This window comes from Mycobacterium sp. NPDC006124 (assembly GCF_040614235.1).
Taxonomy (GTDB): Bacteria; Actinomycetota; Actinomycetes; order Mycobacteriales; family Mycobacteriaceae; genus Mycobacterium.
On sequence record NZ_JBEXUA010000005.1, the window covers coordinates 170,742 to 228,412 of the forward strand.

Sequence of the window (57,671 nt, forward strand, 5' to 3'; positions counted from 1 at the left end):
TTCTGATCGTTGGTGGCGATCAGTCCGGACGCGTCGGCGAGCTTGCCGCCCACTTCGCCGGCCTGGTAGGTCGACTTGGCCTCCTGCAGCATCTCGCCGTTGGGCCTGGTGATGCCGCGCACCGAGTCGATTCCCGGTACCTGGCTGATCCGAGTGGCCATCTGCTCGAGGTCGGCCAGCGACTTGGGCGACCGTAGGTCGACGTTGGGCGCGTAGATCTGGATGAACTGCTGCATCGTGGTGCTGACGGGGAAGTGCTTGACGAGCGCGTCGTAGCCCTGATTGCTCGGCGCGTCATCGGGGAGGTTCTTGCGGTCGTCATAGTTGTACTTGATCAGGGTCGCGCACCCCGCGAGGGCAAGCAGGATGACGAGGCTGGCGGCGAGGAAGGCCCGAGGTCGCCGCACGATGCGCACGGCCGAGGTGCGCCAAAACCGTCCGGTGATGTCCTTGCGCGGCTTGACCCATCCTCGCCGGCCGGCGAGCACGATCAGGGCGGGGAGCAGTGTCATCGCCGCGAACACCGCGATGAGGATCGTGACCGCCAACGAGGGCCCGACGGTCAGGAAGACCGCCAGCGTCGCGAACGACAGACCCATGAAGGTCAAGGCGACCGTCGCCGCCGAGCCCGCGATCACCTCGCCGATGGTCGCCAGCGCGTACACCACCGCGTCGTCGGAGGCCATCCCCCGCCGCAGACATTCCTGGTATCTGCTGAACAAGAACACCGCGTAGTCGGTGCCCGCGCCCATCAACATGCCCGTCATCAGAACGATGGTCTGAGGGCCGATCGGCAAACCCAGCTCGCCGAGGCCGGCGACCACCTGCTGAGCAACGCCCATCGACACGCCGATCGTGATCAGCGGCATCAACATCGCCACGAGATTGCGGTAGACGATCACCAGGATGGTGAAGATGGTGACCACGGTCGAGATCTCGATGATCGTCTGGTCGTGTTCGCCGAGCTTGTTCAGGTCTTCGAACGTCGCCGACGCGCCGACGACGTTGACGTGGAGGGACGAACCCTTGGTGACCTCCTCCACGGTGTCGAGCGCTTTGCCGTAGGCCGCCTGACCGGGCCCGGAGCCCATCCCGCCCTCTAGGCTGATCGGCAGTGTCCAGGCGTGCTTGTCCTTGCTCGTCATCGCGTCGCGGAGTTCGGGGATGGAGATGAAGTCCTGGGTCGACTTGACGCTGTCGGTGTCGGCACGAAGCGCCGACACCAACTTCCGGTAGACGTCTTCGTCGGCCGGCGTCAGCTCGTTGTCACTCGACAGGACGACGACGGCGACGTTGCCGCCGTCGGCCTCCTTGAACGCGTTCTTCATGTGTTCGCCGGCGGCGAGGATCGGCGAGTCCTTCGGCAGCAGATCCGGCGGATTCCTCTGCGCCACCACGAACAGCGGACTGATCAACAAGAACAGCACGCCGAGCAGAGCGAACCAGAAGACGATGATCGCGATGGGTCGCCGGACGACGAACCGACCCAGCGCCTCGAATACCTCGTGCACCGAGACGCCACGAATATCGCCGCGGGTGAACATCATGTGAGGTTACACCGGCCAGCAACGGCGCCGGTCCAGCCGACGTCAGCTTCCAGCGCACTTGAGGTGACGTTTCGATGACCCGTTTGCCGTCGTCGTGTCAACCCTGCCCGAAACCGGGAGATCGTCGGAAAATCAACGTGATTCGTACCGATGGGCCGTTTCGCGGTCGACCCGATCCGCCTCGCCGCCCGCGGCATCCGCGGTCCGAGAGGGGGGCGTCGAGTCTTCGCCGACGACACTCAGGCGTCGCGCAGCGCAGCCAATTGCGAGGGCGTCTGCGCCTTTCCGTAGCGCCGAAGCCGCCAGAGGTTGCGCCGGAACACCGGGTCGAGGATCCTGAACTTGAGGGCTAGCTCGTGCCACAGGTGGAATGCGCTGCCCTGCACGCGGATCGGATCACTACCGCCGACGACGGTTGCCGCCAGCCAGAAGGCGTTGTCCTCACAACCCCACCCACAGAATTCCTCGTCGAACCCGTCGATGGCAGCCCACAGCCTACGCGGGACTGCGAGAACCGAGGACTGGGTCAAGTCGTCCTTGGTCCGGGTGCGGTCCTTCTTGAGGCGGGTCACGTCGGCGTCGGCCCCCGAGAGCAGCAGGTCAGTCGACTCACGACTCAGTTCGACGACCTTGCTCAGCGCCGAGGTTAGCAAACCGGTGCGGTGGGCCGTGGCGACTGCCTGCTCGAGCTGGGCGGCCGGGACGACGGTGTCGGAGTCGCACACGACGGCGACGTCCCAATCCCCCGCTTCGGTTGCGGCCCGGTTGATCGCCGCGCTGCGGTTGAACAGTCCCTCCGGCGACGCGCCCACGTAGATCGGGTAGTCCGGATGGCGCGCCCGCAGCCACGCCCGCGTGAACGTCCACAGCTGGTCGCGCCGACCACCGTCAGGTCGGAAGGGCACCAGGATCACTGTGCGCACGGTTCGGGGTCCTCTCGATGTCACGTCGACGGACTAGGGCGTCGGCGCCCGGGAGCTAGATGACGGTGCCCTTCAGGCCGAAGTCGGTCAGGACTCGACCGACGTGATCGGCCAACCATTCTCGCGTGTTGGCGGCGCCCACCTCGTAGCCCACGACGTTGACGGAGACGTTGCCGGCGATGCGCCCGGCCGCCACGACGAGCTGGCCGCCGGCCCGTTCGAGGGCCGCGCGGGTGACGCCCTGGTCGACGGGCCGGAAGAGCATGAACTCGGCGTCGGTTCCATCGGCGCGGGCCATCTCGGCGGGCACCTCGCCGAGGTTGGAGCACGACACCGGCAGGTCCCCGAAGATCACCTCGGCGGTGCGCCGGACGGCGCGGACGGGAACGAAGGGCGTGATGGGCAACAGTGCGTGCTTCTCGTCGTGGCCCTCGCGGACGGCGGAGAGTGCTTCCCGCACAGCGGTTCTGGCGTTGGTCAGGTCCGCTGTCGCCGCGGTGGGATCCACCGTGGCGGTCGCGATCTGCATGGCGTTGCCGCGGCGATCGTCGTCACCGCCGCGGTCACTGAGCGCGATGAGCAACGTGACGACGCCGTCGGACGGTCGCGCCCGGCCCATCCGCTCGCCCAGCACGGCGGCGACGCCGGCCAGCAACGAATAGCCGGTCCCGCCGAGTTCGCCTGCGCGGGAGTCCCAGTCTGCGGCGTCGACCACGGCCGAGGCCGTCGGCAGGACCAGCGGCCCGTCGGGGCCGTCCGGCGCGGCGGGAACGGTGGCGGCGCTCGAGGCGGAGATGGTCGTGCGGCTCCGGTAGGTGTACTTCGCCGCGGCCACGACGGTGCGGCCGAACTCGGGGAGGTCGCGCGCCACCTGTCGGGCATCGGCGGCCAGCGCCGCCCGCCGCGTCCGCGCCCGCGGCAGACGGTAGCCGAAGTCGCGACGTGTCCCACCCACGGCGTCGACCAGCGTGCGCACGGAGGCGCCGTGGTCGACCAGGCAGTGCGACGCCACCAGCGTGACCGCCGTCGTGCCGTCGGTCATCGGGAGTACACCGAGGTGCCAGCCCGGCCCGTGCACCGGGTCGACGCGGTGCTGGGAACGCTCGTCGAGCCAGGCGCCCAACTCGCTCGGCGGCCGGGCGGGGTCGATCTCCAGCGGTGTCGCCGGACCGGTCGCGGCCACCCACCGGTGCCGGCCAAACGGCAGAATCGACGGCTCGATCAGCCGTCCGGCAAAGCCGTACCCGACGTCGCGGTGAAGCCGCCGCAACCCGTCGAGGTCCACCGGATGGGTGTAGACCCACACGTACTGCACCAACTGCGAGCGTCCCGACGCCTGCATCGACAGGAACGTCGCCTGGTCGATGTAGGCCAACCGGTCGGTCACACGATCACCCCGGTGAGTTCGAATTCCTCGAAGACGGCGGCCAGGCGCTCGCGGAGCGCCGCCTTGGTGTTCTCGACACCCGGCTGATAGCCCACGACGGTGATCGTGACCTTGCCGTCGAGCCGACCGGACACGACCGTCAGCAACCCGCTGCGCTCCTCGAGCACACCGCGGGTGATGCGCTGGTCGATGCCGCGCAGCCACACCTGCTGCGCTGGCGCGCCGCCGGGGCTGGCGAGTTGCACCGGCAGATCGCCGACGTTGGAACTCGACACCGGTTGATCGGTGAACCCGAACGTCAGGTCGGCGCCGTGCCGCACGGCGAACTTGGGCAGGAACGGGTTCAGCGGCAGCAGCGCCAGTGCCTCGTCGGGCCGTTCGCGCATCACCTTCAGCGCCTCCCGCACCGCGATGCGGGTGTCGGTCAGGTCCTTGGCGACGTGGGTGGGGTCGATGCGGACATAGGCCAGCTTCACGGCGTTGGCTCTGGTGTCCTCCAGCCTCCGGTCGTTGATCGGCACGATCAACCCGACCGTGCCGTCGGCGGCCAGCGCCCGGCCCTGGTGCACCGCCAGACGCGCCGAGAGACCGGCCTGTAGCGAATGCCCGTTGCCGCCAAGCGCTTCGGCGCGCGCATCCCACTGCGCCAGATCCACGAACGCCGAGACGGCCGGCACGGTCACCGTCTCGGTGGGACGATTGACCACCGGCCTGGTCGAAGCCGCCTTGGGCGTGCCGGCCGTCCTCTGGCGCTTGCTCCGGAGGAACTTCGCCGCGGCCACCAGCGTTCGGCCTACCTCGGGCAGGTCGCGCACCGTCTGGCGGGCGTCGGCCAACAACGCCTGGCGCAGCGTGCGCGACTTGGGCAGCGGGTAGCCGAGGTCGCGTCGCGCGCCCATCACGGCCTCGAACACCGACAGGAACGCGCCGCCACCGTCACCGATGCAGTGCGAGCCGACCAGGGTGACCGCGGTCGCCCCGTCGGTCAGCGGCTGAACGGCCATGTGCCAGGCCGGACCGTGCTCCGGATCGATCGGGAGTCGCGCCCGCTCGTCGACCCAGTCGCTGAGTTCGTCGCGGGGCCGCGGGGTCGTCGCCACCTCCAGCGGTGACGGCGGGCCGAGCGAGGACACCCAGCGATGCCGTCCGAAGGGCAGCACCGACGGTTCGATCAAACGTCCCGCCAGGCCGAACCCAAAGTCCTGATGGAATCGCCGCAGTTCATCCCAGTCCGGCGCATCCTCGTACACCCAGACCATCTGCATGGCCGCGGACTGCCCGGTGGCGCGCAGGCCGAGGAACAACGCCTGGTCGACGTAGTCGAGCAGATCGTCGGTGTCCGGCCGAGTCTGACTCGACACCCTCGCTTAGCCCTTGGCCATCGGCAACAGCGATTCACGGTCGCGAATTGCGTTGCGGTGCAGTGCCTCCCCATGCCGCATATGGGCGCGACTCGATGCAGCCATCGCACCGTCGGCGACACTCAGGTATACCGCCACCATGGCGGCCAGGTAGCGGTCGACCGATTCGCGGGCGATGGGATTGTCCGGGAACGCCACCGTCACCGAGGTCTCCCGCTCGCCGCGGTTGACCCACAACCCGATCTGGTAGGCGGAGCGCGCGTCGCTGAAGACGCGGCCGTTCATGCGCTCCCACTCGGCGATGATGCTCGGGGACAGCGGGGGCAGTCCGGCGTCGAGGAACGACACCATCGGCACCCCCGGGTCCGGCGCCCGGAGTCCGAATTCCCCGTCGGCCAGTTCGAGCACACGATCGAACGGGATGGGGCCCAACGACATCCGGCCGTCGAACGAATTCTGCGCAGCCCGGGCGGTGTCGGCGAACGACTGGGGGTCGACCGTCACCGAGACGGGAACCACGCCGGTGAACCAGCCCGTGGTCTGGAACTCCTCGGGCGTCGCCCGTGTGGTCGTCGGGGTGATGACGTGATAATCCGTCGACCCGGTGAGCGCTTCCTGCGCCATCGCCGCGCACGCGAAGACGCCGCCGATGAAGCGGGCACCCGCCGCGGTGCACGCGGCCTCGAATCGGTCGGACTGCTGCTTGTCGAGCAGTCGCACGGTCAGCAGATCACCGGTCGTCGACCACGGTGGATCGCCCAGCGGGAAGGGAAAGTGCGGCAGCGTGCCGTCGTTGGCCTCGGCGAAGCGGATCCACTCCCGCACCTCCGGGGACTCCAGCGTCAGGGCGGAGAGCATCTGATCTTGGCGCACGCAGTACTCGTCGTAGCTGCCCGCCGTCGGAAGCGGAAGCGGGCCGGCGCCGCTGATCAGTGCCGCATACATCATGTGGATCTCGACCAGCACCAAGCCCATGAACATCGCGTCGGTGTGCACGTGGTCCACGCTGATGTAGAAGGTGAAGTGGTCGGCTCGCTGAATGATGCCGAACGAGAAGCAATCCCACTGCAGCGGATTGGGCGTGGCCAGCACGTGCTCTCGCCACTCGGTCGCCGTCATCTCGCCGTACTTGGTGGGCACGAACGAGATGTCCCGCGGCTTCTGGACCGTCCGGCGCAGAATCTCGCCGTCGTCGGTCATCTCGAACCAGCTGTGGTAGGTGTCGTGCCGGCGCAGATAGGCGTTGATGACGTGCGACATCGCGCGAATGTCACACTGCCCCTGCATGTCCCACGCAGGGATGTTGAGCCGCGCCATGTCGCTGCCGGTGGCCACGTGGTTGAGGTAGCCGCGGATGTGCTGCGCCTGCTGGTAGCTGGGCGGCACGGAGCTCACGGGTGCGTTCATCACCTTGGCCCGGCTGGCGGGCGACGGGTGCCAGGACACCACGTCACCGGATGCCCCGATCCAGTCGTGGATCGCCTTGATCGCAACCATCTATCTCTCCCCTGGTCCTGAAACTTCGGCGAGCGACGTCATCGGCGCTGATTCGATGGTCATGGCGACACCGCCGGCACGGCGGAGTCGACGTCGAGGTCCGCGGCGATCATCTCGCTGAGACGCTCCGCGAGGCCACGCACCGTGGTGACGTCGGTCGACCCGATCCGCACACCGGTCTCGGATTCGAGCCGGGTACGCAACTCCAACGTCCCGAGGGAGTCTAGGCCGTATTCCGACAGCGGCCGATCCGCGTCGACCGAACGCCGCAGGATGAGACTCATCTCCTCGGAGATCAGGCGTCGGACGCGGGCTGCCCACTCCTCACGCGGCAGCAGGCGGAGTTCTTCGAGGAACTCGCTGGATCCCGACCGGTCCTGGCCCATCGAGGCGAACGCCTCGGCGAACGGACTGGTCTGGGCGAAGGCGGTCAGCCATGCCGCACCGGCGACCGGTGCGTAACCGCTGTACACCCGGGTGTGTCGCATCAGGGTGTCGAAGGCGTACGCGCCGTCCTCGGGGGCGATGGCCATGCCGTCGTTGTCGGCCATGGCTTGGCCGGCACCGATCTGGGCCCACGCTCCCCAGGCCACCACCTGGGCGGGCAGGTCCTGCGCACGGCGCCACCGCGCGAAGGAGTCCAACCAGCTGTTCGCGGCCGCGTAGGCACCCTGGCCCGGCGAGCCGACCATCGCGGCAGCCGAGGAGAACAGGCAGAACCAGTCCAGCGACGCGGTGGCGGTGGCTTCGTGCAGTCGCCACGCGCCCATCGCCTTGGGCGCCCAGTCCCGGTCGATCAGCTCGTCGGTGATGTTCCCGAGCGTCGCGTCCTCGATCACCGCGGCGGCGTGCAGTACGCCACGCAGCGGGATCCCCGTCGCGGTGGCCGCGGCGACCATCCTGGCCGCGGTCTCCGCCTCCGACACGTCGCCGAGTTCGACCACGACCTCGGTGCCACCCTTGCGCAGGCGCTCGATGGCGCGTTGCGTCTCGGGCTTCGGTGCCGAGCGACCGTTGAGGACGATGCGACCGCACCCGGCCGCCGCCATCTTCTCGGCCAGGAACAACCCCAGACCGCCGAGGCCACCGGTGACCACGTACGCGCCGTCGGACCGGAACGCCGGCGCCCGCTCGGCGGGCACCACGGCGGCGAACTGACCGCTGCGCGGCACGTCGAGCACCAGCTTGCCGGTGTGCTCGGCGGCGCCCATTGCGCGAATCGCATTGGCGCCGTTGGCCAGCGGGTAATGCGTGGTCTGCGGCGGTGGCAGCGTCCCGTCGGCGATCTGCTGGTAGACGACCTCGAGGAGGCCGCGCAGCGTGTCCGGTGCGACGAGGGTCAGCAGCGCGAGGTCCACGGCGTAGAAGGACAGGTTCCTGCGGAACGGGAACAGCCCCATCTTGGTGTCGCCGTAGATGTCTCGCTTGCCGATCTCGACGAAGCGGCCACCGAAGGTCAGCAGCTCGAGGCCGGCCCGCTGCGCGGCACCCGGCAGCGAGTTCAGGACGACGTCGACTCCGTAGCCGTCGGTGTCACGCCGGATTTCGTCGGCGAACTTGGTGCTGCGCGAGTCGTAGACATGCGCAACGCCCATGTCGTTGAGCATCTTTCGACGCTCGGGGCTGCCTGCGGTCGCGTAGATCTCCGCACCGGCAGCCTGGGCGATGGCCACCGCGGCCTGTCCGACTCCACCGGTGGCGGAGTGGATCAGCACCTTGTCACCGGAGCTGATCCTGGCCAGGTTGTGCAGTGAGTACCACGCGGTCGCGTGAGCACTCGGCACGGCAGCGGCCGTGGCGTCCGGCAGTTCACCGGGGATGCGCACCGCGAGGTTCGCATCGCAGGTGACGAACGTGCACCACGCACCGGTGGCCGAGATGCCCGCGACGCGGTCGCCGATCTCGTGGCCGGTCACCCCGGCACCGACGGCGGTGACCACGCCGGCGAAGTCCGCACCCAGCTGGGGCATGCGTCCCTCGAAGGACGGGTAGCGACCGTAGGCGACCAGGACGTCGGCGAAGTTCAGGTTCGACGCCGAGACCGCCACTTCGATCTGGCCGGGTCCCGGTGCCGTCCGTTCGTAGCTGACCAGCTCGGCAGACTGCAGGTCTCCCGGCGTGCGGATCTGCAGTCGCATTCCGTCACGGTCGGGGTGCACCACGGTGCTGTGGCGCTCTTCGGGCTGCAGCGGCGTGACGTTCAGCCGCGCGGTGAAGTAGTGACCGTCGCGCCACGCCGTCTCGTCCTCGTCGGACAGCGAGAGCAGCTCGGCACCGACCAGCCTGACGTCGGTGGTGTCGTCGACGTCGATCTGGGTGGGCCGCATCCGCGGATGCTCCATCCCGATGACCCTGACGAGGCCACGCAAGCCACCCTGGGCGAGGTTCGGCAGGTCGCCGGGGAGCACGGTCTGCGCACCCCTGGTCACGACGAACAGCCGCGGCGGCTCGCCTGCGACGTCCGGGAGCACCTTGGCGATGCGCACGAGGTGACGCACGTGGTCGGCGCCGTCGGCGACCAGGTCGGCGTCGGCCGAGCGCGGATCCTGCACCACCACGATGCCCGCACTGGGGCGGGCGACGAGGGTCCTGCGCAGCAACTCGGCGTTGGCGGCGTGATCGCCGTCGGCACTCCACGTCATCGCGGTCACGTCGGCCTCGTCGGCCTTCAGCACGTCGGCCAGCTGGTGGGCGAGCATGTCGGACTCGTCGGAGGTGCTGATCAGCAGCCAGTGCCCGTGTCCGACCACGTCGGTGGCTGGCGTCTCCTGGCGCCGCCAGTCGATGGTCAGCAGCCGCTCGTTGAGCCGCTTGTCGCGCAGCCCCTGCTCGGAGACACCCGTGCCGAGGCGAAGGCCTCCCACGGTCAGCAGGACGGCGCCGTGCTCGTCGAGAACCTCGACGTCGACCTCGACCGACCCGGCGCTGGCGTTCACCAGCTGCACGTAGCAGTAATGGGCGTTGCGCGTCGACGCGTGGGCCCGCAGTCGCCGGACGCCCAACGGCAGCATCAGCGTGCCGGTGTGGTCGGTGTGCAGATCGGGGTGAGCACCGACGGCCTGGAAGCAGACGTCGAGCAGTGCGGGATGGATCCCGTACGCGCCCTGCTGCGACCGGATGGAGCCGGGCAGCGCGACCTCGGCGAGCACCGAACCACCGGGACCCTGGGTCGTGTGAGCCGCCGTAAGGCCGCTGAACGCAGGTCCGTACTGGATGCCCCTGGCGTCGTACCAGTCGCGCATCTCGGCACCGGTCAGGTCCACGGGGTGGTCGGCGAGCAGCGCGGCCACGTCGTAGGCGGCCTTTTCGGGTGCCTCGTCGACCGTCTGGAGCACCGCGGAGGCCCGTCGGACCTCCTGACCCTCGAGCCGAGTCGTCACCTGGAAGTCGGTGACGCCGTCCGAGGTGAGTGACGCCACGGCGGAGATCGGCGTGTGCCCCTCGAGCAGCAGCAGGTCCTCGAACAAGAGGTCGCGGGCCTCCGATGCCTCACCGAGGACGGTGCGGGCCGCGGCGATCGCCATTTCGCAGTAGGCGGTGCCTGGCAGCGCCGCGACGCCGTGCACCTGATGGTCGGCGAGCCATGGCTGCGCGTCGGTGCCGACGTCGGACTGCCACACGTGGCGCTCCGGCTCCTCTGGCAGCCGGACGTGCGCGCCGAGCAGCGGATGGACGGCGAGGGTCGACGTGCCCTGCTCCTGTCCGTCCCTGGTGAGCATCAGACGTGGGTGGTTGAACGTCGGAAGCGGCGCGTCGACGAGCGCGCCGACCGGCCACAGGGCGGCGAAGTCGACCGCGGCGCCTGCATCGTGCAGGGCAGCCACGAACCCGCGGAGCCCATGGGGCAGCTCCTGCTCGCGGCGGATGCTGGCAAGCGCGGCAAGGCGGACGTCGAGGCTGCGGGCGTTCTGGTCCACCGCGTAGGTCAGCAGCGGGTGCGGCGACAGTTCGCCGAACACGCGGTAGCCGTCCTCCAGCGCCGCCTGCACCGCGGCCGCGAAGCGAACCGCGTGGCGCAGGTTGTCGGCCCAGTAGTAGGCGTCGAAGTCCGCGGGGTCACGGGGGTCGTACAGCGTCGACGAGTAGTACGGCACCGTCGGCTCGGCGGGCGAGATGTCCTCGAGCGCCTCGGTGAGCTCGTCGAGGATGGGGTCGACCTGCGGAGAGTGCGACGCGACGTCGACGGCGACCTCGCGGGCCATGATGCCGCGGGCCTCCCATTCGGCCGCCAGCTTGCGCACCGACTCCTTCGCACCGCCGACGACCGCGGACTGCGGCGAGGCCACCACCGAGAGCACCACGTCGTTGACGCCGCGGGCGGCGAGTTCGGAGAGCACCTGCTGAGCGGGCAGCTCCACCGAGGCCATCGCGCCGGAGCCGGCCAGGGTCGCCATCAACACCGAGCGACGGCAGATGACCTTGACGCCGTCGGTCAGCGTGAGTGCCTCGGACACGACGGCGGCGGCGACCTCACCCATGGAGTGACCGATCACCGCGCCGGGCACCACGCCGTGGGCCTTCATCGCCGCGGCGAGTGCGACCTGGACGGCGAACACCGTCGGCTGCACCTTGTCGATGCCGGTGACGACCTGATCGGAGGACATGGCCTCGGTGACCGAGAAGCCGGACTCGGCCGCGATCAGCGGTTCGATCTCGGCGACGGTGCTGGCGAACACCGGCTCGGAGGCCAGCAGGGCCTTGCCCATGCCCGCCCACTGCGAACCCTGCCCGGAGAACACCCAGACCGGGCCGCGCTGGCCTCGGTCGACGGCCGCCTCGTACGGGGCGTCGCCGTCGGCGACCGCGCGCAGCTCGGTGATCAGCGTGGCACGGTCGGCCGCGATCACGACCGTGCGGACGGGGCGATGGGCGCGTCGACGCGTCAGCGTGTAGGCCAGGTCGGCCAGGTCGGCGTCGGGCTTGCCATCCACCCAGTCGGCGAGGCGTCCGGCCGTGCGCCGCAGCTCGTCGGCCGTGGTGGCCGACAGCGGGAACAGGTGCGGACCGGTTGCCCGTTCGGGGGTGGTCGTGGCGTCGACGGTGCGCGTCGACGACCCTGCCGGGGCCTGCTCGAGGACGGCGTGGACGTTGGTTCCGGACAGGCCGTAGGACGACACGGCCGCGCGCCGCGGGTGGTCGCCCTCGACGGGCCACGCCGTCTCCTCGGTTGGCACGAAGAGATTGCTCTCGATGCTCGCGATCTCGTCGGGCATCGAGGTGAAGTGCAGGTTCTTCGGCACCACGCCGTGCTGCAGCGACAGGATCGCCTTCATCAGCCCCACCGCGCCGGACGCGGACTGGCCGTGTCCGAAGTTGGTCTTGGCCGAGCCCAGGGCCACCGGCCCGGACGTGCCGTACACGGCCGCCAGGCTGGCGAACTCGATCGGGTCGCCGACCGGCGTGCCCGTGCCGTGCGCCTCGACCATGCCGATGGTGGCGCGGTCGACGCCGCCGGCGGCCAAGGCCGCCTCGTAGACCCTGATCTGCGCGTCGCGCGAGGGTGTGGCGATGTTGACGGTGTGGCCGTCCTGGTTGGCCGCCGTGCCGCGGATGACCGCCAGCACCTCGTCACCGTCGGCGAGGGCGTCGTCGAGGCGCTTGAGCAGCAGGACGGCGGACGCCTCGCCTGAGACGAAGCCGTCGGCGTCCACGTCGAAGGCGTGGCAGGCGCCGGTGGCCGACAACATTCCCTGCGCCGAGCCCGAGGACATCTTGCGGGGCTCCAGCATGATGGAGACGCCGCCAGCGAGTGCCATGTCGCTCTCGCCGTCGTCCAGACTGCGGCACGCCATGTGCACGGCGAGCAAGCTGGACGAGCAGGCGGAGTCGACGGTGAACGCCGGGCCGTGCACGCCGAGGTGGTAGGCGATGCGTCCGGAAGCCAAGCTGAAGTTGCTGCCGGTGAATCCGTAGGGACCCTCGACGGCGTTGGCGTCGGCGGCGAGCAACTGATAGTCCTGGTGCGTCATCCCCATGAACACCCCGGTGAGGGAGTCAGCGATGGCGGCCGGGTCGATGCCCGCGTGCTCGACGGCTTCCCACGCGGTCTCCAGGAGGAGCCGCTGCTGGGGGTCGATCGCGATCGCTTCGCGCTCGCTGATGTTGAAGAAGTCGTTGTCGAAGCCGGCGACGTCGTCGATGAACGCGCCCCACTTCGAGATGGACCGTCCCGGCACGCCGGGCTCCGGGTCGTAGTACTCCTCGGCGTCCCAGCGATCCATCGGCACCGTGGTCACGGCATTCACACCGCGCAGTAGCGCAGCCCACAGACCCGCTGGCGAATCGATGCCACCGGGAAGACGGCACCCCATGCCGATCACGGCAACTGGGGAGACCGGTGTCTCTGCCACGTACTTCACCCTCTCCAACGAACGAACCCAGGCTCCGGACCCGGTTGTGCTCCATGAAGACGTCGGTCCCCGGCGCTGTGGATCAGTTGTGAGACCTTTCCATTTGCACCTGGGCTTCAGTATTGATAAAGAGTTCCGGACCAGCAAACCGAACTTTTAGTACGGACCATTAGTACGAAAAATTGGGCAAATCCGTTACCGCCCTTTCCAAGTCAACATTCTTCGGTCGGGACACTACACCGACAGCTACCTATTCGTCCCAACAACCTCGTTTAGGCGCATACGCTGCGGAAATGCCAAATATTGACGCGAATGCTCGTTTCTAGCGACCTGCCATAAGTGCCCGTGCGATTTCGCCATGGACAAATCTGGCAAACACATCTACGGACGATGCGAATTCGACAGTAATCGTTGTCAGTTGCCACCGAATTGGTCATCGACGCTTAACCGTACGTTCATCCTCGCAGCTCGCGACGCCCTTGAGGGCGGCGCTGGCACCGCCGCAGTGCCGTAGACGCCGCCATCGCGACCGGCGTGGTCGAACTCGGTACGCCACGGTGGACATCCTGGCTACTCTGTCGCCGATAGCGACACGGGTACCTACCGTCACTCTGGCAACATTGCTGAACTCGTGCGGCCGGAACGGGGTCGATTCGGGCCTCCACGGGGCCCGATTGACCCGAATGCGTTGTCGCGCATGGCAAATAGCCAGACAACGTTCGTTGTCGCCACGGCGGCCCGTCTCGGGTACCGGGCGAAAATTAGTGAACGAATCCGAGGCGCGACGAAGTTACACCGCTGCGGAGAGCCCGGAGAATGCGGCGCCAAGCTTGGCCACGGCGTTAAACCCGTCCTTGCGAGCTCGGAAAACACCTCTTCTGATCAACGCGGCGGTGGCGACGAAACCCGCCTGGTCGCTCACCAGCAGCGGCGTGAGCAGCCGATTGTGCACGAAACCGAAGGCCAGGCCGCTCTGCGGGTCGGCCCACCCCAACGATCCACCGAGGCCGACGTGGCCGAAACCGGGCATGATGCCCCCAAGTGGCAGCCCGTGATAGCCAAGGTGAAACGACAGCGGCATGATGAGCCCGGCATCGGGATGCAGGCTCGGTCGCCCGCTGAGCGTGGCCGCCAGCTCGGTCGACAGGAACTGGGTGCCGTCGATCCGACCACCGTTGGCGATGGCTCCGTACATCCGCGCCAGTCCCCTGGCCGTCGCGACCCCGTTGGCGGCCGGCAGTTCGGTGTCGAGCAACGAGATGTCGCCCTGCACGGTGGCCTTCATCCCGGGGAAGTACATCGACCCCAGCCCGCCCGAGAACGGCAGCGCCGCGAACCGGGGGGTGAGGAAGTTGACCAGCGGATTCTGAAACCTGCTCTGTGGTCCGATGATCCGCGCCGGCTGGGTGGGCGCGGCGGCCGGCGGCCGGCCGAGGTGAATGCCGTCGACGTCGAGCGGCTCGGCGAGCTCGGTCCGAAACAACTCCCGCATCCCACGTCCGGTGACCGCGCGCGCCAGGCCCGACATCAGCCAGCCGTAGGTCAACGCGTGATACGACGGTTTGCCCTTGAACCACCCCATGGGGGCCGCAGCCATGCGGTCCTCCATCAGCAGGTGGTCCATCAGATCGGTGCCGCTGGCGCCGTTGAGCTGTGACAACCCGGCGCGGTGCCGCATCAACTCACGCACGGTGACACTTTCCTTGCCCCTGGCAGCGAAGGCCGGCCAGTACTTTGCAACGGGAGCGTCGTACTCGAGCAGGCCCCGGTCGGCCAGCCGGTGGATGACGGTAGAGGCCATGCCCTTGGTCGCCGAGAACACCATCGCGCCGGTGTCGGCCGTCCACGGCCTGGTCCCCCGCCGGTCTGCCCAGCCAGTCCAGACGTCGACTACGGGTTGCCCGTCGAGGTATATGCACAGGGCGCCGCCACCGAAGCGTTTGCCCGGGAAGAGCTGGGCGAAGGCGCGCACCGCGCACGCGAAACTGGGATCCGCCTCGCCGCGGACGTGGTGCGGAAGCGCCGCGCTGCGCTCGCCGCCGATGGCTGGAATCACGATGAACGAAATTACTCTCATCACCGGCAAACTTGACGGCTGTTTACCGATCCGTTAGCGATTAGCGCGGTCTCGCTCCACCTCGAGGGGCTCCGGGCGGGTCAGTAGACGAGGTCGAGAATCTGCTGGGCGGCCAGGGCTGGAGTCAGCAACCCGTCACGCACCCGTTGCTCGACGTCGGCGCGCACCGACTTCACCCCGGCATTGGAGGACACCTTGTCGAGCACCGCTTCGCGGACCATCGACCACATCCAGTCGACCTGCTGGCGGCTTCTGCGGGCGTCGAACTCCCCTGCGTCGGTCAACACCCGGCGATGCTCGAGAACCGTCGCCCAGAGCTCGACGAGCCCGGACCCCTCCAGTGCGCTCGCAGTGAGAACCGGCGGACGCCAGAGGCTTTCGCGGGGGTAGAGCAACCGGATGGCCCCTCCCAGCTCGCGCGCGGCGGCCTTGGCGTCGGCGGCATGCCTGCCGTCGGCCTTGTTCACCACCACGATGTCGGCGAGTTCCAGGACGCCCTTCTTGATGCCCTGCAGCTGGTCGCCGGTGCGCGCCAGCGTGAGGAACACGAAGGTGTCGACCATGTTGGCGACCGTCACCTCCGACTGTCCGACGCCCACCGTCTCCACCAGCACCACGTCGTATCCCGCCGCCTCCAGTAGGACGATCGTCTCCCGGGTGGCCTTGGCCACCCCGCCGAGCGTGCCCGAGGTCGGCGACGGGCGGATGTAGGCGTCGGGGTGCACGGCCAGCCGGGCCATCCGCGTCTTGTCGCCGAGGATCGACCCTCCCGTCCTCGTCGACGAGGGGTCGACGGCCAGCACCGCCACCCGGTGGCCTTGCTCGATGAGCGACATCCCCAGCGCCTCGATGATGGTCGATTTGCCCACCCCCGGCACACCCGTGATGCCGACGCGGATGGTGGGGCCGGCGGAGGGATGGGGGTACCTCCCGCTTGCGGGGGACAGCTCCATCAGCAGCCGCTGGGCGTTCTCCCGGTGGTCGGCCCGGGTCGACTCGACCAGCGTGATCGCCCGCGGCAGTGCGGACCGATCCCCACCGCGGATGGCTGACGCGAGCTCGGTCGGGTCCATTTAGGGGAGCGAGTATCCCAGCCGATCGGCCAGCTTCTCGAGCAAGCCGATCGCGGCGTCGGCGATCACGGTCCCCGGTGGGAAGATCGCCGTCGCGCCGGCGGCGTACAACTCGTCGAAGTCGCCAGGAGGGATGACCCCGCCGACGACGACCATGATGTCGGGGCGGCCCGCCTCGGCCAGCGCGTCGCGCAGCGCCGGCACGAGGGTGAGGTGCCCGGCCGCCAGCGAGGACACCCCGACGACGTGCACGTCGTTGTCGACCGCCTGGCGCGCGACCTCGTCGGGGGTGGAGAACAGCGAGCCGACGTCGACGTCGAACCCGATGTCGGCGAACGCCGTCGCGATGACCTTCTGGCCGCGATCGTGGCCGTCCTGACCCATCTTGGCGACCAGGATGCGGGGCCTGCGGCCGTCGGCCTCGGCGAACTTCTCGACCAATTCCGTTGCCGCTGAGACGTTCCGCACGTTGGAACCCTTCCCCACCTCGTCGCGGTACACACCTGCGATGGTGCGGATCTCCGCCTGGTGGCGACCGTATACCTTCTCCAACGCGTCGGAGATCTCACCCACCGTGGCCTTGACGCGCGCCGCCGCGATCGCCAGTGCCATCAGGTTGTTCCCCAGCCCGTCCTCACCGGCAGTCCCCGAAGCAGCTGCCGCGCGGGTCAATTCGGCCAGCGCGGCCTGGGTCGCCGCCTCGTCTCGGTCGGCCCGCAACTGCTCGAGCTTGGCGATCTGCTCGGCACGCACCCGGCTGTTCTCGACCTTGAGGACCTCGACCTCCTGGTCGGCGTCCACCTGATACTTGTTGACCCCGATCACCGTCTGTGCACCCGAGTCGATGCGCGCCTGCGTGCGGGCGGCGGCCTCCTCGATGCGCAGTTTCGGGATGCCCTCGTCGATGGCCCGGGCCATGCCACCGTGTTCGGCGACCTCGGCGATGTGGGCGCGGGCCTTCTCGGCGAGCTGATGGGTCAGCCACTCCACGTAGTACGAACCGCCCCACGGGTCGATCGGTCGGGTGGTGCCCGACTCCTGCTGCAGCAGCAACTGAGTGTTGCGGGCAATGCGCGCGGAGAAGTCCGTCGGCAGTGCCAACGCCTCGTCGAGGGCGTTGGTGTGCAGCGACTGCGTGTGGCCCTGGGTTGCGGCCATGGCTTCGATACACGTGCGGGCGACGTTGTTGAACGGATCCTGGGCGGTCAGCGACCACCCGGAGGTCTGCGAATGCGTGCGCAGGGACAGCGACTTGTCGCTCTTGGGGTCGAACTGTGCAACCAGCTCACTCCACAGCAGCCGGCCGGCGCGCAGCTTGGCCACCTCCATGAAGAAGTTCATCCCGATGCCCCAGAAGAAGGACAGCCGAGGTGCGAACTTGTCGATGTCCAGACCGGCGGCCAACCCCGCCTTGATGTACTCCACGCCGTCGGCGAGGGTGTAGGCCAGCTCCAGATCGGCCGTGGCACCGGCCTCTTGGATGTGGTACCCGGAGATCGAGATCGAGTTGTACTTTGGCATCTTCACGCTGGTGTAGCCGAAGATGTCGGAGATGATCCGCATCGACGCCTCGGGCGGATAGATGTAGGTGTTGCGGACCATGAACTCCTTGAGGATGTCGTTTTGGATGGTCCCCGCCAGCTTCTCCGGCGGCACGCCCTGCTCCTCGGCGGCGGCGACGTAGAGCGCCAGGATCGGCAGCACCGCGCCGTTCATGGTCATCGACACCGACACCGTCGACAGGTCGATGCCGTCGAAGAGCTGCCGCATGTCCAGGATCGAGTCGATCGCCACCCCGGCCATGCCGACGTCGCCCGCCACCCTGGGGTGGTCGGAGTCGTATCCGCGGTGGGTCGCCAGATCGAAGGCGACCGAGAGCCCCTTCTGACCGGCAGCCAGGTTGCGCCGGTAGAAGGCGTTGGACTCCGCCGCGGTGGAGAAGCCGGCGTACTGCCGAATCGTCCACGGTTGGTTGACGTACATCGTCGGGTAGGGGCCGCGCACGAACGGCGGGGCGCCGGGAAGGCTCTCCAGCGGGTAACCGGCGTCGACGACGGCGTCGCGGTCGGCGGCGACGTAGACCGGCTTGACCTGCACGCCCTCGGGGGTCAGCCAGTCGAGTTGGTCGGCGGTGTAGCCGTGCGCGGCGGCGGCCGTCGCCACCAGCTCGTCGACGTCCGCGGAGGTCGCCGCGACGGGGACCGCGTCGCCGCAGAGGGTTACGTCGGCGAAGTTGGCGATGCGCGGCGTAGTGGCAGTCATGTCAGGCCCCCAGTCGGTCGAGCAGCGTGGACAGCGCCGCGATGGCGTCGATCTTGGCAGTCAGGTATTCGTCGGGGCGGTGGTCGCAGTCCGCGACGGCCTTCTCGGGTCCGGCCAGGTAGACACCGGTCACCCCCGCCGCGCGAGCCGCCTCCACGACGCCGGAGGCCTCCTCGGCATACCGGGCGTCGGTGCCGCAGACGACGACCACGCCGGGGTGTCCGGCCTCGGTCAGGGCCTGGGCCACCCCCGCCGCGCTCACCGTGCCGGGGTTGACGGCCTCGACTCCCCCGGACGCCAGCAGGTTCGCCGCGAACGAGGTACGGACGTTGTGTTCGGCCAGCGGCCCCACCGGCAGCAGCAGCGCGCTCGGTCGGGCGCCGTGCGCGGCGAGGTAGGCGTCCGACCGGTCCCGGAGAGCCTCGAAGCCGGCCGCGTAGCGCGCCACCGAGGACGCCGACGCCGACGGCACGAGTGGGGCCTCGGCGAGGTTCGGGTACTCGTTGACCCCGGTAAGAGCCGTGCGCCGATGGGCGACGTCGTCGCTGCGGGCGTCGCGGACGCGGCCGATCTGCGCGGCGACGTGGTCCGCGGCGTCGACGAATCCGCCCCGGGCCTCGACGTCCTGGAAGTGGCGCCAGGCCTCCTCGGTGAGTCGGCGGGTGAGGTCCTCGACGAACCAGGAGCCGCCAGCCGGGTCGAGCACCCGCCCCAGATGTGACTCCTCCAGCAGCAGCAACTGCGTGTTGCGCGCCATCCGGCGGGCGAAAGTCCTTGCCGCGGTGGGTAATCCGCCCGGGATGGCACTGTCGAACTCGTGCACCTGGACGGTGTCGGCGCCGCCCACCCCCGCACCGAAGGCACCGAGGGTGGTGCGCAGCATGTTCACCCAGGGGTCGCGCTGAGCCATCATGGCCCGCGAGGTCACGGCGTGAATGGTGGCCGCGCCCGCGGCGGGGTGTCCGACGACCTCGGCCACCCTGGCCCACAGCTGCCGCGCCGCCCGCAACTTGGCGATCGTCATGAACTGGTCGTCGTCGGCGCCGAAGCGGAAGGAGATCTGCGCCAGCGCATCCGCGGTGGCGACGCCGCCGTCGCACAGCAGCCGCAGATAGGACACCCCGGCCGCGACGGCGCCGGCCAACTCCCAGGACGCGCTGGCCCCGAGGTCGTGCAGGCCGGCGCCGTCGACGGTCACGGCTCGAACGCCGCCGCCGTAGCCCACCGTCGAGGTGGCGGTCGCGAGGACCTCGTCGATGGTCGGCGCGCTGCGAGAGGTCAGCACCGCAGTGAGCGGGTCGGCGCCCAGGTCGACCGACAGGCGTCGGCGCTTCTCGTCGTCGAAGCCTTCGACCAGCGCCAGAAGGGCGTCGGCGGCCGCGGCGTAGTCCGCGCCGGCCTCCACGATCACCGGGACCAGGTCGAGGAACACGCCTTCGAGCAGCCGGTCTAGGTCGGCCACCGCGACACCGCTGGAATCAGGCCCCGTCGCGCCGGCATCGCCCACGCGCAACACCAGCGCGCTGACGCCGTCGACCAGTGCGCTCAGCACCGAGTCGTTGCCGTCGGACACGGCCGACTGACCGGGCAGCGGGAAGGACTCGGCGACCTTCCATCCGGACGTGACGTCGCGACCGGCGTCGCCACCGCGGACGTAGGGCCACCGTCCCGGCAGCGACGGCTCGGGCAGCGCGTCGGCGGCGGTGTACAGCGGACGGATCGGGAAGCCCTCGTAGGTGGGTGAGTCCAACAGGCGCTCGGGTTCGTCCCCCAGTTCCGTGGGGTCCTTGCGGCTGCTCTTGGCCAAGACCCCGGCAACGGCAGCGCGCCACTGGTCGCGGTTCGACTCAGCCGTGCCGAGACTCGAACTGGACACCTGTTCGGACACTGTTGACTCCCCTGTCATCGACCTTGATGCAGCGTGTGACTTGACAACTGTCCATCAGGCTAAATGATCGCCGTCACGGCGCGAACCGGCAGGCCCGAGGCTACTGACGGGTAGCTCCGCCGCGTCGTCTCGTGCGACCGCCCGCCGACCCGTAGTCTCGGAAGACGTGAAGGGGATAGTCAGCACGTTGGGCGCGGTGCGAGCCTCGATCGCGTCGACCGCGGCCCAGGTTCCCCGCCGCAAGTTGGCGGCCGTCGTGGCCGCCGTTGTGATTCTCGTCGCAGTCGCCTATCTGGTGCCTCTGCCCACGGCGGTGCAGATGCGTGACTGGGCGACCTCGGCCGGTCCGTGGTTCCCGCTGGCGTTCTTCCTCGCCCACGTCGTGATGACCGTGCTTCCGTTCCCGCGCACCGCCTTCACGCTGTCGGCGGGCCTGTTGTTCGGGCCGCTGCTGGGCGTGTCGCTGGCCGTCGCGGCGTCCACGATCAGCGCGATCGTCGCCCTGGTCCTCGTCCGGGCCGCCGGACTTCAGCTCGCCCGATTGGTGTCGCATCCCCGGGTGGAGATGGTCGACGCTCGGCTGCGGCAGCGCGGTTGGCCGACGGTGCTCTCCCTGCGCCTGATTCCCGCGGTGCCGTTCTCGGTGCTGAACTACGCCGCCGGCGCCTCGGCCGTCCGGCTCGTGCCGTTCGCGATCGCGTCCTTCGTCGGCCTGCTGCCGGGCACCGCCGCGGTCGTGATCCTGGGCGACGCGCTCACCGGAAACGTCAGCCCGCTGCTGCTCGTCATCTCGGCGGCCACCGCCAGCCTGGGCGTGGCCGGGTTGGTCTACGAGGTGCGCAGTCAGCGGCGTCACGACCGCCGTGACGCCGGCGACTGTGTGCCTAGCGCGACCCCGGCCCCGTGACGGTCATCGCACCGAATTGGCCCAGCACGTCGAAGGCCTTCTTGATCGGCGCCACCATCGGGGCGCACGCCGCGGCGTCGCCGGCCTGCATCGCCGCGAGGCCCACCTAGGTCCGCCGCGCGGTCAGCGCACTCACTGCTCGCGGTTTCCGTGGCGCGAGGACGGCGGTTGCGAGTAGTCGGTCGCGGGGGGCTGCGCCTGCTGCGTCAGCGGGGCGTACTGCGGGGTCCCGTCGATGGCGCCTTGAACGGGCGTCCGCGCCTCGGCCACCGCCTGCGCCACGGCTTGCGCGATCTCGGGATCGGACTTGGTGTTGAACCACTCGGCGACCTCGGCCGAGTCGTCCTCCGGCTTGGGCAGGTCCTCCTCGACCGGTGACGGCGTGTAGCGGAAGACGCCGTCCGAGCCAGGCGCGCCCAGCATCTTGGTGAAGCCCTCGAGCGCCGAACCGAAGTCGCTGGGGACCAGCCACACCTTGTTGGCCTCGCCCTTGGCCATCTCCGGCAGGGTCTGCAGATACTGGTAGGCCAACATCTCCGGGGTGGGCCGCCCCGCCTTGATCGCGGCGAAGGTCTTCTCGATCGCCTTCGCCTCGCCCTGCGCCTTCAGATACGACGCGGCGCGTTCACCCTGGGCCCGCAGCATCCGCGACTGCCGATCGGCCTCGGCAGCCAGGATCGCCGCCTGCTTGGCACCCTCCGCGGCGAGGATCTGCGCCTGCTTCTGGCCCTCGGCCTGCTTGATCGACGCCTCTCGGTTGCCCTCGGCGGTCAGGATCATGGCGCGCTTCTCGCGGTCGGCGCGCATCTGCTTCTCCATCGAGTCCTGGATCGACGGCGGCGGATCGATGCTGCGCAGCTCCACCCGCGCCACCCGCAGACCCCAGCGACCGGTGGCCTCGTCGAGCACCCCTCGGAGTTGACCGTTGATCTGGTCGCGCGAGGTCAGCGCCTGCTCGAGGGTCATGCCGCCGACCACGTTGCGCAGTGTGGTGGTGGTCAGCTGTTCGACGCCGACGATGTAGTTGCTGATCGCGTACACCGCGGCCCGCGGCTCGGTGACCTGGAAGTAGACGACGGTGTCGATGTTGACCGTCAGGTTGTCCTCGGTGATCACCGGCTGCGGCGGAAAGGACACCACGCGCTCTCGGAGGTCCACCCTGGCGCGGATCTTGTCGACGAACGGCAGCAGCAACGTCAGCTGTCCGGAGACGGTCTTGCTGTAGCGACCCAACCGCTCGATCACCGCGGCCTCGGCCTGCGGGATCACCTTCACCGACTTGGCGACGACGATGATCGCGAAGATCACCAGCACCGCCGCCACGATCAGCCCGAAGAAAGCACCATCCATGTCGCCGTTCCTCTCTAGGTTCAAAATCCCTTGAAGACGACTGCAGTGGCACCGTCGATGCGCACCACCGTCACGTGCTCGCCCGGTTCGTACACGTCGTCGTCGTCGAGGGGCCGGGCCGTCCAGACCTGTCCGTCGAGCTTCACCTGCCCCTCGTGTCGCGCGACCTTGTCGAGCACCAGTGCGCCCTGACCCTCGAGGGCCTTCATCGGCTCCGGCAGCCCCGTGCCCGCGGTGAACCGCCGCCGCAGGGCCGGCCGCACCGCGAGCAGAAGCAGGATGGAGACCGCGGCGAAGACGACGCCGTCGACCCACACCGGGCCACCGAACACGGCGCTGACCCCGGCGGCGGACAGCGCGCCGCCACTGAGCATCAGCAGGAACAGATCACCGGTCAGCGCCTCCGCACCGGCCAGCGCCAGCGCCGCCACCAGCCAGATCAGCGCGCCCATCTTCACAGCCTACTGGCAATCGTGCTCGCCAAGCCGGCGATGACTACACTCCCTGCATCATGTGGTGCCCCAGTGTCTCCCTGTCGGTGTGGGCCAACGCCTGGCTCGCAGGCGTGGCCGCGCCGGACGACGTCTTGGACGCGCTGTCCTTGTGGGCGCCAAGGCATTCCGTCACCGCCTACGACTCGGTCGCGGCCGACCGCACCGGGCTGCCGTGGCCGGATCTGACCGACGCCGGCGCGGTGTCGATGCTGCAGACGCTGCGCACCGCGGCAGGGCCGATCACCGGCGAGCCTGCGATGGCCGTCGCCCTGCCCGTCCCGGGCGACGTGCGCGGGCTGCCCGCCGGCACGCAGTTCACCGCCGACGCGATCACCGCCGGGGAGGCGCTCATCGTCTCCCATGGCACCACCACTGCGGTCGGGCTGGTGCCCGAGTTCACCTACGACGAGTCCGATCCCGACTTCGACCTCACCGACGACGAGTCCACCGGCCACTACCCGGAACCGATCTCGCTGGCCTGGACGGTGTACTCGATGCCCGAGGTGCCGCTGCGCGAGCACCTGGACCTCGGGCACGAGGAGTACCAACTGCGGTCCGCGGTGCGCTCGGCCGCCGACGCGCTGGTGACGCTGCGGGCCGGGACGACGTCCTCCGACGTCGCTGACCCGCGCGGACTCGTCGAGCAGGTGCTCGAATCGGCGCGCCTGCACCGCGCCCCCGATCACGCCCCGGAGCGGGCTTTGCGCGTCCTGGAGAACGCCGCCCACGTCGATGCCATCATCACCGTCAGCTCGGGGTTGATGCCGATCGGACTGCAGTCGTCCTCGGCGATGCAGATCGCCAACGACGCCTTGCGCCCCCTGGTCGGCGTGGTGCGCTCGGCGCGAATGGCCGCCGTCAGCGCGATTCTGCAGTCGGCCTGGCGTCGCTAGTGCACGACGGCGTGCACAGCGAGCCGTTGACGCTGAAGCCGTAGCCGGGCACGACTCCCCCGCCGACCCTGGCGGGCTCGCGACCTTCGAGCACCTCGTCGACGAGGTCGAGGGCGAGTCGGGCGAAGCGCGGTTGCGCGTTGGGCGTCGTCGCCCGGGCCAGCACGACCCCCGCGGCGTCCGCCTGCTCCTTGAGCTCGTTGTCCAGATCCCAGACGACCTCGATGTGGTCGGCGACGAAACCGATCGGACATGCGATCACCGCGCGGACGCCGGACTCGACGAGCGTGGTGAGCTGGTCTGAGACGTCTGGCTCCAGCCACGGAACCTGCGGCGGGCCCGACCGGGACTGCCACACCTGGTCGTACTCGGCGTACCCCGCGGCGGCCGCCACCAGGGCCGCTGAGTGGGCGACCTGCCGGGCGTAGAGATCCGGCCCGCACCGCGACGCCGCGCGCAGTGGAATCGAGTGCGCCGTGAAGACCAGGCGCGCGTCGGCGCGGAGGTCCTCGGGAAGCGTGGCGGCGGCCGCGGCGATGCCGTCGGCGAACATCTCGATCAGCAGTGGGTGGTCGAAGTACTGGCGCAACTTGACCAGATCGGGGGCCTGTGGGCCGACCGCGGCCCTGGCCCGGAAGACGTCCTCCTGGTACTGGGTACAGCCCGAGTAACCGCCCCACGCCGAGGTGGTGAACACCGCGGCCCGCCGGATGCCGTCGTCGCGCATGGTGGCGACGGTGTCCTCGACGAACGGGTCCCAGTTGCGGTTGCCGAAGTACACCGGCAGCCGGGTGCCACGATCGTCGAGTTCCCGTTCGATCTGCGCGATCAGGGCCCGGTTGATGCCGTTGATGGGCGAGACGCCGCCGAAATGCAGGTAGTGCTCGGCGACGGCGTCCAAGCGCTCCGGCGGGATGTTGCGGCCGCGGGTCACGTTCTCCAGGAACGGACGCACCTGCTCGGGCCCCTCGGGACCACCGAAGGACAGCAGCAGCAGCGCGTCGAACGTCATCAAAGCAGCTGCGTGCTGGCGCCGCCGTCGGCGTAGACGATCGTGCCGGTCGTGGCGGGAAGCCAGTCGGACATCAAGGCGCACACCGTCTTTGCGACCGGGGTCGGGTCCTTCATGTTCCATCCCAGCGGAGCGCGCTGATCCCAGCCCTCTTCGAGCAGCTTGATTTGGTCACCGGCAGAGTCACCGAGAGCACCGCCGACGATGGCGCTCATCGCCAGGGTACGAATCGGCCCGGCGGCAACGAGATTGGAGCGGACGCCGTACTGGCCGGCCTCGCGAGCCACGAAGCGGTTCACCGATTCCAGGGCGCTCTTGGCGACGGTCATCCAGTTGTACGCGGGCATCGCGCGGGTCGGGTCGAAGTCCATGCCGACGATGCCACCGCCCGGATTCATGATGGGCAGCAGCGCCTTGGCCAGTGCCGCATACGAGTACGCGGAGATGTGGATGCCCTTCGCGACGTCCTCGTACGGCGCGTCGAAGAACGGGTTGACGCCCATCCCGGTCTGCGGCATGAAGCCGATCGAGTGCACGACGCCGTCGAGCTTGTTGCCCTCCCCGATCACCTCGGTGACGCGGTCCCCCAGGCTCGCGAGGTGCTCGGAGTTCTGCACGTCGAGTTCCAGCAGCGGCGCCGGGTTCGGCAACCGGTCGGCGATGCGCTGGATCAGCTTCATCCGGTCGAAGCCGGTAAGCACCAGCTCGGCACCGGCCTCCTGCGCGACCTTCGCGATGTGGAACGCGATCGACGAGTCGGTGATGATCCCGGTGACCAGGATGCGCTTGCCCTCGAGAAACCCTGCCATGTGAAAGTCCTTACTGTTCAGACGATGTCGATGAGACTCAGTGACCCATGCCCATGCCGCCGTCGACCGGGATGACGGCGCCGGCGATGTAGCCGGCATCCTCGGAGGCCAGGAAGCTGACCGCTCCCGCGACGTCGTCGGCCGTGCCGACGCGCTTGGCGGGGATGAAGTCCAAGGCCCCGGCCTGGATGCGCTCGTCGAGCGCCCGGGTCATCTCCGTGTCGATGTAGCCGGGCGCCACCACGTTGGCGGTGACTCCGGCCTTGGCCAGTTCGCGGGAGATCGAGCGGGCCATGCCGATCAGACCCGCCTTGGCGGCGGCGTAGTTGGCCTGGTTGCCGATGCCCCACATTCCCGACACCGAGCCGATGTAGATGATTCGGCCAAAGCGCTTGCGCTGCATGCTGCGCGAGGCCCGCTGGGTCACCCGGAAGGCGCCGGTGAGGTTGGCGTTGATGACCTCTTGAAAACGCTCCTCGGTCATCCGCATCAGGAAGGCGTCCTTGGAGATCCCGGCGTTGGACACCAGCACCTCCACGGGACCCTGATGCTCCTCGACCTCGGTGAAGGCCCGGTCGACGGCCGCGTTGTCGGTCACGTCGCACTCGACGCCGAACAGGCCCTCGGGGGCACCGGATCCACGGTGCGTGACGGCCACCTTATGCCCGTCGGCGGCCAGCCGCTGGGCGATCGCGAGACCGATGCCGCGGTTGCCGCCGGTGACCAGAACGGAGCGGGAAACGAACTCAGGCATGTTCGCCAACCTATCGCCTCACCTGGCGATGGCCGAAATCGGCCGCGGACCTCACCCGGGCAGGCGGCGGTTGATGAGCAGGGCGGCCAGCGCGGCCAACGCGAGGACCAGCGAACCCAGGCGCAGCCAGCCCACGCTGGCGTCGCCCTTGGTGGTCTCGTAACCGATCTGGTCCTGCAGCGTGGTGAACACGGCCTTCAACTGCTCCAGGCTCGACGCCGTATAGGCGTTGCCGCCGGAGAGTTCGGCGATCTTGCGCAGCATCTCGTCGTCGACCGGCACGGGCTGGCGCTGATCCTGGATCTCGACGTAGCCGTACTTGGTGCCGAAGGACACCGTGGAGATCGGTACGCCCTGGTCGTCGGCGGTCCGGGCCGCGGTGTAGGCGCCCTTCGGATTGTCGGGATTCGACGGCACCGTCTCCTTGCCGTCGGACATCAACACGATGCGCGCGGGTGGCGGGGCGCCGCCGCCGCCGATGACCGCGCCGACGGTCGCGATGGCCTGCAGGGCGGTGAAGATGCCTTCACCGGTGGCCGTGCGGTCGGCCAGCTGGAGCTTGTCGATGGCCGCCTTGGTGGGGTCACGGTTGGTGGTCGGCGACACCAACACGGTGGCCGTGCCCGCGTAGGCGATCAGGCCCAGGTTGATGCCGGGCGTCAACTGGTCGGCGAACTGCTTGGCGGCCTCCTGCGCCGCGGCCAGCCGGCTGGGCGCGACGTCGGTGGCACGCATCGACTGCGACACGTCGATGACCAACATGACGACGGCGCGGTTGCGGGGAATGCGGACGTCGTTGGTGGGTCCCGCCATCGCGACGGTGAACAGCACCAGCGACAGCACCATCAGCACGGCCGAGAGGTGGCGCCAACGAGCGGGCCGCTTGGGCGCGACGCTCTCCAACAGCTCCATGTTGGCGAAGCGCAGCATCCGCTTCTGGCGGGCGGTCTGGACGATGACGTACAGCGCGACCAGGCCGAGCACGACCAACAGGAACAGGAAGAACCACGGGCTCTTGAACCCCGAGAGGCTCATCGGGCCGAAGAACGGTAAAGTCATGTGCGAGAAGTCATTTCAGTCATTGGTCTCTACCGGCCTGCCAGGGCGCCTCGCCGCCGGTTGGCCACGAACCTCACGACGTCGGCGATCCAGTCCCGATCGGTGCGGAGGGTGAGCAGCGGGGCGTCGCACCGGCGCAGCGTCCGGGCGACGTCCTCACGGTGCGCCGCCGACGCCTTGGCGAAGTCGGCCCGCAGCTGCGCGTCGATGGTGAACTCCCGCGTGACCCCGGACTCGGTGTCCTGCAGGATCACGTCGCCGACGTCGGGCAGTTCGACGTCACGCGGGTCGATGACCTCGATCCCGAGCACCTCGTGCCGTCCGGCGATGGCCCGCAGCGGGCGCATCCAGTTGATCGGGCCCAGGAAGTCGCTGATGATCACCGCCATCCCGCGGCGGCGTTCCGGCCGGCGCAGGGCGTCGATCGCCGCGGACAGGTCACCGCGCACGCCCAGCGGCGCCTGCGGCATGGTCGCGATCGCACGCAGCAGTTCGTGCTCGTGGATCCGTCCGCTCAGCGCCGGCACCCGCTTGGTGGTCTGCCCGTTGGTGATGACCGCCCCGAGGCGGTTGCCGCCACCGCTGTTGAGGAACGCCATCGCCGCCGCGGCAGCCACCGCGAGATCGCGCTTCTCGCAGCCGGTGGTGCCGAAGTCCAGGCTCGCCGACACGTCGACGACCAGCCAGGTCTCCAGCTCGCGGTCGGCGATCATCTGCCGCACGTGCGGCGTCGTGGTGCGGGCGGTCACCGACCAGTCCATCCGCCGGACGTCGTCGCCGGGTTGGTAGACCCGGGAATCCCCCGGCTCCGAACCCGGTCCGGGGACCAGGCCCTGATGGTCGCCGTGCAGCACGCCGTCGAGCTTGCGGCGCACCGTGAGCTCGAGCTTGCGTAGGGCGGCCGACAGCTCGGGATCCCGGATTTGCCCGCGCTGCAGCGACGGCAGATCGACACGCCCTGACGGTTGGGTCACCGACCGCCGGCCGCCGCCGGGGTGGGCATCGCAGGCGCCACCGAATGCCCTTGCTGCGGAATGGCGTTCACCTGAGGCAGCGCGACGGTCTGCATGATCCGGTTGATGACCGTCTCGGCGGACACCTCGTCGGCGAGCGCGTCGTAGGTCAGGACCAACCGATGCCGCAGCACGTCGGGAATGACCTCCACGACGTCTTGCGGGATGACGTAGTCGCGTCCGCGGACCAGCGCTAGGGCGCGGGACGCGGCGATGATGCCGAGGGACGCACGCGGCGACGCGCCGTAGGCGATCCAGGCCTTCGCGTCGGGCATGCCGAACTTCTCGGGCTCGCGCGTGGAGGTCACGATGCGCACCACGTAGTCGACGAGGGCGTGGTGGACGAACACCGACGCCGCGATGCCCTGCAGGCGCTGCAGGTCACCGGTGTTGAGGATCTGCTTGGGCGTCGGCGGGGCGACACCCATGCGGTAGATGATCTCGCGCTCTTCCTCGGGCGTCGGGTAGTCGACGTTGAGCTTGAACAGGAAGCGGTCGCGCTGCGCCTCGGGCAGGGCGTAGACGCCCTCCTGCTCGATGGGGTTCTGGGTGGCCATGACCAGGAACGGGTTCGGCAGCGGGAAGGTCTTGCCGCCGAGGGAGATCTTGCGCTCGGCCATGATCTCCAGAAGTGCCGACTGCACCTTGGCCGGTGCGCGGTTGATCTCGTCGGCGAGCAGGAAGTTGACCATGGCCGGTCCGAGTTCGATGTCGAACTCCTCCTTGCCCATCCGGTAGATGCGGGTACCGACGATGTCGGTGGGCACCAGGTCGGGGGTGAACTGAATGCGGGCGAACGTGCCGCCGACCACCTTGGCGAAGGTCTCCACCGCGAGGGTCTTGGCCACGCCGGGGACGCCTTCGAGCAGGACGTGTCCCTTGGCGAGCAGGCCGACGAGCATGCGCTCGACGAGCTGGTCCTGACCGACGATGATCCGCTTGACCTCGAAGATGGCCCGTTCCAGGGTGTGCACCTCGCTCTGCAGGCCGCCAGCCTGTTGGCCTCCGTTGGACGGAGCCGGACCGCCGGGGGGGAAGCCCTGCGTCGGGGCCTGCCCGGGGAAACCTCCGGCGCCCTGCGGCGGCCCACTCGGTGACGTCATTCAGTTCCTCCCACGTGTTCTGGTCCGGCGTTCGATGGAGACCGCTGGTCTTGCTTGGGCAAGTGGCGCCAAACCACTCGGCGGACGCCCTGCACTCAACTATTCCAGGCAGTTCGGAATCCGTCGACGTGCCCTGCCGCGAGACGGTCCTGATCAGGACTCGATGAACCTGACCAGGTGCGGTGACATCCCCGCGGTGCGAACCGGGCTGACGGTGACCTTTCCGGCGCTTCCGGAGGCCTCGAGCATCCGTCCGCCGCCGAGGAAGATCGCGACGTGCTGGCTGCCACCGGGGCCGTAGAAGATCAGGTCGCCGCGCTTGGCCTGCGACGGGGCGATGGGCCGGCCGGAGTCGTACTGGTCCCCGGAGTACTTCGGGATCGGCACGCCGACCCCGGCGAACGCGTAGCGCGTCAACCCCGAGCAGTCGAAGCCGATCTTGCCGGTGTCGTAGTCGACACCCTCGCTGGGTCCGTTGAGCGCGCCGCCACCCCACGAGTACGGCACGCCCATCTGCGAGCCGGCGCGCTTGATGACGTACTCGATGGCCGCGGGCCCGCGAACCCGACCGCCGGCTGCCGCGGTGGGCGCTCCGCCGAGACCGATGCTGGAGAGGAACTGCTGACCGAGGCTCTTGGTGGTCTGCAGCGCGATCGCGCTCGCCTGGAACGACGCGTTCGCGATGGCGACGGGGTCACCGGGCGCACCGGAGCTGGGCCGTTGCGGCAACGTCGGATCCCAGCCCGGATCACCGGGGTCGGCGCCGGCGGGCGCAGCGGTGCCGAGGGCGACGACGGCCGCCAGGGACAGAATGAGCAGCAGGGCACGACGGAGGAACGACGAGGGCAAGACAACCACCATCAGTATTCGATGTAGCGGACGACGTAGGGCGTCATGCCGCTGGTGCGGACGGGCGAGACCTTGACGGTCGAACCGGTGTACGGGGCCTCCAGCATCTGGCCGTTGCCGAGGTAGAGGGCGACGTGCTGGGCGCCGCCGGGGCCGTAGAAGATGACGTCGCCGCGGCGCGCCTGAGACGTCGGGATCTTGCGGCCCAGGTCGTACTGTGCGCCGGAGTAGTGCGGCAGCTTGATGCCGACACCGGCGAAGGCGTACAGGATCAGACCCGAGCAGTCGAAGCCGGTGGTGCCGGCGCCCGAGTCGATGCCGCGGCTCGGCCCGACGGCGTTGCCGCCGCCCCACGAGTACGGCACGCCCATCTGGCTGCCGGCCCGCTTGATGACGTACTCCGAGGCCTGCCTGCCGTAGACGCGTGGAATCGCTCCGTTGGTCAAACCGCTTGGCGTGGGGATGATTCCGAGCTTCTGCAGGAAGCTGCGACCCATCTGCTGGGTGGCCTGCGTGGAGGTGGTCGCCATCCCGAGCACGGTGTTGAGGATCGCGATCGGATCGCCGCTGACGAACGCGCTGGGGATCGCGGGCAGCGTGGGATCCCAGCCGACGTCCCACTTCGAGTTGCCCGGTGCCGCGGCGGCGGGGTCGCGGTCCCAGTCGGTCGACGGGACGGCCGAAGCGGCCGGCGCGGCGCCGGGCACGGTCTTGGCGGCGACGGTGATCACCGGCGCCGAGGTCTGACGGGCCGCGGTGAGTTGCGCCTGGGCCGCGGCGCGTTCCGCGGTGAGCTGGTCGAGTTGGGCCTGCTGGTCCTTGAACGTCTGCTGCGCCTGGGTCAGCGAGGCGACGGCGGCGTCCTGGCTGGACTGGGCGTCGACGACGGCTTGGTCGGCCTTCTGCTTGGCCAGGCGGGCTGCGGAATCCCGGTTGACCCGATCGGTGCGGGCGCGCTGCAGGTCGGCGATCGCCTGCTGCGTGCTGACGTTGAGCGTCTCGCCGGTGGCCGCGGTGGCCAGCACGTCGGCCGGGTCCTTGGCGGTGACGTAGGACGCCGACGGCCCGTTGACGTAGGCCGAGGCGGCGAAGGTGTCGAAGCGGTCCTGGGCGGCCGAGATGGCGGCGGTGGCGTCCCTGAGCGCGGCCTGGCTGGCGTCGACCTCGGCCTGCGCGGCGGTCGCGTCGTCACGCGCGGTCTGAACGGCGACGATGGCCTTGTTGACGCTCTCCTGTTCGGCCTGGATGTTCGCCCCGAGGTCTTGCAATTTCTGGTCGGCGTTGGCGACGGCGGTCACCAGGCCTGCAATGCCCTGGGGGGTGACGGGCTCCGCGTGAGCCGACCCAATCCCGAAGCCGGCTCCATGGGTGAACGCCGACGCGACGAGCACACCGCATGTGAGCGACCCCGCAACGGAGGCGCGAAAGCTGCGTCTCATTGGACTCCGGTCTCCTAGGGCTCAACGCGTATGTATCGGCACATCCATCGGGCCCATACGTGCGCAGGAGTCACATGGATCACAGCTGCAACAGCAGGTGCCTTCTGCACCGTACGTCACAAGAAGCGCCAGGGAAACGGGAGAAGAAAATTACATCTTTGTAATTGAAACGTTTGTTATCGAATGGTGATGTTCGCCGAATGAATGGCGCTTAGGACGCCTGGTAATCGGCTGCCACCGGCGATTTTCCCGACGCCGCCCGACGTGCCCGGACCTGCAGCAACCGGGTTCCGACGGCGGCCGCCGCAACACCGAGAACCAGCACGATCGTAAAAGGCGTCCATGGGAAATGCGGCGTCGTCAATTCGGTCACGAAATTCTGGGAGGCGGCCACCGGAGAACCACTCACCTTGGCAATGTCCTGGCCGGCTTCCAGGGTCACGCGGTCGAAGGACGTGCTGTAGGTGCCGGCATAGGACGGACTCAAGACAAGGACCGTAGACCCGGGAAATTCCTTGCCCACCTCGGTGGCGATGTCGCGCAGCGGGGTGTCGATGCCGGGGTTCTGGTCGAGCACGACGACCTTGAGGTCGATGCCCTTCTGCTTGGCGTCGACCACGACCTGCGGCAGGCCGGCGTTGGCGGGCACGGCAGGAGCACTCACGCCGTCGTCGCGGAGCTGGTCCTGCACCAGACCCATGCACACGTCGGGTGTGGTCGTCGCGGGATCCTTGCCGACGGTCGAGCACACCTGCGCGGGGATGTAGAGCGGCACCTGCGGAGTCGTCACCCGCCAGAGGTTACCGCCGACGATGGGCGATCCACTGGCAGCAGGGCCGCACGAGGGGAAGACTGATACCCGCCTTGAGAAGGCTTACAGGACAAGCGTACTGTTAGAACAGTTACCGCCGCGACACAGCCCGTCGCGGTGAAGATCGAAGCGGGAGTTGATGTGACCAGCGTTAATTCGTTCGGAGCCCACGACACGTTGAACGTCGGGGACCAGGCCTACGAGATCTACCGCCTCGACGCGGTACCCGGCACCGAGAAACTTCCCTACAGCCTCAAGGTGCTGGCCGAGAACCTTCTCCGCACCGAAGACGGTGCGAACATCACCAAGGACCACATCGAGGCCATCGCCAACTGGGATCCCGAGGCGGAACCGAGCATCGAGATCCAGTTCACCCCCGCCCGCGTGCTGATGCAGGACTTCACCGGCGTGCCCTGCATCGTCGACCTCGCCACCATGCGCGAAGCCGTCGCGGCTCTGGGCGGTGACCCGGAGAAGGTGAACCCGCTCTCGCCCGCCGAGATGGTGATCGACCACTCGGTGATCCTGGACGTGTTCGGTAACGCCGGCGCCTTCGAGCGCAACGTCCAGCTGGAGTACGAACGAAACGGCGAGCGCTACCAATTCCTGCGCTGGGGCCAGGGCGCGTTCGACGACTTCAAGGTCGTCCCGCCGGGCACCGGCATCGTGCACCAGGTCAACATCGAGTACCTGGCCAGGGTGGTCTTCGAGCGCGACGGTGTCGCCTACCCCGACACCTGTGTGGGCACCGACAGCCACACCACCATGGAGAACGGACTCGGCGTGCTGGGCTGGGGCGTCGGCGGCATCGAGGCGGAGGCAGCCATGCTCGGCCAGCCCGTGTCGATGCTGATCCCCCGCGTCGTCGGCTTCAAGCTGACCGGTGAGATCAAGCCCGGCGTCACCGCCACCGACGTGGTGCTCACCGTCACCGACATGCTGCGCAAGCACGGCGTCGTCGGCAAGTTCGTGGAGTTCTACGGCAAGGGCGTCGCCGAGGTCCCCCTGGCCAACCGCGCGACCCTGGGCAACATGAGCCCCGAATTCGGTTCCACCGCAGCGATGTTCCCGATCGACGAGGAGACCATCACCTACTTGCGTCTGACCGGCCGCACCGATGAGCAGCTCGCGCTCGTCGAGGCCTACGCCAAGACGCAGGGCATGTGGCACGACCCCGAGAAGGAACCCGTCTTCTCCGAGTACCTCGAACTCGACCTGTCGACCGTGGTGCCGTCGATCTCCGGGCCCAAGCGCCCGCAGGACCGCATCGAGCTGTCCGATGCGAAGAACGCGTTCCGCAAGGACATCCACAACTACGTGGAGGAGAACCACCCGGCGCCCGAGACGAAGCTCGACGAGGCCGTCGACGAGTCCTTCCCGGCCAGCGACTCGGTGAGTCTGTCGTTCGCCGACGACGGTGCCGTCGACGTGGTGCCCAGCGCGGCCAAGGGCTGCGAGGGACGGCCCACCAAGGCCGTCAAGGTGCACTCGGAGGAACTCGGCGACTTCGTGCTCGACCACGGCGCCGTGGTGGTCGCGGGCATCACGTCCTGCACCAACACCTCGAACCCGACGGTCATGCTCGGCGCGGCCCTGCTGGCGAAGAAGGCGGTGGAGAAGGGCCTGACCTCCAAGCCGTGGGTCAAGACCAACATGGCCCCCGGCTCGCAGGTCGTCACCGACTACTACAACAAGGCCGGCCTGTGGCCCTACCTCGAGAAGCTCGGCTACTACCTGGGCGGTTACGGCTGCACGACGTGCATCGGCAACACCGGCCCGCTGCCGGACGACGTCAGCAAGGCCATCAACGACAACGACCTGTCGGTCACGGCGGTGCTCTCGGGCAACCGCAACTTCGAGGGCCGCATCTCCCCCGACGTCAAGATGAACTACCTGGCTTCTCCACCACTGGTGATCGCCTACGGCATCGCGGGGACCATGGACTTCGACTTCGAGGCAGATCCGCTCGGTACCGACCACGACGGCAACGACGTCTTCCTCAAGGACATCTGGCCGACGTCCGCCGAGATCCAGGAGACCATCGCGTCGTCGATCGACCGCAAGATGTTCACCGATTCCTACGCCGACGTGTTCAAGGGCGACGAGCGCTGGCGTTCGCTGCCGACGCCGGAGGGCAACACGTTCGAGTGGGCCGAGGACTCGACCTACGTGCGCAAGGCGCCCTACTTCGACGGCATGCCTGCCGACCCGCAGCCCGTAGAGGACATCTCGGGAGCCAGAGTCCTTGCGCTGCTTGGTGATTCGGTGACGACCGACCATATTTCACCGGCTGGCAACATCAAGAAGGGCACCCCCGCGGCGCAGTACCTGGAGGAGCACGGCGTCGAGCCGAAGGACTTCAACTCGCTGGGATCGCGGCGCGGCAACCACGAGGTGATGATCCGTGGAACTTTCGCCAACATCCGGCTCAAGAACCAACTCCTCGACGACGTCTCGGGCGGCTACACCCGCGACTTCACCCTCGACGGAGGCCCGCAGGCCTTCATCTACGACGCCTCGAAGAACTACCAGGAGGCGGGCATCCCGCTCGTCGTGCTGGGCGGCAAGGAGTACGGCTCGGGATCGTCGCGCGACTGGGCTGCCAAGGGCACCTCGCTGCTCGGCGTCCGCGCCGTCATCGTCGAGTCCTTCGAGCGCATTCACCGTTCGAACCTGATCGGCATGGGGGTCATCCCGCTGCAGTTCCCGGCCGGGGAGTCCGCCGCGAGCCTCAAGCTCGACGGCACCGAGACGTTCGACGTCGCGGGCATCAACGGACTCAACGAGGGCAAGACGCCGAAGACCGTGCACGTGACGGCCACGAAGGAAGACGGTTCGAAGGTCGAGTTCGACGCCGTCGTCCGCATCGACACCCCCGGTGAGGCCGACTACTACCGCAACGGCGGCATCCTGCAGTACGTCTTGCGCAACATGCTCAAGGCCTGACGATCCGGCTTCGGGACACCCAGAGAGAAGAGGCCCTCCGTTGCCACGGGTGACCGAAGACCACCTTGCGGCGCGCCGTCGACAGATCCTCGACGGCGCCCGCAGGTGTTTCGCGCAGTACGGATACGAAAGCGCGACCGTGCGGCGGCTGGAACAGACGATCGGGCTGTCGCGCGGCGCGATCTTTCACCACTTCCGCGACAAGGACACCTTGTTCTTCGAGCTGGCTCGCGAGGATGCCGAACGCATGGCCGAAGTGGCGTCGCGGGAGGGGCTCATCCAAGTCATGCGGGACCTATTGGCCGCCCCGGAGCAATTCGACTGGCTGACCACTCGGCTCGAGATCGCCCGGAAGTTACGCAACGACCCGGCCTTTCGTCAGGGCTGGGCCGAGCGCTCGGCCGAACTGAGTGACGCGACCACTGAACGTCTGCGTCAGCAGAAGCAGGCGGGCCGTCTTCGCGCTGATGTCCCGAGCGCCGTGGTCCACACCTACTTGGACCTCGTCCTGGACGGTTTGGTCGCCCGATTGGCCACCGGCGACGACCCGGAAACGCTACGCGCGGTCCTCGACCTGGTCGAGGCCTCCGTTCGCCAGAAGTGAGCTAGTGCTGCCTGCGGCGATGATTGGGTCCGCCGCGGCTTCGCATCGTGGTACCGGATTCGCGCAGCATGCTGTGAATGGAGCCGTAGGACTTTCCGGTGCTGGCGACCAACGTGCGGATGCTTGCACCCTTTTCGTATGCACTGCGCAGCTCGTCGAGCAACTCGTCCCTTGACCTGTCCACTTCGCTCATCTGCAACTCCCCATCTCGCTGTGAAGAACAGATACCCAGGCCGTCAGATCTCAATCACCTAGCAGGTCAGGCGAGTTCGATCAGGTCGCGATAGTCGTCGGACCAATAGTCCTCGGTGCCGTCGGGCAGCAGCACCACTCGCTGGGGGTCGAGGGCCTCGGCAGCGCCGGGATCGTGGGTCACCAGCACCACCGCACCCTGGTAGCTGCGCAACGCGTCGAGCACTTGTTCGCGGGAGGCAGGATCGAGGTTGTTGGTGGGTTCGTCGAGCAACAGCACGTTCGCCGTCGAGGCCACCAGACCGGCCAGGGCCAGGCGCGTCTTCTCACCGCCTGACAGCGTGCCGGCCGGCTGGTCCAGTTGGGGACCGGTGAACATGAACGCACCCAGCAGACTGCGCAGGTCCTGTTCGCCGGTGTCCGGTGCGGCGTGGCGGATGTTCTCCCACACCGAGGACAGGCCGTCGATCGTGTCGTGTTCCTGGGCGAAGTAGCCCAGCTTCAACCCGTGACCGGGTTCGATGACGCCCGCGTCGGCCGCCTCGGTGCCGGCGAGGATCCGCAACAGGGTGGTCTTGCCGGCGCCGTTGAGTCCGAGGACCACGACCCGGGACCCCTTGTCGATGGCGAGGTCGACGCCGGTGAAGATCTCCAACGAGCCGTAGGTCTTGGTCAGCCCTTTGCCCACCAGCGGCGTGCGTCCGCAGACCGCAGGCGTGGGGAATCTGATCTTGGCGACCTTGTCGGCCACGCGCTCGTCGTCGAGTTCGGCGATCATCCGCTCGGCGCGGCGCAACATGTTCTGTGCCGCAACGGCCTTGGTGGCCTTGGCGCCCATCTTCGCGGCCTGGGTCCGCAAGGCGGAGGCCTTCTTCTCCGCGTTGGCGCGTTCCCGGCGGCGGCGTTGTTCGTCGGTGGCCCTGGCGTCGAGGTACTTCTGCCAACCCATGTTGTAGACGTCGGCCTCGCCGCGAACGGCGTCGAGGAACCAGACCCGGTTGACGACGTCGGCGAGCAGGTCGACGTCGTGGCTGATGACGACGAGGCCACCGGTATGGCTCTGCAGGAACGCGCGCAACCAGCCGATGGAGTCGGCGTCGAGGTGGTTGGTGGGTTCGTCGAGTAGCAGCGTCGTGTCCGACCCCGAGCCCGTGTCGGAGGCGGCGAACAGGATTCGCGCGAGTTCGACGCGGCGACGTTGGCCGCCCGAGAGCGTCCGCAGCGGCTGGGTGAGGATGCGTTCCGGCAGGCCGAGGCTCGCGCAGATGCGGCCCGCTTCGCTTTCGGCGGCATATCCGCCGAGAGCGGCGAACCGCTCCTCGAGTTCCCCGTATCGACGGACCGCCTTGTCCATGGTCGCGTCGTCGACCACCTCGGCCATGATCGCCTGCTGCTTCTCCAGGTCGGAGAGCAGCGTGTCCAGACCGCGCGCCGAGAGCACCCGATCGCGGGCCAGCATGTCGAGGTCGCCCTCACGGGGATCCTGTGGGAGATAACCGATTTCACCGGTTCGCTCGATGTGGCCGGCGTAGGGCTCGCCCTCGCCGGCGAGGATGCGCATCGTCGTGGTCTTGCCGGCGCCGTTGCGGCCGACGAGGCCGATCCGGTCCCCCGGCTGGATGCGCAGCGCGGAACCCTCGATGGCCAGCAACGTACGCGCGCCAGCGCGGACCTCGAGGTCCGTTGCGGTGATCACGCTGTACTCCCCATTCGTCTCTACTTCTCATCGGTGAAGCGGGCGGGTCGCTTCTCGGCGCGTGCGGCGACCGCTTCCTCGAAATTCGCGGTGAGCAGGCGCACGTACAGTTGACCCAAGCCTTCGGCCTGCATGTGACCTTCTAGGCTACCGGCCTCCAGTCCACTCCAGAGCGTGCGCTTGGTCAACTCGATTCCGGGCCGGGAGAACGACGCCATGCGATCGGCCATCGCGAAGCACGTCTCCAGGAGGTCCTCGTCGGGGACCGTCTGCGACACCAGCCCGATGCGGTCGGCCTCGGCGGCATCGACGTCGCGTCCGGTGAGCATCAGCTCGAAGGCACGCGAGGTTCCAATTGCCTTGGGCAGCAAGTACGACAAGCCCAGCTCGCTGGCGGTCAGACCGTTGTTGATGCCGGCGGCGCGGAAATAGGCGCTCTGCGCTGCGACCCTGACGTCGCACGCCAGCGCGAGGCACATTCCGCCGCCGATCGCCGCGCCGTTGACGGCCGCGATCACCGGTTGGTGCAGCCGCCGTATGGCGAGAATCACGTCGTCGAGCACTTCCATCGAACGCAAGGCGAACGTGGGTCGGGTCAGGGCGGCCACGTGCGGTACCGAGCCAGCCGACTTATGGTCGGCGCCGGAGGAGAAGCCGCGGCCCGCGCCGGTCAGCACCACCACCCGGACGTCGTCGTCGACGGTCAGGTCGCCGAGTGCGTCACGCAGCGGAACCATGACGTCGAACGCCATGGAGTTCATCCGCTCGGGACGGTTCAGGGTTACCAGGGCCACATCAGGGCGTGGACGGTCCACCAGGACGAGGGGGTCGTGCTGATCGGTCACGAATGCACGCTATCGCGTGCGGACGCTACGCCTCGTCGGCTTTGGCCTGCTCGGCGATCGCGGCGTCGATGTCGAGTTCCTTGATCTGACCGATCACGGCGTCGAGATCCTTGGCCGGCAGCATGCCGGAGTGGCGGAACACCATGTGGCCCTTCTTGAAGGCCATCAGGGTCGGGATCGCCTGGATCTCGGCAGCAGCGGCCAAGCCCTGCTCGGCCTCGGTGTCGACCTTGGCGTGCACGACGTCGGGATGCTGCTCGGACGACGCGGCGTACGTCGGCGCGAACGCCTTGCACGGACCGCACCACTCCGCCCAGAAGTCAACGAGCACGATCTCGTTGTCGGTGATGGTGTCGTTGAACTGTTCGGTGGTGATGTCTTGCGTAGTCACGATTGTCCCAACGTCGTCCGTCGATGTGTTGTTCCCTCCATCGAAGCAGGTCAAACGAAGCAGCGCACCACGTCCGCGCTCAGAGTTCCGCGCGACCCCGATCGAAGAACTCCCTGATGCCGGCGGCGAGCTGGTCGACGTCGTGCGACGGGTCCAACGCCTGAAACGCACCGAACGGGGCGTTCCAGAACACTCCGATCCGCGAGGTCCACGGACCCACGTAGGCATAGGGCAGCGGATGGAAGTCGTCGCCGGGTGAGACCCCGTAATTCACCTCGTCCTCGGTGACGGCGACGTCGAAGTGCTCGGGCCACAACACCGGATGTCCTTGCGGCAGAGCGCTGGTCAACGCGAAGCCGCCGGCGTAGAGGCTCCGATGGACGAGGTCGGCGGCCTCGCCGTCCACGTCGAGCACGGTGTCGGGCAGCAGGGGGTCGACGACGTCGTAGACGCCCTGTGGCGGTCCCACGTCCAGATCGGTTGCGGCCGCCAGCGCGCGGACCGTCCCGGCCAGCGGCGCTCCCGCGTCACCCCACACCAGCTCGGTGCCGTGCACCGCAACCGGGATCCAGGTTCCGGTGAAGCCGTCGCGCCGCACGGCCAGGCGGATCGTTCCCGCCGAGCGATGCTGCGGACCCGCGATGAAGCTCTCGGCGACGCCGCGCAGCTGGCGGCGAGTGTTGACGTAGGCCTGGTCGTCCATCGAACCCAGCCTAGGTCACCCGTCCTCGTGGCGACCTCACATCACCGCCGAAGCCCACGGCCAGTCGGCGCACGCACTGTGGGTCCATGATCGCCTCACCACGTGGGACACGTTGCGCTACAGCCGTGCTCGCCGGACTCGTCGCACTGTCACTGGCGGCCTGCGGGTCGACGACTACGCCGGGCACCTCCACCACGGCCGCCAGCGGCCCGTCGTCGACCAGCTCGAGCCCCGCTCCGGCGGCCAAGGCCCGTGCCGCGGGGCTGGTGGCATCGGTGTCCGGCGGCACCGTCACCGTCACCGGAACCAAGGGGCCGACGACAGTGGACGTCACGCCGTCCACCCGCGTCACGCAGACGACGCCTGGTCAGCTCACCGGTGTCACCGTCGGCGAGTGCATCGTCGCCCGCCCCGCCAAGAACGGCGGCACCCCGCCGACCGTCACCGCGGCCTCGGTGGCGTATGGCACCGCCGAGAACGGCCAGTGCAGTCGTACGGCCGGAGGAGACCATCGGGCCGTCGTCGGCACCGTGGCGTCGGTCAACGGCACCGCCATCGCCGTCACCTCGACGGATGGAGCCGCTGACACCGTCACCGTCACCCCGGCGACGCGCTACGCCGCCCGCAGCGACGCGACTCCGTCGGTCATCGCGGCGGGTCAGTGCCTGACGGCCCGCGGGACCGCCGACGGCTCAGGGACTCTCCAGGCTCAGGACGTCGCCGTCCGTCCCTCGCGCAACGGGCAGTGTGGCGAGGAGAAGCACCACGAGGGCTGAGGCTAGACCGTGAAGCCGAGGGCCCGCAGCTGCTCGCGGCCGTCCTCGGTGATCTTGTCGGGGCCCCACGGCGGATTCCACACCCAATTGATCTTGATCTCGTTGACGAGGCCGGAACCCACCAGCGCAGTCCGCGACTGATCCTCGATCACGTCGGTCAGCGGGCACGCCGCCGAGGTCAGCGTCATGTCGATCAACGCGACCTTCGCCCCGGCGTCGCCCTCCTCGATGTTCAAGCCGTAGACCAGTCCGAGGTCGACGACGTTGATGCCCAGTTCGGGGTCGACCACGTCGCGCATGGCCTCCTCGAGATCGGCCAGCACTTCGTCACTCACGGTGTCGCTCATGGTCGTTCCTCCTCGTCGTGGCTGGCCGGAGCCAGTGCTTCACCTGATGGCCTGGCCTCCGCCAGCGCGGCCTTGAACGCCATCCACCCCAGCAAGGCGCACTTCACCCGCGCCGGGTACTTCGCGACCCCCGCGAAGGCGATGCCGTCGCCGATCACGTCCTCGTCGCCGTCGACGTTGCCCCGCGAGGAGATCATCTCGGAGAATGCCGCGACGGTCTTGAGCGCGGCGCCGACACTCTGACCGATGACCAGATCGGTCAGCACCGACGTCGCCGCCTGGCTGATCGAACACCCCTGCCCGTCATAGGACACGTCGACGACGGTCTCCCCGTCCTCGGACAGCGTCACGCGCAACGTCACCTCGTCGCCGCAGGTCGGGTTGACGTGGTGAACCTCGGCGGCGAACGGGTCGCGCAAACCGCGGTGATGCGGATGCTTGTAGTGGTCCAGGATCACTTCCTGGTACATCTGTTCCATTCGCACGGTCATGCCCGCCCGAAGAAGTCGACGGCTCGGCGTACCCCGGCGACCAGGCGGTCCACCTCGTCGAGGGTGTTGTAGACCGCGAAGGAGGCCCGAGCGGTCGCCGCGACGCCGAACGTCTGGTGCAGCGGCCACGCGCAGTGGTGACCGACGCGCACCGCCACGCCGTCGTCGTCGAGGACCTGACCGACGTCATGGGCGTGAATCCCGTCGACCACGAAGCTGACCGGCGAACCGCGATGCTCCGTCGTGGTGGGACCGACTATGCGCACGCCGTCGACGGCCGACAATCCCTCCAGGGCGGCGACCACCAACGCGTGCTCGTGCGCCTCGACCTGCGCCATCCCGATCGCGCTCAAATACCTTGCGGCCGCGGCCAATCCGACGACCTGTGAGGTCATCGGGGTGCCGGCCTCGAACCGCTGCGGCGCCGGCGCGTACGTCGTGGACTCCATCGTGACCGTCTCGATCATCGACCCGCCGGTGAGGAACGGCGGCATCGCCGCGAGCAACTCTCGACGGCCGTAGAGCACGCCGATACCCGTGGGCCCCAACATCTTGTGCCCCGAGAACGCCGCGAAGTCGACGTCGAGGGCGTGAAAGTCGACGGGCTGATGCGGCACCGACTGGCAGGCGTCCAGCACCGTCAACGCACCGACCGCCTTGGCGCGCGCCACCAACTCGGCCACGGGCGCCACGGCTCCGGTGACGTTGGACTGATGGCTGAATGCGACGACCTTGACGCGCTCGTCGAGTCGCAGTGAGTCCAGGTCGATCCGTCCGGCGTCGGGTCCGTCGGGCACGACCGTGTACCACCGCAACGTGGCACCGGTGCGCCGCGCCAGCTCCTGCCACGGGATGAGGTTGGCGTGGTGCTCCAGCTCGGTGACCACGATGACGTCGCCCGGCCCGAGGGCCCGCGCGAAGCGGTCGTCACCCAGCACGTAGGACACCAGATTGAGCGCCTCGGTGGCGTTCTTGGTGAAGACCAGCTCGTCGGAGTCGGCGCCGACGAACTGGGCGACGTCCTCACGCCCCTGCTCGTAGGCGTCGGTCGCCTCCTCCATCAGCTGGTGGGCACCGCGGTGGACCGCACCGTTGGAGGTCGTCAGGAACTGCCGCTCGGCGTCGAGCACCTGCAACGGCTTCTGGGACGTCGCACCGGAGTCCAGGTATGCCAGCCGACTGCCGCCACGCATCACCCTGCCGAGGATCGGGAAGTCCGCCCGAATCGCGGTCAGATCCAGCGTCGTGGACGCAGCCGTCATGCTCAGGCCTCGACCGCCTGCGTGAACCGCTCGTAGCCGTTCGCTTCGAGCTCGTCGGCCAACTCGGGGCCGCCGGACTCGATGATGCGGCCGTCGAAGAAGACGTGCACGAACTGCGGCTGGATGTAGCGCAGGATGCGGGTGTAGTGGGTGATCAGCAGCACGCCGGCGTTCTCGGCCGTGGCGTAGCGGTTGACGCCCTCGCTGACCACGCGCAGCGCGTCGACGTCGAGACCCGAGTCGGTCTCGTCGAGGATGGCGATCTTCGGCTTGAGCAGACTGAGCTGGAGGATCTCGTGACGCTTCTTCTCACCGCCGGAGAATCCCTCGTTGACGCTGCGCTCGCTGAATGCCGGGTCGATGTCGAGATCGCTCATCGCGCCCTTGACCTCCTTGACCCAGTGCCGCAGCTTGGGAGCCTCGCCCCGCACGGCGGTCGCGGCGGTCCGAAGGAAGTTCGACATCGACACGCCCGGCACCTCGATCGGGTACTGCATGGCGAGGAACAACCCGGCGCGGGCGCGCTCGTCGACGCTCATCTCCAGCACGTCCTGACCGTCGAGGGTGATCGACCCCGAGGTGACGGTGTACTTGGGATGGCCGGCGATCGCGTAGGACAAGGTCGACTTGCCGGATCCGTTGGGGCCCATCACCGCATGGGTCTCCCCCGACCTCACGGTGAGGTTGACGCCCTTGAGGATCTCCACGTCGGCGCCGCCCTCGGCGGAGACGACGGAGGCGTGCAGGTCCTTGACTTCGAGTGTGGTCATATCAGCTGTCTCTTGCTTCCGTGATGGCTAGTTCTCGTTCGATGGCTTCGGTGAGGCGCTCGCGCACCGCGGGGACGGCGATCTTGGCGATGATCTCGCCGAAGAAGCCGCGCACCACGAGGCGACGCGCCTGGTCCTCCGGGATGCCGCGGGCCCGTAGGTAGAACAACTGCTCGTCGTCGAATCGTCCGGTGGCACTGGCGTGCCCGGCGCCGACGATCTCGCCGGTCTCGATCTCCAGGTTGGGCACCGAGTCGGCGCGCGCCCCGTCGGTGAGCACCAGGTTGCGGTTCGCCTCGTAGGTGTCGGTCCCGGTGGCCTCGGCCCGGATCAGGACGTCGCCGATCCAGACTGTGTGCGCATCGGGCCTCTTCGAGTCCGGATCACCTTGCAGCGCACCCTTGTAGAGCACGTCGGACTTGCAGTTGGGCTGGGAGTGGTCGACCAGCAGCCGCGACTCGAAGTGCTGACCGTCGTCGGCGAAGTAGGTGCCCAGCATCTGTGCGTCACCACCGGGACCGGCGTAGCGAACCGTCGCCGAGGTTCGTACGACGTCGCCGCCGAGGGTGACGGCGACGTGCGTCAGGGTCGCGTCCTTGGCCAGCCGGGCGTGGTGGGCGCTGACGTGGACCATGTCGTCGGCCCAGTCGGCGATCCAGATGACGCCGACGGCGGCCGAGCCTCCGACGAGGATCTCGACGTTGTCGGCATAGGTGCCGCTGCCCCGCAGGTCGACGATCACGGTGGCCCGGGCCAACTCCTCGACGCGGATCTGAAGGTGGCCGTAGGCGGTGAGGCCCTCGCCTGGTCCGGTGACCGTGATCTCGACGGGCTCGGCCACCTCGACCTCGCGTCCGACGGTGACGACGGTGGCCGTCTCGAACGACGAGAACGCCTGTGCGGCAACGCGATCAGCGGGCACACCACCCTTGCCGAGGCGACCGTCGTCGCGCCCGACGGTCTCCACCGTCACGCCGGGGCGTTCGGACACCTCGACGCGTGCGCTCCCGGTGGCCGGGGCCGACCCGTCGTGCAGGCCTCGCAGCCGCTTGAGCGGGGTGAACCGCCACAGCTCGTCGCGGCCGCCGGGAACCTCGAAGGCGTCGACGTCGAATGAGCTGAACTGTTCGCCCTTGGTGGCGCCGGCGAGGGCGGAGCCGGGCTCGGCGCCGCCTTCGACGGCGGTGGTCAGGTCGGTCCCCGTCATCCGACCGCGCCTTCCATCTGCAGTTCGATGAGCCGGTTGAGTTCCAGGGCGTACTCCATCGGAAGCTCCTTGGCGATCGGCTCGACGAAACCGCGGACCACCATCGCCATGGCCTCGTCCTCGGTCATGCCGCGGCTCATCAGGTAGAACAGCTGATCGGCGCTGACCTTCGACACGGTTGCCTCGTGACCCATGGTGACGTCGTCCTCGCGGATGTCGACGTAGGGGTACGTGTCGCTGCGGCTGATCGAATCCACCAGCAGCGCATCGCACTTCACGCTGGAGCGCGAACCGTGCGCACCCTTGTTGATCTGCACCAGGCCGCGGTAGGACGCGCGGCCGCCGCCGCGGGCGACGGACTTGGACACGATGTTGCTCGACGTGTTGGGCGCCAGGTGCAGCATCTTGGCGCCGGTGTCCTGGTGCTGACCCTCGCCGGCGAACGCGACCGAGAGCACCTCCCCCTTGGCATGCTCACCGGTCATCCACACGGCCGGGTACTTCATGGTGACCTTGGAGCCGATGTTGCCGTCGACCCACTCCATGGTGGCGCCGGCCTCGGCGCGGGCACGCTTGGTCACCAGGTTGTAGACGTTGTTCGACCAGTTCTGAATCGTGGTGTAGCGGCACCGGCCGCCGGGCTTGACGATGATCTCGACGACCGCGGAGTGCAGCGAGTCGCTCTTGTAGATCGGCGCCGTGCAGCCCTCCACGTAGTGCACGTAGGCGTCCTCGTCGACGATGATCAGCGTGCGCTCGAACTGACCCATGTTCTCGGTGTTGATCCGGAAGTAGGCCTGCAGCGGGATGTCGACGTGTACGCCCTTGGGGACGTAGATGAACGATCCGCCCGACCACACCGCGGTGTTGAGCGCGGAGAACTTGTTGTCCCCGGCCGGGATCACGGTGCCGAAGTACTTCTGAAACAGCTCGGGATGCTGCTTCAGTGCCGAGTCGGTGTCGAGGAAGATGACGCCGAGCGCCTCCAGATCCTCCCGGATCGAGTGGTAGACGACCTCGGATTCGTACTGCGCTGCGACGCCGGACACCAGGCGCTGCTTCTCGGCCTCCGGGATGCCGAGGCGGTCGTAGGTGTTCTTGATGTCGGCGGGCAGGTCGTCCCACGTGGCGGCCTGCTTCTCGCTGGAGCGAACGAAGTACTTGATGTTGTCGAAGAAGATGCCCTCGAGATCCGAACCCCAGTTCGGCATCGGCTTCTTGTCGAACGTGCGCAACGCCTTGAGCCGCATCTCGAGCATCCACTCGGGCTCGCTCTTCTTGGCGGAGATGTCGCGCACGACCGCCTCGGAGAGTCCGCGCTGGGCGCTGGCGCCCGCGACGTCGGAGTCCGACCAGCCGTAGCCGTAGGTGCCCAGGGAGGCGATGGTCTCCTCTTGGGTCAGCTGAGGTGCTTCAGGTGTAGTCGTCATGTCGACGCTCCTTGATTCTCGGTGGCTGATGGACGCGGTTCGGCGCGGGCCGTGCGCCGGGCGGGTTCGGGGACGAGCGGAACGTGCGTGGTGCAGGCGCAGTCGCCGTTGACGATGGTCGCGAGCCTCTGCACGTGGGTGCCCAGGATGTCGGAGAACGCCTCCTGCTCCGCCTCGCAGAGTTCGGGGAACTCCTCTGCGACGTGTGACACCGGACAGTGATGCTGGCAGATCTGGACGCCGGAGATGGGACCGGCCACCCGCGTCGTGGTGGTGGCGTAGCCGGCGCCCGTGAGGGCGACGGCCACCCGGTCGGCCGCGGTGGCCACGTCGTCGCCGTCCGTGCGGGCGGTGACACCCGAGAGGATGGCGTCGACGCGGCGCCGGGCGAAGGTGCGGATGGCATCGTCGCCGCCGACCTCGCGCAGCTGCCGCATGGCGGCCACGGCCAGGTCGTCGTAGGCGTGGTCGAGCTTGCCCCGGCCCGCGGCGGTGAGTCGGTACCGCTTGGCGGGGCGCCCCCGGCCGTGGTGCTGCCAGGAGGCCGCGGCAACGGATTCGGCGTCGCCGCCGTCGACCAGTGCGTCGAGGTGCCGGCGCACGCCAGCTGCGGAGATGCCGAGTCGGTCACCGACGTCGCCGGCGGTGGTCGGGCCCTCCAGCAAGAGTTGCACGATGGCGCGGCGGGTGTGTCCGTCCGACGTCGACGCCACGGCGGCGGAGGACCCACCGGCCGCAGGAGTCTCCGTTCGGATTTTCACAACACCATTGTGTCCGAATTCGGCACGAGGGTCCAGCAAGGCAACCCTTAGGTGACCGACTTACTACGCTGCACTGATGGCCGCCCGCCGACCGTCGCTGAGCACCGCCGTCGCACGGTGGCACGCCGACGAGACCACGGTCGGCTCCCCGTTGATCGCCTCGGAGGTGGCGTTCCTGCGCCGGACGCGGGTCTTCGGCGCCACCGGCACGGTGCTGATGGCCATCGGCGCGCTCGGTGCGGGCGCCCGGCCGGTCGTGCAGGATCCGACCTTCGGGGTGCGCCTGCTCAACCTTCCGTCCCGCATCCAGACCGTGTCGCTGACCATGACGACGACCGGCGCGGTGATGATGACACTCGCCTGGCTGATGCTGGGCCGCTTCGCCCTCGGTCCCCGACGCATGTCGCGCAGCCAGTTGGACCGCACCCTGCTCATTTGGGCGTTGCCGCTGCTCATCGCGCCGCCGATGTACAGCAAGGACGTCTACTCCTATCTCGCCCAGAGTCAGATCGCCCGCCTGGGCCTGGACCCCTACCGAGTCGGACCGGCACCCGGGCTGGGGCTGGATCACGTCTTCACGTTGTCGGTGCCCAGCCTGTGGCGCGACACCCCGGCGCCGTACGGTCCGCTGTTCTTGTGGATCGGCCGCGGCATCTCGGAGATCACCGGCGACAACATCGTCGCCGCGGTCCTGTGCCACCGCCTCGTCGTCCTGGCCGGCGTCGGGCTGATCGTGTGGGCCACCCCGCGGCTGGCCCGCCGGTGTGGCGTCGCGGAGGTCAGCGCGCTGTGGCTGGGACCGTGCAACCCGCTGATGTTCATGCACCTCGTCGCCGGCATCCACAACGAGGCCCTGATGCTGGGGCTGATGCTGACCGGCACCGAGTTCGCCTTGCGCGCGATCAGCCGCACGCGGGACAACTACCCGGCCGGCCCGCTGGTGCCTCGACCACTTCGGTGGCCGCACGGGCGCGCCGACTGGCTGCGGTGGAAGCCACTGGCCATGCTCATCGCGGGGACCGTGCTGATCACGATGGCCTCCCAGGTCAAGCTGCCCGCCCTGCTCGCGGTCGGTTTCGTGGCCGTGGCGCTGGCCGCCAAGTGGGGCGGCTCGTTTCGGGCCCTGCTGGTCGCCAGCACCTCGATGGGCGCCATCGCGCTGGCCGTGATGGTGCTGATCGGGTGGAGCAGCGGTCTCGGCTTCGGCTGGCTGTTCACCCTCGGCACGGCCAACGTCGTGAGGTCCTGGATGTCGCCGCCGACGCTGATCGCGCTCGGCACCGGCCAGGTGGGCAACCTGCTGGGTCTGGGCGACCACACCACCGCGGTGCTGGGCCTCACCCGTGCGATCGGTGTGATCATCATCGCAGTGCTGGTGACGTGGCTGCTGCTGTCGGTGCTGCGCGGCCGGCTGCACCCGGTCGGCGGCCTCGGCGTCGCGCTCGGCGTCACCGTGCTGCTGGCCCCCGTGGTGCAGCCCTGGTATCTGCTGTGGGCAATCATCCCGCTGGCCACCTGGGCCTCGCGGCCGGGTTTCCGGGGCACCGCGATCGCGATGACGCTGCTCGTGGGCATCTTTGGGCCGACGGCCAACGGCGACCGCTTCGCCCTGTTTCAGATCCTGGACGCGACGATCGCGAGCACCGTGATCGTGGCCCTGCTGATCGTCATCACCTACACCCGGCTGCCGTGGCGCCCTCTTCCGGACGCCGACGGCGCTGACCAACGGGCGCCGGTGCCACCCGTCGCCAGCTCCGACGCCTACGCTGAGACACCGTGACCCCCCGTGTCGAGACCCCCGTGCGCCTACGCGGGGTCACCAAGCGCTACGGGTCGACGACCGCGGTGAACGGACTCGACCTCGACGTCCAGCGAGCCGAGGTGCTGGCCCTGCTCGGCCCCAACGGCGCCGGCAAGACCACCACGGTCGAGATGTGCGAGGGATTCACCACACCCGACGCCGGATCCATCGAGATCCTGGGGTTCGATCCCAGTGTGGACAACGCCCGTGTTCGCGAACGCATCGGCGTGATGCTGCAGGGCGGCGGCGGTTACCCCGCGGCGCGAGCCGGGGAGATGCTCGACCTGGTCGCCGCGTACTCGGCCAACCCGCTGGACCCGGCCTGGCTCATGGACACCCTCGGTCTGACCGACGCGGCCAAGACCACCTACCGGCGGCTCTCCGGGGGTCAGCAGCAGCGTCTGGCGTTGGCCTGCGCCGTCGTCGGCCGCCCGGAACTGGTCTTCCTCGACGAGCCGACCGCGGGTATGGACGCCCACGCGCGCATCGTCGTGTGGGACCTCATCGACGGATTGCGGCGCGACGGCGTGACGATCGTCCTGACGACCCATCAGCTGACCGAGGCCGAGCAACTGGCCGACCACCTGGTGATCATCGACAACGGCGTCGCGGTGGCCAAGGGCACGCCTGCGGAGCTGATGGGCCGGGGCGCGGAGAACCAGCTGCGCTTCTCGGCACCACCGAAACTTGATCTGTCGCTGCTGGTCACCGCCCTGCCCGAGAGCTATCTGGCCAGCGAGCTCAGCCCGGGTGAGTACCTCGTCGAGGGTTCGATCGACCCGCAGGTGCTGGCCACGGTCACCGCGTGGTGCGCACGGCTCGACGTGTTGGCCACCGACATGCGGGTGGAGCAGCGCAGTCTGGAGGACGTGTTCCTCGACATCACGGGACGGGAGCTTCGTTCGTGACGACCAACCGCTTCGAGCCGGGCACCTTCAGCCCGGACCCGCGCCCGGCAGCCGTGCCGAGCATGCTGGCCGCGCAATTCCGGCTCGAACTCAAGCTCCTGCTGCGCAACGGCGAGCAGTTGTTGCTGACGATGTTCATCCCCATCACGCTGCTGGTCGGTCTGACCCTGCTGCCGCTGGGCTCGTTCGGACCCAATCGGGCGGCGACGTTCGCACCCCCGATCATGGCGCTGGCGGTGATCTCGACGGCCTTCACCGGGCAGGCGATCGCGGTGGCGTTCGATCGCCGGTACGGCGCCCTCAAACGACTCGGGGCGACGGCCCTTCCCGTGTGGGGCATCATCGCCGGCAAGTCGCTCGCCGTCGTGACCGTGGTGTTCCTGCAGTCGATTCTGCTCGGCGCCATTGGCGTCGCCCTTGGCTGGCGACCCGAGGTGGCGGGATTGGCGCTGGGCGCGGTGATCATCGCGCTCGGAACGGCCGCATTCGCCGCGCTGGGGCTGCTGCTGGGCGGAACGCTGAAGGCCGAGATCGTCCTCGCCCTGGCCAACCTGCTGTGGTTCGTCTTCGCCGGGCTGGGTGCGCTGACCCTCGAGAGCGAGGTCGCCGGCGGCGTGGTCTCGCAGACCGTGCGGTTCATCGCGCGACTCACCCCGTCGGGTGCGCTGACCGAGGCGCTCGGACAGGCCATGACGGTCTCGGTGGACTGGTTCGGGGTTGCGGCGCTGGCCGCCTGGGGTGCGATCTGCGCGCTGGGCGCACTGCGGTGGTTCCGCTTCACCTGAGCGGCCCCTCCTTTGGCCTCCCCTACTACAGCCTGTAGTCAAAGCTCATCTACGATCGGGCCATGGCCGTCGGACGCTCAGTGCTGCGGGTCGTGGACGTGCTGCCCCTGCCCAGCCGTCGCACGCAGCGCCTCATCGCCGGCGCCGTCGTGCTCACCCAGGGCGGCATCGCCGTCACCGGCGCCATCGTCCGGGTGACGGCGTCGGGGCTGGGCTGTCCCACCTGGCCGCAGTGCTTCCCCGGCAGCTTCGTCCCGGTCCCCGTCGCCGAGGTGCCGATCGTCCACCAGGCCGTGGAGTTCGGCAACCGGCTCATCACGTTCCTGGTCGTCCTGACCGCGGCCCTCGCGGTGCTCGCGGTGGTCCGGGCCCGGCGGCGCCGCGAAGTGATCGTCTACGCCTGCCTGATGCCTGCCTCGACCGTGCTGCAGGCCGTGCTGGGCGGCATCACCGTCCTCACCGGGCTGCTGTGGTGGACGGTCGCGATCCATCTGTTGGTGTCCATGGCGATGGTCTGGCTGGCGGTGCTGCTGTTCGTCAAGATCGGCGAGCCCGATCCAGCCCATGGCGCCGGGCCTCCAGAACTGTTGGTGCCCAAGCCGCTGCGGCAGCTGACGGCGCTCTGCGGCGTGGCCCTCTCGGTCGTGCTCGTCACCGGCACGATGGTGACCGGCGCCGGCCCGCATGCCGGCGACAAGAGCGTCGAGGCGCCGGTGCCCCGGTTGATGCTGGACATCGTGACGCTGGTCTACCGCCATTCGGCACTGGTGGCGGCCTACCTGGCACTCCTGATCGGCCTCGCGTTCGGGCTGCTCGCCGTCCGTGCGCCCCGACCGGTGACGATGCGCGTCGTCGTTCTGCTGGTGGCGGTCGCCCTGCAGGGCATGGTCGGCACGGTGCAGTTCTTCACCGGCGTGCCCGCGGCGTTGGTCGCCGTGCACGTCGCGGGCGCGGCCATCTGCACGGCCGCGACGGCAGCGCTATGGGCCTCGATGCGTACCCGGGCGATGGCCGAGCGGCCCGAGCCCCAACCGGTCCAGGCCTGACTCCACCGCGAGTACGAAATCACGCTGCTTGAGTTCGCGGTCGGCGGCGTCGAGTTGCCGCCACCCCAGCGACGGCTCGACCAGTTCCAGTTCCAGCAGCCGCGGGTCGTCGCGGCCACCGATGACGTCGACGCGGGCGTAGAGGAACTCGCCGACGTCGAGGCCCAGCCGGGCCGCCGCGGCGGTGAGTGCGGCATGCCCGACGTCCCACAGCTCGGCGTCCGGGTCGGCCGGCCGTAGTGACTCCTCGGCGAAGGTGCCGGATTCGTCGAGGGCGGCGCGTTCGCCTGGCGGCGGCAGCAGCGGCCCCTTCGTGAAGGCGTGGGACTGCTGACCGCCGACGAACACCAGCGCGGTCTCGCCGTCGGCGATCCGCGGGTCGTAGGGCTGCACCAGCGCGGTGTGCCCGTCGGACTGCAGGGCCCGGGCGTGGCCACGCGCCAACTCGGCGTCGTCGAACCGCTGAGCCCCCACCGAGCCCGCGCCGACGGCCGGTTTGACCACCACCTGCCCCTCGGGCACCGATACCGGCTCCCCCGGGCCGAAGAACGAACTCGGCACCACGGGAACCCCGGCCGCCCGAAGGTCGGCAAGGTACCGCTTGTCGGTGTTCCAGGCCACCACGGCCGGTGCGTTGAGCAGATTGGGCACGCGACGGGTCCAGGCGAGGAATTCCTCGAGGCGCTCGGTGTAGTCCCACGTCGCCCGCGGGATGACGAGGTCGGCATCGAGTGTCTCCGGGTCGTCCCACGCCAGCCACCGGGCATGCAGTCCGCGCGCCCGCAGCGCCGGAATCAGACCGGCGTCGTCGCCGTCGCCCTCGACGAGGGCCCGGCAACCTGCGAGGACGATGCGGGGATGGCGAACGTCGGGCCGTGCGAGCTTCACGTTGGAATGATAGGTGCCATGTACGCGATCGAAGTGTCCGAGACCGGTGGCCCCGAAGTCCTCACCTACGTCGAGAAGCCCGAACCCACGCCCGGCCCGGGTCAGGTGTCGATCAAGGCCGACGCCATCGGCGTCAACTTCATCGACACCTACTTCAGGTCGGGGCTGTATCCGCGAGAACTGCCGTTCGTGGTGGGCACCGAGGTCTGCGGCACGGTCGCCGCCGTCGGCGACGACGTCGCGGCGCTCAACGTTGGTGACCGCGTCGTCACCGCCCAAGCCAACGGCGCCTACGCCGAGTACACCGTCGCTCCAGCCGATTTCGTCGCCTACGTGCCCGATGCCGTCTCCGCGGAGGTCGCGGCCTCCTCGCTGCTCAAGGGCATGACCGCGCACTACCTGCTCAAGTCGGTGTACCCGGTGCAGCAGGGCGACACGGTGTTGGTGCACGCCGGCGCCGGCGGCGTCGGCCTGATCCTCACGCAGTGGGCGACCAGCATGGCGGTCAAGGTCATCACCACGGTGTCCACCGACGCCAAGGCCGAGCTGTCGCGGCAGGCGGGCGCGGTCGAGGTGCTGGACTATCCGGAGGATCCCGCGGAGTTCGGCGCCAAGATCAAGGACCTCACCGGCGGTCGGGGGGTCGCCGCCGTGTACGACGGGGTCGGCGCGTCGACCTTCGAGGCCAGCCTCGCCAGCCTCGCCGTGCGGGGCACGCTCGCGCTGTTCGGCGCGTCCAGCGGCCCCGTTCCGCCGTTCGACCCGCAGCGTCTCAACAGCGGGGGCTCGTTGATGCTGACCCGGCCGTCGCTGGCGCACTTCACCCGGACCGCGGACGAGTTCTCATGGCGGGCGGGCGAATTGCTCGACGCGATCGCCACGGGGACGCTGTCGATCACCGTGAGCGAGCGATATGCCCTGTCCGACGCGGCGACGGCGCACCGCGATCTGCAGGGCCGCAAGACCGTCGGCTCCGTGGCCTTGATTCCCTAGCGGCGACCGTGGCCGACGACCTGGTGGTCACCCGAACCTTCGTCATCCCGGCCGCCGAACTCGGTGAGCGCTTCTCCAGGTCGTCCGGTCCGGGTGGTCAAGGGGTGAACACTGCCGACAGTCGGGTCGAGCTGTCCTTCGACCTGGCCCGCTCGCCGTCGATCCCGGAGCGGCTGCGGTATCAGATGCTGTGCCGACTGCGGACCCGGCTGGCCGGCGGCGTGCTGACGGTGACCGCCAGCGAGCACCGCAGCCAGTTGCAGAACCGGGCCGCCGCGCGTGAACGGATGGCCGGCATCCTGCGGGCCGCGGCTGCGGCGCCTCCCCCGGCCCGCAGGCCGACGAAGCCGACCCGGGGGTCCAAGGAGCGTCGCCTGGTCGACAAGAAACGGCGGGGAGGAATCAAGCAGGGCCGCCGCGGCGGCTGGGATCCGAGCTAGCCGAACAGCTTGGGCAGCGCCAGCGCCGAGTCGACGGCGAGCGCGCAGAACACCACGGCCAGATAGTTGTTGGACTGCAGGAACAGTCGAAGCGGCTTCACCGGCTCACCGCGCTTGACGCCGGAGTGCAGCTGGTGGGCCATCACCAGGAACCACGCGCCGGCGAGCAGCGCGACGGCGGCGTACAGCCAGCCGGTGGCCAGGGCCAGCGCCAGCGTCGTCAGGACCGTCAGCCAGGTGTAGATCAGGATCTGCTTGGTGACGTGCCGCTCGGTGGCGACCACCGGCAGCATCGGTACGCCCGCGGCCTTGTAGTCGTCCTTGTAGCGCATGGCCAGCGCCCAGGTGTGCGGCGGCGTCCAGAAGAAGATGATCCCGAACATCACCAGCGCGGGCCACTGGATGGTCCCGGTGACCGCGGACCACCCGATCATCACGGGCATGCAGCCCGCGGCCCCGCCCCAGACGACGTTTTGCGACGTGCGGCGCTTGAGCAGCAGCGTGTAGATGAAGACGTAGAAGGCGATCGTGGAGACGGCCAGGACACCCGAGAGGAGGTTGGTGGTCCACCACAGCCAGGCGAAGGACCCGACCGTCAGCACCAGACCGAACACCAGCGCGTGTCGGGTGGGCACCGCGGCGCGGGCGAGCGGCCGCAGCGCGGTCCGCTTCATCACCTTGTCGATGTCGGCGTCGGCCACGCAGTTCAACGTGTTGGCACCCGCCGCGGCGATCATGCCGCCGAACAACGTGTTGAGGATCAGGAGCGGGTCGACCGTGCCACGGTCGGCCAGCAGCATGGCCGGGATCGTCGTGACGAGCAGGAGTTCGATGACGCGGGGCTTGGTCAGCGCCAGGTAGGCCAGCAGGGTGGTTCTGACGCGCGCGCCGAACCGCTTGGCCGGCGATGCCGGACCTTGCGCCTCGCGGGAAATACGGCGCTCGCGAATGCTCACGCAGTTGTTCTCCTCGAATTCGCGGCAGCACGCTGGCTTCTACTACAGACGATGGTAGACCGTGGAACCGGGCAGTCACCAATACGGGGTGGCCCTAGGTGAACGCCGAGCCAACTTGGGTGACGCGGCCAGCGGCGATGCAACGGTCCGCACTAGGGTGATGGGTGACAGCTTGACGACACGAGGAGCTCGATCGTGACCACAACGGAAGAGATTTCCGCCCTCACCCGCCCCCACCACCCCGAAGACTGGGCCGACGTCGACTCGGTCGCCGTCGACACGGTTCGGGTCTTGGCGGCGGACGCCGTTCAGAAGGTCGGCAACGGCCATCCCGGCACCGCAATGAGCTTGGCGCCGTTGGCGTACACGCTGTTCCAGCGTCAGATGCGGCACGACCCGTCCGACGTGCACTGGCTGGGCCGCGACCGGTTCATCCTGTCGGCCGGGCACAGCAGCCTCACGCTCTACATCCAGCTGTACCTGGGCGGGTTCGGCCTGGAGCTGGAGGACATCGAGTCGCTGCGCACCTGGAAGTCGAAGACCCCGGGGCACCCGGAGTTCCGTCACACCAAGGGCGTCGAGATCACCACCGGACCGCTCGGCCAGGGTCTGGCCTCCTCGGTGGGCATGGCGATGGCGGCGCGCTTCGAGCGCGGGCTGTTCGACCCCTACGCCGCCCCCGGCACCAGCCCGTTCGACCACTTCATCTACGTGATCGCCTCCGACGGCGACATCGAGGAGGGCATCACCAGCGAAGCGTCGTCGCTGGCCGGCACCCAGCAGCTGGGCCACCTCATCGTCTTCTACGACCACAACCAGATCTCCATCGAGCACGACACCAACATCGCGCTGTCGGAGGACGTTCCGGCCCGTTACCGCGCGTATGGCTGGCACGTCCAAGAGGTCGAGGGCGGCGAGAACGTCGTCGGCATCGAGGAGGCCATCAAGGCGGCCAAGGCGGTCACCGACAAGCCGTCCTTCATCTCGGTACGCACGATCATCGGCTATCCCGCGCCGACCAAGATGAACACCGGCGGCGTGCACGGCTCGGCGCTCGGCGACGAGGAGGTGGCCGCCACCAAGAAGATCCTCGGCTTCGACCCCGACAAGAAGTTCGAGGTCCGCGACGAGGTCATCGAGCACACCCGCAAGCTGGTCGACCGTGGCCGCGAGGCCCACGAGAAGTGGCAGCCCGACTTCGACGCCTGGGCCGAGCGCGAGCCCGAACGCAAGAAGCTGCTCGACCGCCTGCTGGCCCAGGAATTACCAGACGGCTGGGACGCCGACGTCACCCGCTGGGAGCCGGGGTCGAAGGCGGTCGCCACCCGCGCCGCGTTCGGTCAGGTGCTCAACGACGTCGCGCCCCGTCTGCCCGAGTTGTGGGGCGGTTCGGCCGATCTGGCGGGCAGCAACAACACCACCATCAAGGACGTGAAGTCGTTCGGCCCGCCGTCGATCTCCACGGAGGACTTCAAGGCCGACTGGTACGGCCGCGTGTTGCACTTCGGCATCCGCGAGCACGCCATGGGCGCAATTCTGTCCGGCATCGTGCTGCACGGTCCGACCCGCGCGTTCGGTGGCACGTTCCTGCAGTTCTCCGACTACATGCGCGGATCCGTGCGCTTGGCGTCGCTGATGGACATCGACACCATCTACATCTGGACGCACGATTCGATCGGACTCGGCGAGGACGGCCCCACCCATCAGCCGATCGAGCACCTCGCCGCCTTGCGCGCCATCCCGAATCTGTCGGTGGTGCGCCCGGGTGATCCGAACGAGACCGCCTATGCCTGGCGCAGCATCGTCGCCCGCGGCAATGGCAGTGGCCCGGTCGGTTTCATCCTGACCCGGCAGGGCATCCCCGTGCTGGAGGGCACCAGCTTCGAAGGGGTGAGCAAGGGCGGCTACGTCCTCGGCGGCGGAACGCCGGCCGACGACGCCGACGTCATCATCATCGGCACCGGCTCGGAGCTACAGCTGGCGGTGGAGGCAAAGAAGTTGTTGGCGGAGAAGGACATCAACGCCTACGTGGTCTCGATGCCGTGCGTGGAGTGGTTCGAGAGCCAGCCCAAGGAGTACCGCGACAGCGTGCTCCCTCCGGAGGTGTCGGCACGGGTGGCGGTCGAAGCGGCCGTCGCACAGAGCTGGCACAAATTGGTCGGCGACACCGGCGAGATCGTCTCGATCGAGCACTACGGCGAGTCGGCGGACGACAAGACGTTGTTCCGCGAGTTCGGCTTCACGGCAGAGGCCGTGGCAGCCGCCGCGGAGCGATCGCTCGACAACTGACATTCGCAGAACTCTCTTAGGAGCATTGATGACTCAGAATCCGAACCTGGCGGCGCTGAGCGCCGAAGGCGTCTCCGTATGGCTCGACGACCTCTCCCGTGAGCGGCTGCAGACCGGCAACCTGCAGGAGCTCATCGACACCATGAGCGTCGTGGGCGTGACGACCAACCCGTCGATCTTCCAGGCCGCGCTGTCCAAGGGCGAGGCGTACGACGCGCAGATCGCCGAGCTGGCCGAACGGGGCGCCGACGTCGAGGCCACCATCCGGACCGTCACCACCGACGAC

At 68.7% G+C, this 57,671-nt stretch carries 49 protein-coding genes (2 of these 49 cut by a window edge); 13 read left to right on the forward strand and 36 right to left on the reverse strand.

The window, feature by feature from the left end; translation table 11 throughout:
* The 10 genes from ABZ195_RS12840 to mutA form a co-directional block, all read right to left on the reverse strand.
* Positions 1-1,544: the 5' portion of an RND family transporter gene (locus tag ABZ195_RS12840; RefSeq protein WP_355218142.1), read on the reverse strand. Its footprint begins 1,675 nt before the window's first position; the window shows 1,544 of its 3,219 coding nt (coding positions 1-1,544); its start codon is at positions 1,542-1,544; its stop codon lies off the left edge, out of view.
* 242 nt (positions 1,545-1,786) lie between these two features.
* A complete protein-coding gene (locus ABZ195_RS12845; RefSeq protein WP_355218144.1) occupies positions 1,787-2,452 on the reverse strand; it encodes a galactosyltransferase-related protein in 666 nt (221 codons plus the stop codon).
* Positions 2,453-2,525: 73 nt separating this feature from the next.
* Complete coding sequence (locus tag ABZ195_RS12850) at positions 2,526-3,857, reverse strand: hypothetical protein (RefSeq protein ID WP_355218146.1); 1,332 nt, start codon at positions 3,855-3,857, stop codon at positions 2,526-2,528.
* Entirely contained in the window at positions 3,854-5,218 is a 1,365-nt protein-coding gene (locus tag ABZ195_RS12855; RefSeq protein WP_355218148.1) for a hypothetical protein, read from the reverse strand. Before ABZ195_RS12855 ends, ABZ195_RS12850 begins: the two co-directional genes overlap by 4 nt.
* A gap of 6 nt (positions 5,219-5,224) precedes the next feature.
* Positions 5,225-6,715, reverse strand: coding sequence for a condensation domain-containing protein (locus tag ABZ195_RS12860; protein WP_355218150.1), 1,491 nt, complete (start codon positions 6,713-6,715; stop codon positions 5,225-5,227).
* 59 nt (positions 6,716-6,774) lie between these two features.
* Positions 6,775-13,065: a sulfolipid-1 biosynthesis phthioceranic/hydroxyphthioceranic acid synthase gene (pks2, locus tag ABZ195_RS12865; protein WP_355218152.1), complete on the reverse strand. Its 6,291-nt coding sequence runs from the start codon at positions 13,063-13,065 to the stop codon at positions 6,775-6,777.
* 790 nt (positions 13,066-13,855) lie between these two features.
* Positions 13,856-15,121 carry a serine hydrolase domain-containing protein gene (locus ABZ195_RS12870; protein WP_355218154.1) on the reverse strand — a complete coding sequence of 422 codons (1,266 nt, stop codon included), beginning with the start codon at positions 15,119-15,121 and terminating at the stop codon, positions 13,856-13,858.
* Between the two features lie 101 nt (positions 15,122-15,222).
* Positions 15,223-16,215 (reverse strand): methylmalonyl Co-A mutase-associated GTPase MeaB, encoded by a 993-nt coding sequence (meaB, locus tag ABZ195_RS12875; protein ID WP_355218156.1) that lies wholly within the window; start codon positions 16,213-16,215, stop codon positions 15,223-15,225.
* Positions 16,216-18,477 carry a methylmalonyl-CoA mutase gene (gene scpA / locus ABZ195_RS12880; protein ID WP_355218158.1) on the reverse strand — a complete coding sequence of 754 codons (2,262 nt, stop codon included), beginning with the start codon at positions 18,475-18,477 and terminating at the stop codon, positions 16,216-16,218.
* A gap of 1 nt (position 18,478) precedes the next feature.
* Positions 18,479-20,365, reverse strand: a complete 1,887-nt coding sequence (gene mutA, locus ABZ195_RS12885) for a methylmalonyl-CoA mutase small subunit (protein WP_355218160.1) — start codon at positions 20,363-20,365, stop codon at positions 18,479-18,481.
* Between the two features lie 166 nt (positions 20,366-20,531).
* On the opposite strand from mutA, the gene ABZ195_RS12890 reads away from it, so the two are divergent.
* Entirely contained in the window at positions 20,532-21,272 is a 741-nt protein-coding gene (locus ABZ195_RS12890) for a TVP38/TMEM64 family protein (protein WP_355218162.1), read from the forward strand.
* Here the strand turns inward: ABZ195_RS12890 and ABZ195_RS12895 are convergent.
* Genes ABZ195_RS12895 through ABZ195_RS12905 form a run of 3 tightly spaced genes read right to left on the reverse strand, consistent with a single transcriptional unit; the run spans position 21,250 to position 23,074 of the window.
* Positions 21,250-21,378 carry a hypothetical protein gene (locus ABZ195_RS12895; RefSeq protein ID WP_355218164.1) on the reverse strand — a complete coding sequence of 43 codons (129 nt, stop codon included), beginning with the start codon at positions 21,376-21,378 and terminating at the stop codon, positions 21,250-21,252. The two genes, ABZ195_RS12890 and ABZ195_RS12895, sit on opposite strands and share 23 nt — an antisense overlap.
* Before the next feature lie 26 nt (positions 21,379-21,404).
* The gene (locus tag ABZ195_RS12900) at positions 21,405-22,622 is read right to left on the reverse strand and encodes an SPFH domain-containing protein (RefSeq protein WP_355218166.1); all 1,218 of its coding nucleotides are present in this window, start codon (positions 22,620-22,622) and stop codon (positions 21,405-21,407) included.
* 20 nt (positions 22,623-22,642) lie between these two features.
* Positions 22,643-23,074, reverse strand: coding sequence for an NfeD family protein (locus ABZ195_RS12905; protein ID WP_355218168.1), 432 nt, complete (start codon positions 23,072-23,074; stop codon positions 22,643-22,645).
* A gap of 59 nt (positions 23,075-23,133) precedes the next feature.
* Between ABZ195_RS12905 and ABZ195_RS12910 the strand changes: the two genes are divergently transcribed.
* Positions 23,134-24,009 (forward strand): hypothetical protein, encoded by an 876-nt coding sequence (locus ABZ195_RS12910; RefSeq protein WP_355218170.1) that lies wholly within the window; start codon positions 23,134-23,136, stop codon positions 24,007-24,009.
* Here the strand turns inward: ABZ195_RS12910 and ABZ195_RS12915 are convergent.
* From ABZ195_RS12915 to ABZ195_RS12955, 9 genes are all read right to left on the reverse strand, one after another.
* A complete protein-coding gene (locus ABZ195_RS12915) occupies positions 23,975-25,021 on the reverse strand; it encodes a ferrochelatase (RefSeq protein WP_355218172.1) in 1,047 nt (348 codons plus the stop codon). The two genes, ABZ195_RS12910 and ABZ195_RS12915, sit on opposite strands and share 35 nt — an antisense overlap.
* Complete coding sequence (inhA, locus tag ABZ195_RS12920) at positions 25,021-25,830, reverse strand: NADH-dependent enoyl-ACP reductase InhA (protein WP_355218174.1); 810 nt, start codon at positions 25,828-25,830, stop codon at positions 25,021-25,023. The genes ABZ195_RS12915 and inhA overlap by 1 nt, the downstream gene beginning before the upstream one ends.
* A 37-nt stretch (positions 25,831-25,867) precedes the next feature.
* Positions 25,868-26,584: a 3-oxoacyl-ACP reductase FabG1 gene (fabG1, locus tag ABZ195_RS12925; protein ID WP_355218176.1), complete on the reverse strand. Its 717-nt coding sequence runs from the start codon at positions 26,582-26,584 to the stop codon at positions 25,868-25,870.
* A 51-nt stretch (positions 26,585-26,635) separates the two neighbouring features.
* Positions 26,636-27,643: a VWA domain-containing protein gene (locus ABZ195_RS12930; protein ID WP_355218178.1), complete on the reverse strand. Its 1,008-nt coding sequence runs from the start codon at positions 27,641-27,643 to the stop codon at positions 26,636-26,638.
* A 29-nt stretch (positions 27,644-27,672) separates the two neighbouring features.
* Positions 27,673-28,617 carry a DUF58 domain-containing protein gene (locus tag ABZ195_RS12935; RefSeq protein WP_355218180.1) on the reverse strand — a complete coding sequence of 315 codons (945 nt, stop codon included), beginning with the start codon at positions 28,615-28,617 and terminating at the stop codon, positions 27,673-27,675.
* Complete coding sequence (locus tag ABZ195_RS12940; protein WP_355218182.1) at positions 28,614-29,759, reverse strand: MoxR family ATPase; 1,146 nt, start codon at positions 29,757-29,759, stop codon at positions 28,614-28,616. The genes ABZ195_RS12935 and ABZ195_RS12940 overlap by 4 nt, the downstream gene beginning before the upstream one ends.
* A 153-nt stretch (positions 29,760-29,912) precedes the next feature.
* Positions 29,913-30,608 (reverse strand): NlpC/P60 family peptidoglycan endopeptidase RipB, encoded by a 696-nt coding sequence (gene ripB / locus ABZ195_RS12945; RefSeq protein ID WP_355218184.1) that lies wholly within the window; start codon positions 30,606-30,608, stop codon positions 29,913-29,915.
* 11 nt (positions 30,609-30,619) lie between these two features.
* Positions 30,620-32,047, reverse strand: a complete 1,428-nt coding sequence (gene ripA, locus ABZ195_RS12950; RefSeq protein WP_355218186.1) for an NlpC/P60 family peptidoglycan endopeptidase RipA — start codon at positions 32,045-32,047, stop codon at positions 30,620-30,622.
* 211 nt (positions 32,048-32,258) lie between these two features.
* Positions 32,259-32,837 carry a DUF6676 family protein gene (locus tag ABZ195_RS12955; RefSeq protein ID WP_355218188.1) on the reverse strand — a complete coding sequence of 193 codons (579 nt, stop codon included), beginning with the start codon at positions 32,835-32,837 and terminating at the stop codon, positions 32,259-32,261.
* A gap of 144 nt (positions 32,838-32,981) precedes the next feature.
* Between ABZ195_RS12955 and acnA the strand changes: the two genes are divergently transcribed.
* Together acnA and ABZ195_RS12965 are read left to right on the forward strand one after the other, a co-directional pair.
* Positions 32,982-35,804, forward strand: coding sequence for an aconitate hydratase AcnA (gene acnA / locus ABZ195_RS12960; RefSeq protein WP_355218544.1), 2,823 nt, complete (start codon positions 32,982-32,984; stop codon positions 35,802-35,804).
* Between the two features lie 40 nt (positions 35,805-35,844).
* On the forward strand, positions 35,845-36,408 hold the full coding sequence (locus ABZ195_RS12965) for a helix-turn-helix domain-containing protein (RefSeq protein ID WP_355218190.1): 564 nt from the start codon (positions 35,845-35,847) through the stop codon (positions 36,406-36,408).
* A gap of 1 nt (position 36,409) precedes the next feature.
* On the opposite strand, the gene ABZ195_RS12970 is transcribed toward ABZ195_RS12965, so the two are convergent.
* The 5 genes from ABZ195_RS12970 to ABZ195_RS12990 form a co-directional block, all read right to left on the reverse strand.
* A complete protein-coding gene (locus ABZ195_RS12970; RefSeq protein ID WP_355218192.1) occupies positions 36,410-36,601 on the reverse strand; it encodes a helix-turn-helix domain-containing protein in 192 nt (63 codons plus the stop codon).
* Positions 36,602-36,667: 66 nt separating this feature from the next.
* The gene (locus tag ABZ195_RS12975; RefSeq protein ID WP_355218194.1) at positions 36,668-38,296 is read right to left on the reverse strand and encodes an ABC-F family ATP-binding cassette domain-containing protein; all 1,629 of its coding nucleotides are present in this window, start codon (positions 38,294-38,296) and stop codon (positions 36,668-36,670) included.
* 20 nt (positions 38,297-38,316) lie between these two features.
* The gene (locus tag ABZ195_RS12980) at positions 38,317-39,141 is read right to left on the reverse strand and encodes an enoyl-CoA hydratase (protein ID WP_355218196.1); all 825 of its coding nucleotides are present in this window, start codon (positions 39,139-39,141) and stop codon (positions 38,317-38,319) included.
* Between the two features lie 25 nt (positions 39,142-39,166).
* Positions 39,167-39,532, reverse strand: a complete 366-nt coding sequence (trxA, locus tag ABZ195_RS12985) for a thioredoxin (RefSeq protein WP_355218198.1) — start codon at positions 39,530-39,532, stop codon at positions 39,167-39,169.
* A 79-nt stretch (positions 39,533-39,611) separates the two neighbouring features.
* Positions 39,612-40,235 (reverse strand): hypothetical protein, encoded by a 624-nt coding sequence (locus ABZ195_RS12990; RefSeq protein WP_355218200.1) that lies wholly within the window; start codon positions 40,233-40,235, stop codon positions 39,612-39,614.
* A 125-nt stretch (positions 40,236-40,360) separates the two neighbouring features.
* Between ABZ195_RS12990 and ABZ195_RS12995 the strand changes: the two genes are divergently transcribed.
* Positions 40,361-41,011 (forward strand): DUF5666 domain-containing protein, encoded by a 651-nt coding sequence (locus ABZ195_RS12995; protein ID WP_355218202.1) that lies wholly within the window; start codon positions 40,361-40,363, stop codon positions 41,009-41,011.
* 2 nt (positions 41,012-41,013) lie between these two features.
* Here the strand turns inward: ABZ195_RS12995 and ABZ195_RS13000 are convergent, their stop codons facing one another.
* Genes ABZ195_RS13000 through ABZ195_RS13030 form a run of 7 tightly spaced genes read right to left on the reverse strand, consistent with a single transcriptional unit; the run spans position 41,014 to position 47,279 of the window.
* A complete protein-coding gene (locus ABZ195_RS13000) occupies positions 41,014-41,358 on the reverse strand; it encodes a metal-sulfur cluster assembly factor (RefSeq protein WP_149479240.1) in 345 nt (114 codons plus the stop codon).
* Entirely contained in the window at positions 41,355-41,849 is a 495-nt protein-coding gene (sufU, locus tag ABZ195_RS13005) for a Fe-S cluster assembly sulfur transfer protein SufU (protein ID WP_355218204.1), read from the reverse strand. Before sufU ends, ABZ195_RS13000 begins: the two co-directional genes overlap by 4 nt.
* The gene (locus ABZ195_RS13010; RefSeq protein ID WP_355218206.1) at positions 41,846-43,111 is read right to left on the reverse strand and encodes a cysteine desulfurase; all 1,266 of its coding nucleotides are present in this window, start codon (positions 43,109-43,111) and stop codon (positions 41,846-41,848) included. Before ABZ195_RS13010 ends, sufU begins: the two co-directional genes overlap by 4 nt.
* 2 nt (positions 43,112-43,113) lie before the next feature.
* Positions 43,114-43,881, reverse strand: a complete 768-nt coding sequence (gene sufC / locus ABZ195_RS13015; protein WP_355218208.1) for a Fe-S cluster assembly ATPase SufC — start codon at positions 43,879-43,881, stop codon at positions 43,114-43,116.
* Between the two features lies 1 nt (position 43,882).
* A complete protein-coding gene (gene sufD / locus ABZ195_RS13020) occupies positions 43,883-45,088 on the reverse strand; it encodes a Fe-S cluster assembly protein SufD (RefSeq protein WP_355218210.1) in 1,206 nt (401 codons plus the stop codon).
* Positions 45,085-46,518, reverse strand: a complete 1,434-nt coding sequence (gene sufB, locus ABZ195_RS13025) for a Fe-S cluster assembly protein SufB (RefSeq protein WP_149479235.1) — start codon at positions 46,516-46,518, stop codon at positions 45,085-45,087. Before sufB ends, sufD begins: the two co-directional genes overlap by 4 nt.
* On the reverse strand, positions 46,515-47,279 hold the full coding sequence (locus ABZ195_RS13030; protein ID WP_355218212.1) for a metalloregulator ArsR/SmtB family transcription factor: 765 nt from the start codon (positions 47,277-47,279) through the stop codon (positions 46,515-46,517). The genes sufB and ABZ195_RS13030 overlap by 4 nt, the downstream gene beginning before the upstream one ends.
* Before the next feature lie 76 nt (positions 47,280-47,355).
* Between ABZ195_RS13030 and mptB the strand changes: the two genes are divergently transcribed.
* The 4 genes from mptB (at position 47,356) to ABZ195_RS13050 (ending at position 51,819) form a co-directional block, all read left to right on the forward strand.
* On the forward strand, positions 47,356-49,059 hold the full coding sequence (mptB, locus tag ABZ195_RS13035; RefSeq protein WP_355218214.1) for a polyprenol phosphomannose-dependent alpha 1,6 mannosyltransferase MptB: 1,704 nt from the start codon (positions 47,356-47,358) through the stop codon (positions 49,057-49,059).
* Positions 49,056-49,988, forward strand: coding sequence for an ABC transporter ATP-binding protein (locus tag ABZ195_RS13040; RefSeq protein ID WP_355218216.1), 933 nt, complete (start codon positions 49,056-49,058; stop codon positions 49,986-49,988). Before mptB ends, ABZ195_RS13040 begins: the two co-directional genes overlap by 4 nt.
* The gene (locus ABZ195_RS13045) at positions 49,985-50,773 is read left to right on the forward strand and encodes an ABC transporter permease (RefSeq protein ID WP_355218218.1); all 789 of its coding nucleotides are present in this window, start codon (positions 49,985-49,987) and stop codon (positions 50,771-50,773) included. Before ABZ195_RS13040 ends, ABZ195_RS13045 begins: the two co-directional genes overlap by 4 nt.
* 62 nt (positions 50,774-50,835) lie before the next feature.
* Positions 50,836-51,819 (forward strand): COX15/CtaA family protein, encoded by a 984-nt coding sequence (locus ABZ195_RS13050; protein WP_355218220.1) that lies wholly within the window; start codon positions 50,836-50,838, stop codon positions 51,817-51,819.
* On the opposite strand, the gene ABZ195_RS13055 is transcribed toward ABZ195_RS13050, so the two are convergent.
* Positions 51,754-52,707, reverse strand: a complete 954-nt coding sequence (locus ABZ195_RS13055; RefSeq protein ID WP_355218222.1) for a hypothetical protein — start codon at positions 52,705-52,707, stop codon at positions 51,754-51,756. The genes ABZ195_RS13050 and ABZ195_RS13055 overlap by 66 nt on opposite strands.
* A gap of 18 nt (positions 52,708-52,725) precedes the next feature.
* Here ABZ195_RS13055 and ABZ195_RS13060 point away from each other — a divergent pair, with 18 nt between their 5' ends.
* Both ABZ195_RS13060 and arfB read left to right on the forward strand, forming a co-directional pair.
* The gene (locus ABZ195_RS13060; RefSeq protein ID WP_355218224.1) at positions 52,726-53,700 is read left to right on the forward strand and encodes a quinone oxidoreductase; all 975 of its coding nucleotides are present in this window, start codon (positions 52,726-52,728) and stop codon (positions 53,698-53,700) included.
* 8 nt (positions 53,701-53,708) lie between these two features.
* On the forward strand, positions 53,709-54,140 hold the full coding sequence (gene arfB, locus ABZ195_RS13065; protein ID WP_355218226.1) for an alternative ribosome rescue aminoacyl-tRNA hydrolase ArfB: 432 nt from the start codon (positions 53,709-53,711) through the stop codon (positions 54,138-54,140).
* On the opposite strand, the gene ABZ195_RS13070 is transcribed toward arfB, so the two are convergent.
* Entirely contained in the window at positions 54,137-55,075 is a 939-nt protein-coding gene (locus ABZ195_RS13070; protein WP_355218546.1) for a heme o synthase, read from the reverse strand. The genes arfB and ABZ195_RS13070 overlap by 4 nt on opposite strands.
* Before the next feature lie 216 nt (positions 55,076-55,291).
* Here ABZ195_RS13070 and tkt point away from each other — a divergent pair, with 216 nt between their 5' ends.
* Together tkt and tal are read left to right on the forward strand one after the other, a co-directional pair.
* Positions 55,292-57,385 (forward strand): transketolase, encoded by a 2,094-nt coding sequence (gene tkt / locus ABZ195_RS13075; protein ID WP_355218228.1) that lies wholly within the window; start codon positions 55,292-55,294, stop codon positions 57,383-57,385.
* A gap of 25 nt (positions 57,386-57,410) precedes the next feature.
* Positions 57,411-57,671: the start of a transaldolase gene (gene tal / locus ABZ195_RS13080; protein ID WP_355218230.1), read on the forward strand. The gene runs 861 nt beyond the window's last position; the window shows 261 of its 1,122 coding nt (coding positions 1-261); the start codon lies at positions 57,411-57,413; the stop codon falls past the right edge of the window.

Coding starts and splice junctions, on each gene's coding strand:
- sufC (WP_355218208.1), bottom strand. CDS start 43,881: ATGACCACACTCGAAGTCAAGGACCTGCACGCCTCCGTCGTCTCCGCC.
- ABZ195_RS12915 (WP_355218172.1), bottom strand. CDS start 25,021: ATGACGTTCGACGCGCTGCTGCTGCTGTCCTTCGGTGGTCCCGAGGGG.
- ABZ195_RS12970 (WP_355218192.1), bottom strand. CDS start 36,601: ATGAGCGAAGTGGACAGGTCAAGGGACGAGTTGCTCGACGAGCTGCGC.
- ABZ195_RS12860 (WP_355218150.1), bottom strand. CDS start 6,715: ATGGTTGCGATCAAGGCGATCCACGACTGGATCGGGGCATCCGGTGAC.
- ABZ195_RS12930 (WP_355218178.1), bottom strand. CDS start 27,643: ATGACTTTACCGTTCTTCGGCCCGATGAGCCTCTCGGGGTTCAAGAGC.
- fabG1 (WP_355218176.1), bottom strand. CDS start 26,584: ATGCCTGAGTTCGTTTCCCGCTCCGTTCTGGTCACCGGCGGCAACCGC.
- ABZ195_RS13050 (WP_355218220.1), top strand. CDS start 50,836: ATGGCCGTCGGACGCTCAGTGCTGCGGGTCGTGGACGTGCTGCCCCTG.
- ripA (WP_355218186.1), bottom strand. CDS start 32,047: ATGAGACGCAGCTTTCGCGCCTCCGTTGCGGGGTCGCTCACATGCGGT.
- ABZ195_RS12905 (WP_355218168.1), bottom strand. CDS start 23,074: ATGGGCGCGCTGATCTGGCTGGTGGCGGCGCTGGCGCTGGCCGGTGCG.
- meaB (WP_355218156.1), bottom strand. CDS start 16,215: ATGGACCCGACCGAGCTCGCGTCAGCCATCCGCGGTGGGGATCGGTCC.
- ABZ195_RS12940 (WP_355218182.1), bottom strand. CDS start 29,759: ATGACGTCACCGAGTGGGCCGCCGCAGGGCGCCGGAGGTTTCCCCGGG.
- sufB (WP_149479235.1), bottom strand. CDS start 46,518: ATGACGACTACACCTGAAGCACCTCAGCTGACCCAAGAGGAGACCATC.
- ABZ195_RS13010 (WP_355218206.1), bottom strand. CDS start 43,111: ATGACGGCTGCGTCCACGACGCTGGATCTGACCGCGATTCGGGCGGAC.
- ABZ195_RS12990 (WP_355218200.1), bottom strand. CDS start 40,235: ATGGACGACCAGGCCTACGTCAACACTCGCCGCCAGCTGCGCGGCGTC.
- sufU (WP_355218204.1), bottom strand. CDS start 41,849: ATGACCGTGCGAATGGAACAGATGTACCAGGAAGTGATCCTGGACCAC.
- ABZ195_RS12910 (WP_355218170.1), top strand. CDS start 23,134: ATGTGGTGCCCCAGTGTCTCCCTGTCGGTGTGGGCCAACGCCTGGCTC.
- sufD (WP_355218210.1), bottom strand. CDS start 45,088: ATGACGGGGACCGACCTGACCACCGCCGTCGAAGGCGGCGCCGAGCCC.
- inhA (WP_355218174.1), bottom strand. CDS start 25,830: ATGGCAGGGTTTCTCGAGGGCAAGCGCATCCTGGTCACCGGGATCATC.
- scpA (WP_355218158.1), bottom strand. CDS start 18,477: ATGACTGCCACTACGCCGCGCATCGCCAACTTCGCCGACGTAACCCTC.
- mptB (WP_355218214.1), top strand. CDS start 47,356: ATGGCCGCCCGCCGACCGTCGCTGAGCACCGCCGTCGCACGGTGGCAC.
- ABZ195_RS13000 (WP_149479240.1), bottom strand. CDS start 41,358: ATGAGCGACACCGTGAGTGACGAAGTGCTGGCCGATCTCGAGGAGGCC.
- ABZ195_RS12900 (WP_355218166.1), bottom strand. CDS start 22,622: ATGGATGGTGCTTTCTTCGGGCTGATCGTGGCGGCGGTGCTGGTGATC.
- ABZ195_RS13060 (WP_355218224.1), top strand. CDS start 52,726: ATGTACGCGATCGAAGTGTCCGAGACCGGTGGCCCCGAAGTCCTCACC.